Annotated in this window: 51 protein-coding genes and 3 pseudogenes (1 of these 54 only partly in view); 24 read left to right on the top strand and 30 right to left on the bottom strand. The window is 63.0% G+C overall.

Annotation, left to right across the window (positions count from 1 at the left end; all coding sequences use genetic code 11):
• Window positions 1–34 precede the first annotated feature (34 nt).
• The 12 genes from ACVCNR_RS18055 to ACVCNR_RS18000 all read right to left on the bottom strand — a co-directional run bounded on the left by ACVCNR_RS18055 (window position 35) and on the right by ACVCNR_RS18000 (window position 12,692).
• Window positions 35–904: an aldose 1-epimerase family protein gene (locus ACVCNR_RS18055; RefSeq protein ID WP_447075876.1), complete on the bottom strand. Its 870-nt coding sequence runs from the start codon at window positions 902–904 to the stop codon at window positions 35–37.
• Window positions 905–909: 5 nt separating this feature from the next.
• Window positions 910–1,554, bottom strand: coding sequence for a 2-dehydro-3-deoxy-6-phosphogalactonate aldolase (locus ACVCNR_RS18050; protein WP_354195503.1), 645 nt, complete (start codon window positions 1,552–1,554; stop codon window positions 910–912).
• 13 nt (window positions 1,555–1,567) lie between these two features.
• Window positions 1,568–2,980, bottom strand: a complete 1,413-nt coding sequence (locus ACVCNR_RS18045) for an FAD-binding oxidoreductase (protein WP_447075875.1) — start codon at window positions 2,978–2,980, stop codon at window positions 1,568–1,570.
• The gene (locus ACVCNR_RS18040) at window positions 2,980–3,741 is read right to left on the bottom strand and encodes an SDR family NAD(P)-dependent oxidoreductase (RefSeq protein ID WP_354195507.1); all 762 of its coding nucleotides are present in this window, start codon (window positions 3,739–3,741) and stop codon (window positions 2,980–2,982) included. Before ACVCNR_RS18040 ends, ACVCNR_RS18045 begins: the two co-directional genes overlap by 1 nt.
• Window positions 3,742–3,744: 3 nt before the next feature.
• Complete coding sequence (locus ACVCNR_RS18035) at window positions 3,745–5,499, bottom strand: SMP-30/gluconolactonase/LRE family protein (RefSeq protein WP_447075874.1); 1,755 nt, start codon at window positions 5,497–5,499, stop codon at window positions 3,745–3,747.
• Window positions 5,424–6,404 (bottom strand): NAD-dependent epimerase/dehydratase family protein, encoded by a 981-nt coding sequence (locus ACVCNR_RS18030; RefSeq protein ID WP_447075873.1) that lies wholly within the window; start codon window positions 6,402–6,404, stop codon window positions 5,424–5,426. Before ACVCNR_RS18030 ends, ACVCNR_RS18035 begins: the two co-directional genes overlap by 76 nt.
• On the bottom strand, window positions 6,401–7,483 hold the full coding sequence (locus ACVCNR_RS18025) for an ABC transporter ATP-binding protein (RefSeq protein WP_447075872.1): 1,083 nt from the start codon (window positions 7,481–7,483) through the stop codon (window positions 6,401–6,403). The genes ACVCNR_RS18030 and ACVCNR_RS18025 overlap by 4 nt, the downstream gene beginning before the upstream one ends.
• A gap of 3 nt (window positions 7,484–7,486) precedes the next feature.
• On the bottom strand, window positions 7,487–8,317 hold the full coding sequence (locus ACVCNR_RS18020) for a carbohydrate ABC transporter permease (RefSeq protein ID WP_447075871.1): 831 nt from the start codon (window positions 8,315–8,317) through the stop codon (window positions 7,487–7,489).
• A gap of 13 nt (window positions 8,318–8,330) precedes the next feature.
• Window positions 8,331–9,257, bottom strand: coding sequence for a carbohydrate ABC transporter permease (locus ACVCNR_RS18015; protein WP_354195517.1), 927 nt, complete (start codon window positions 9,255–9,257; stop codon window positions 8,331–8,333).
• A gap of 67 nt (window positions 9,258–9,324) precedes the next feature.
• The gene (locus ACVCNR_RS18010) at window positions 9,325–10,596 is read right to left on the bottom strand and encodes an ABC transporter substrate-binding protein (RefSeq protein WP_354195519.1); all 1,272 of its coding nucleotides are present in this window, start codon (window positions 10,594–10,596) and stop codon (window positions 9,325–9,327) included.
• Between the two features lie 24 nt (window positions 10,597–10,620).
• Entirely contained in the window at window positions 10,621–11,787 is a 1,167-nt protein-coding gene (locus ACVCNR_RS18005; protein WP_447075870.1) for a mandelate racemase/muconate lactonizing enzyme family protein, read from the bottom strand.
• The gene (locus ACVCNR_RS18000) at window positions 11,784–12,692 is read right to left on the bottom strand and encodes a dihydrodipicolinate synthase family protein (protein ID WP_447075869.1); all 909 of its coding nucleotides are present in this window, start codon (window positions 12,690–12,692) and stop codon (window positions 11,784–11,786) included. Before ACVCNR_RS18000 ends, ACVCNR_RS18005 begins: the two co-directional genes overlap by 4 nt.
• A 118-nt stretch (window positions 12,693–12,810) precedes the next feature.
• On the opposite strand from ACVCNR_RS18000, the gene ACVCNR_RS17995 reads away from it, so the two are divergent.
• Together ACVCNR_RS17995 and ACVCNR_RS17990 are read left to right on the top strand one after the other, a co-directional pair.
• Window positions 12,811–13,722 (top strand): 2-dehydro-3-deoxygalactonokinase, encoded by a 912-nt coding sequence (locus ACVCNR_RS17995; RefSeq protein ID WP_447076657.1) that lies wholly within the window; start codon window positions 12,811–12,813, stop codon window positions 13,720–13,722.
• Complete coding sequence (locus ACVCNR_RS17990) at window positions 13,688–14,413, top strand: SGNH/GDSL hydrolase family protein (RefSeq protein WP_447076701.1); 726 nt, start codon at window positions 13,688–13,690, stop codon at window positions 14,411–14,413. The genes ACVCNR_RS17995 and ACVCNR_RS17990 overlap by 35 nt, the downstream gene beginning before the upstream one ends.
• A gap of 650 nt (window positions 14,414–15,063) precedes the next feature.
• On the opposite strand, the pseudogene ACVCNR_RS17985 reads toward ACVCNR_RS17990, so the two are convergent.
• Window positions 15,064–17,749 (bottom strand): annotated as a pseudogene (locus tag ACVCNR_RS17985) (autotransporter family protein).
• 501 nt (window positions 17,750–18,250) lie between these two features.
• Between ACVCNR_RS17985 and ACVCNR_RS17980 the strand changes: the two are divergent.
• The gene (locus tag ACVCNR_RS17980; protein ID WP_354195531.1) at window positions 18,251–18,406 is read left to right on the top strand and encodes a glycine zipper domain-containing protein; all 156 of its coding nucleotides are present in this window, start codon (window positions 18,251–18,253) and stop codon (window positions 18,404–18,406) included.
• Window positions 18,407–18,709: 303 nt separating this feature from the next.
• On the opposite strand, the gene ACVCNR_RS17975 is transcribed toward ACVCNR_RS17980, so the two are convergent.
• The 8 genes from ACVCNR_RS17975 to fdnG form a co-directional block, all read right to left on the bottom strand.
• Complete coding sequence (locus ACVCNR_RS17975) at window positions 18,710–19,183, bottom strand: GNAT family N-acetyltransferase (protein ID WP_447075868.1); 474 nt, start codon at window positions 19,181–19,183, stop codon at window positions 18,710–18,712.
• Between the two features lie 91 nt (window positions 19,184–19,274).
• A complete protein-coding gene (selB, locus tag ACVCNR_RS17970; RefSeq protein ID WP_447075867.1) occupies window positions 19,275–21,269 on the bottom strand; it encodes a selenocysteine-specific translation elongation factor in 1,995 nt (664 codons plus the stop codon).
• A complete protein-coding gene (locus ACVCNR_RS17965) occupies window positions 21,266–22,024 on the bottom strand; it encodes a tetratricopeptide repeat protein (protein ID WP_447075866.1) in 759 nt (252 codons plus the stop codon). Before ACVCNR_RS17965 ends, selB begins: the two co-directional genes overlap by 4 nt.
• Window positions 22,011–23,435: an L-seryl-tRNA(Sec) selenium transferase gene (selA, locus tag ACVCNR_RS17960; RefSeq protein ID WP_447075865.1), complete on the bottom strand. Its 1,425-nt coding sequence runs from the start codon at window positions 23,433–23,435 to the stop codon at window positions 22,011–22,013. Before selA ends, ACVCNR_RS17965 begins: the two co-directional genes overlap by 14 nt.
• 7 nt (window positions 23,436–23,442) lie before the next feature.
• On the bottom strand, window positions 23,443–24,360 hold the full coding sequence (gene fdhE, locus ACVCNR_RS17955) for a formate dehydrogenase accessory protein FdhE (RefSeq protein WP_447075864.1): 918 nt from the start codon (window positions 24,358–24,360) through the stop codon (window positions 23,443–23,445).
• Window positions 24,361–24,464: 104 nt separating this feature from the next.
• Window positions 24,465–25,223, bottom strand: a complete 759-nt coding sequence (locus ACVCNR_RS17950; RefSeq protein ID WP_354195543.1) for a formate dehydrogenase subunit gamma — start codon at window positions 25,221–25,223, stop codon at window positions 24,465–24,467.
• Entirely contained in the window at window positions 25,220–26,197 is a 978-nt protein-coding gene (fdxH, locus tag ACVCNR_RS17945) for a formate dehydrogenase subunit beta (RefSeq protein ID WP_354195545.1), read from the bottom strand. Before fdxH ends, ACVCNR_RS17950 begins: the two co-directional genes overlap by 4 nt.
• A 13-nt stretch (window positions 26,198–26,210) precedes the next feature.
• Window positions 26,211–29,291, bottom strand: a complete 3,081-nt coding sequence (fdnG, locus tag ACVCNR_RS17940; protein WP_447075863.1) for a formate dehydrogenase-N subunit alpha — start codon at window positions 29,289–29,291, stop codon at window positions 26,211–26,213.
• Window positions 29,292–29,479: 188 nt separating this feature from the next.
• Between fdnG and selD the strand changes: the two genes are divergently transcribed.
• The 5 genes from selD (at window position 29,480) to repC (ending at window position 35,173) form a co-directional block, all read left to right on the top strand.
• On the top strand, window positions 29,480–30,535 hold the full coding sequence (selD, locus tag ACVCNR_RS17935) for a selenide, water dikinase SelD (protein ID WP_447075862.1): 1,056 nt from the start codon (window positions 29,480–29,482) through the stop codon (window positions 30,533–30,535).
• 52 nt (window positions 30,536–30,587) lie between these two features.
• Entirely contained in the window at window positions 30,588–31,094 is a 507-nt protein-coding gene (locus ACVCNR_RS17930) for a hypothetical protein (protein WP_447075861.1), read from the top strand.
• Window positions 31,095–31,549: 455 nt separating this feature from the next.
• Window positions 31,550–32,758, top strand: a complete 1,209-nt coding sequence (gene repA / locus ACVCNR_RS17925) for a plasmid partitioning protein RepA (protein ID WP_447075860.1) — start codon at window positions 31,550–31,552, stop codon at window positions 32,756–32,758.
• A gap of 71 nt (window positions 32,759–32,829) precedes the next feature.
• Window positions 32,830–33,804, top strand: coding sequence for a plasmid partitioning protein RepB (gene repB / locus ACVCNR_RS17920; protein ID WP_447075859.1), 975 nt, complete (start codon window positions 32,830–32,832; stop codon window positions 33,802–33,804).
• Window positions 33,805–33,967: 163 nt separating this feature from the next.
• Window positions 33,968–35,173, top strand: a complete 1,206-nt coding sequence (repC, locus tag ACVCNR_RS17915) for a plasmid replication protein RepC (RefSeq protein WP_447075857.1) — start codon at window positions 33,968–33,970, stop codon at window positions 35,171–35,173.
• Window positions 35,174–35,293: 120 nt separating this feature from the next.
• On the opposite strand, the gene ACVCNR_RS17910 is transcribed toward repC, so the two are convergent.
• Window positions 35,294–36,544, bottom strand: coding sequence for a site-specific integrase (locus ACVCNR_RS17910; protein ID WP_447076656.1), 1,251 nt, complete (start codon window positions 36,542–36,544; stop codon window positions 35,294–35,296).
• A gap of 608 nt (window positions 36,545–37,152) precedes the next feature.
• Between ACVCNR_RS17910 and ACVCNR_RS17905 the strand changes: the two are divergent.
• A pseudogene (locus ACVCNR_RS17905) lies at window positions 37,153–38,163 on the top strand (DUF1403 family protein).
• A 74-nt stretch (window positions 38,164–38,237) separates the two neighbouring features.
• Here ACVCNR_RS17905 and ACVCNR_RS17900 read toward each other — a convergent pair.
• A complete protein-coding gene (locus ACVCNR_RS17900) occupies window positions 38,238–38,474 on the bottom strand; it encodes a hypothetical protein (protein WP_447075856.1) in 237 nt (78 codons plus the stop codon).
• Between ACVCNR_RS17900 and scpB the strand changes: the two genes are divergently transcribed.
• Window positions 38,361–38,894 carry an SMC-Scp complex subunit ScpB gene (gene scpB / locus ACVCNR_RS17895; protein ID WP_447076655.1) on the top strand — a complete coding sequence of 178 codons (534 nt, stop codon included), beginning with the start codon at window positions 38,361–38,363 and terminating at the stop codon, window positions 38,892–38,894. The two genes, ACVCNR_RS17900 and scpB, sit on opposite strands and share 114 nt — an antisense overlap.
• Before the next feature lie 372 nt (window positions 38,895–39,266).
• A complete protein-coding gene (locus ACVCNR_RS17890; protein WP_447076654.1) occupies window positions 39,267–40,241 on the top strand; it encodes an SDR family NAD(P)-dependent oxidoreductase in 975 nt (324 codons plus the stop codon).
• 285 nt (window positions 40,242–40,526) lie between these two features.
• Here the strand turns inward: ACVCNR_RS17890 and ACVCNR_RS17885 are convergent, their stop codons facing one another.
• The 3 genes from ACVCNR_RS17885 to ACVCNR_RS17875 form a co-directional block, all read right to left on the bottom strand.
• Window positions 40,527–41,174 (bottom strand): HD domain-containing protein, encoded by a 648-nt coding sequence (locus tag ACVCNR_RS17885; RefSeq protein WP_447075855.1) that lies wholly within the window; start codon window positions 41,172–41,174, stop codon window positions 40,527–40,529.
• 34 nt (window positions 41,175–41,208) lie between these two features.
• Window positions 41,209–41,961: an SDR family NAD(P)-dependent oxidoreductase gene (locus tag ACVCNR_RS17880; protein ID WP_447075854.1), complete on the bottom strand. Its 753-nt coding sequence runs from the start codon at window positions 41,959–41,961 to the stop codon at window positions 41,209–41,211.
• Window positions 41,962–42,319: 358 nt separating this feature from the next.
• Window positions 42,320–43,150 (bottom strand): alpha/beta fold hydrolase, encoded by an 831-nt coding sequence (locus ACVCNR_RS17875; protein WP_447075853.1) that lies wholly within the window; start codon window positions 43,148–43,150, stop codon window positions 42,320–42,322.
• A gap of 467 nt (window positions 43,151–43,617) precedes the next feature.
• Between ACVCNR_RS17875 and ACVCNR_RS17870 the strand changes: the two genes are divergently transcribed.
• Complete coding sequence (locus ACVCNR_RS17870) at window positions 43,618–43,899, top strand: GNAT family N-acetyltransferase (protein WP_447075852.1); 282 nt, start codon at window positions 43,618–43,620, stop codon at window positions 43,897–43,899.
• 32 nt (window positions 43,900–43,931) lie between these two features.
• Entirely contained in the window at window positions 43,932–44,357 is a 426-nt protein-coding gene (locus ACVCNR_RS17865; RefSeq protein WP_447075851.1) for a DUF1810 domain-containing protein, read from the top strand.
• On the opposite strand, the gene ACVCNR_RS17860 is transcribed toward ACVCNR_RS17865, so the two are convergent.
• From ACVCNR_RS17860 to ACVCNR_RS17850, 3 genes are all read right to left on the bottom strand, one after another.
• Complete coding sequence (locus ACVCNR_RS17860) at window positions 44,352–45,875, bottom strand: cyclic nucleotide-binding domain-containing protein (protein ID WP_447075850.1); 1,524 nt, start codon at window positions 45,873–45,875, stop codon at window positions 44,352–44,354. The genes ACVCNR_RS17865 and ACVCNR_RS17860 overlap by 6 nt on opposite strands.
• 8 nt (window positions 45,876–45,883) lie before the next feature.
• A complete protein-coding gene (locus tag ACVCNR_RS17855) occupies window positions 45,884–47,137 on the bottom strand; it encodes a cytochrome b (RefSeq protein WP_447075849.1) in 1,254 nt (417 codons plus the stop codon).
• Between the two features lie 140 nt (window positions 47,138–47,277).
• The gene (locus ACVCNR_RS17850; RefSeq protein WP_447075848.1) at window positions 47,278–47,742 is read right to left on the bottom strand and encodes a carboxymuconolactone decarboxylase family protein; all 465 of its coding nucleotides are present in this window, start codon (window positions 47,740–47,742) and stop codon (window positions 47,278–47,280) included.
• Window positions 47,743–47,973: 231 nt separating this feature from the next.
• Between ACVCNR_RS17850 and ACVCNR_RS17845 the strand changes: the two genes are divergently transcribed.
• The 9 genes from ACVCNR_RS17845 to ACVCNR_RS17805 all read left to right on the top strand — a co-directional run bounded on the left by ACVCNR_RS17845 (window position 47,974) and on the right by ACVCNR_RS17805 (window position 53,683).
• Window positions 47,974–48,594, top strand: a complete 621-nt coding sequence (locus tag ACVCNR_RS17845; RefSeq protein WP_447075846.1) for a glutathione binding-like protein — start codon at window positions 47,974–47,976, stop codon at window positions 48,592–48,594.
• Between the two features lie 57 nt (window positions 48,595–48,651).
• A complete protein-coding gene (locus ACVCNR_RS17840; protein ID WP_447075844.1) occupies window positions 48,652–49,476 on the top strand; it encodes a sensor histidine kinase in 825 nt (274 codons plus the stop codon).
• A gap of 215 nt (window positions 49,477–49,691) precedes the next feature.
• Window positions 49,692–49,988: a hypothetical protein gene (locus ACVCNR_RS17835; protein WP_447075842.1), complete on the top strand. Its 297-nt coding sequence runs from the start codon at window positions 49,692–49,694 to the stop codon at window positions 49,986–49,988.
• A gap of 440 nt (window positions 49,989–50,428) precedes the next feature.
• On the top strand, window positions 50,429–50,689 hold the full coding sequence (locus ACVCNR_RS17830; protein WP_447075841.1) for a carboxymuconolactone decarboxylase family protein: 261 nt from the start codon (window positions 50,429–50,431) through the stop codon (window positions 50,687–50,689).
• A gap of 132 nt (window positions 50,690–50,821) precedes the next feature.
• Window positions 50,822–51,589 (top strand): alpha/beta fold hydrolase, encoded by a 768-nt coding sequence (locus ACVCNR_RS17825; protein ID WP_447076653.1) that lies wholly within the window; start codon window positions 50,822–50,824, stop codon window positions 51,587–51,589.
• Between the two features lie 62 nt (window positions 51,590–51,651).
• Window positions 51,652–51,906 carry a hypothetical protein gene (locus ACVCNR_RS17820; RefSeq protein WP_447075839.1) on the top strand — a complete coding sequence of 85 codons (255 nt, stop codon included), beginning with the start codon at window positions 51,652–51,654 and terminating at the stop codon, window positions 51,904–51,906.
• 60 nt (window positions 51,907–51,966) lie between these two features.
• Entirely contained in the window at window positions 51,967–52,722 is a 756-nt protein-coding gene (locus tag ACVCNR_RS17815) for an SDR family oxidoreductase (RefSeq protein ID WP_447075837.1), read from the top strand.
• 49 nt (window positions 52,723–52,771) lie between these two features.
• Window positions 52,772–53,173: a cupin domain-containing protein gene (locus tag ACVCNR_RS17810; RefSeq protein WP_447075835.1), complete on the top strand. Its 402-nt coding sequence runs from the start codon at window positions 52,772–52,774 to the stop codon at window positions 53,171–53,173.
• 72 nt (window positions 53,174–53,245) lie between these two features.
• The gene (locus ACVCNR_RS17805; RefSeq protein WP_447075833.1) at window positions 53,246–53,683 is read left to right on the top strand and encodes a CBS domain-containing protein; all 438 of its coding nucleotides are present in this window, start codon (window positions 53,246–53,248) and stop codon (window positions 53,681–53,683) included.
• A 17-nt stretch (window positions 53,684–53,700) separates the two neighbouring features.
• On the opposite strand, the gene ACVCNR_RS17800 is transcribed toward ACVCNR_RS17805, so the two are convergent.
• Complete coding sequence (locus ACVCNR_RS17800; RefSeq protein WP_447076700.1) at window positions 53,701–54,129, bottom strand: hypothetical protein; 429 nt, start codon at window positions 54,127–54,129, stop codon at window positions 53,701–53,703.
• Here ACVCNR_RS17800 and ACVCNR_RS17795 point away from each other — a divergent pair.
• Together ACVCNR_RS17795 and ACVCNR_RS17790 are read left to right on the top strand one after the other, a co-directional pair.
• Window positions 54,026–54,625 (top strand): annotated as a pseudogene (locus tag ACVCNR_RS17795) (PAS domain-containing protein); the annotation flags it as partial. The gene ACVCNR_RS17800 and the pseudogene ACVCNR_RS17795 overlap by 104 nt on opposite strands.
• Window positions 54,626–54,667: 42 nt before the next feature.
• A protein-coding gene (locus ACVCNR_RS17790) for a PAS domain-containing sensor histidine kinase (RefSeq protein ID WP_447076652.1) crosses the window boundary here: on the top strand, window positions 54,668–56,424 show its 5' portion. It continues 220 nt past the right edge of the window; 1,757 of the gene's 1,977 nt are visible here — the first part of the coding sequence; its start codon is at window positions 54,668–54,670; the stop codon falls past the right edge of the window.

The raw sequence follows: 56,424 nt of genomic DNA, 5'->3' as shown, positions 1-56,424 counted from the left end.
CGATAGGTCAAGTTTGGAAAAGTCTGATTTGTCCTTAAGCGCTGGCAACGAAACGCAAGTTCATTCCGAATATCGTCCGCGCATTCGGCGCAAGCATCACGCTGCCACTGCGATTCTCCAGTGCCGCACCTTGCGAAAGGAACGGCGCCATGCCGCACCATGGCTCAACGCAGAGGAACGGGGCTCCCGGCTTCTGCCAAAGTGCGAATGCCGGCAGGTTCGACGTCGACATTTCAACACGCGACATCCCACCCACAAATGTGATTTCCGTACCCGCGCCCTCGGGAAACACCATGGCCCCTGCCTCGAAATGAGCCGGGGTCACGGCGAGCATCCCCTCCTCGAAGGGAGATGCAAGCAGCTTCTCATCGATTAGGCCGGCAACGTCGTGACGCAGCATCTGTGGCGAACCACCATTGGCAAGCCTGACATGATGCGCCTCACCCCCGGCACCTGGCAGCGGCCATCTGAAGCCCGGATGAAAGCCGAACTGGAACGGCATATCGCTTGTTCCGCTGTTTTCGACGCTCACCCGGCAGGACAGACGGTCAGCATCGATACGATAGATAACGCCCAGCCTAAACCGGAAGGGAAAGGATGCCAGCGTCGTTTCATCCGGCAGAAGCTCAAGCCGGATCAGCGAGGTGCCGGCATCGACCACGCGAAACGTGCTGTTTCGGGCGAACCCATGCGCAGGCATGGGATAAGAGATGCCCCCGATCGTCACCTCGCCATGCGGATTCTGGCCGACCACCGGAAAGAGCAAAGGCGATCTGCCCGCCCACCATGCGGGGTCGCCGTTCCAGAGCCATTCCTGGCTATCAGCACGCGTTCTGACCGATTGCAATTCGGCTCCCTTTTCCGCGACTTCCACCCGCAGGAACCCGTTTTCGAGAACGTGCATCGCGGTCAGCCCTTCGCCAGTTTCTCGCAGGACGCGTCGTAGGCGGCGATGACGGCACGCGCCTTGAGGCGCACGGCCGCAGCATCGTCGCCGGGGCGGTAAAAGGTGCTTCCTATTCCGAAAGCACGCACGCCTGCCTTCATATAGTCCTCTAGGTTGGCCGCGCTGACTCCCCCCACAGCGGCGACCAGCGTGTCCTTCGGCAGAACGACCCGGATGCCCGCAATGCCCGAAGGGCCGAGGATGTCGGCCGGAAAGAACTTCAGGCCGGAAGCGCCCGCGTCGAGCGCATCCAGCGCCTCGGTCGGTGTCAGCACGCCCGGCATGGCAACCATTCCAAGTTCCACGGCGCGCGCGATCACCCGGGGGCGCATGTTCGGGCTGACGAACAGGCGGCCGCCAGCGGCATGAACCTCCTCCACGTCACGGACGGTGAGCATGGTGCCACCGCCGACGAGTATCTCGTCGCCGAAGGCCCGCGCAAGGTTGCGTATCGAGGCAAGCGGATCAGGCGAGTTCAGCGGCACCTCGATCGCCTCGAGGCCTTCCACGATCAGCGCCGCCGCGATCGCCTCCACCTCGTCAGGCCGCACACCACGAAGGATAGCCACCAGATCACGCTGCATGCGCGGCCATTCCACTGCCGTCATTCTTCGGTTCCTTTCAGGAAAGCAGACAGCCGGGATTCATGATCCCCGCCGGATCGATTGCGGCCTTGATGCGCCGCATGAGCAGGAGTTCCGCCGGATCGGCCCGCTTCGCCAGCTCTTCGGTAAGCTTGCGGCCAATGCCATGCTCGGCGCTGAAGCTACCGCCCAGCGCATCTGCGCAATCATTGACAATGCGCCGCACAGCAAGTGTCGTCGCCGCCGGATCGCGCATGGCCTGCCAGTCGGCAGTGTCGAAATGCGTGCCGAAATGGATGTTGCCATCCCCCATATGGCTGACCACCATCGTCGTAGCCCGCGCAAACACGTTGCGGACGGCATTCGAAGCATTTTCCAGAAAAGCCGGCACGCTGGCCACCGGGACAGAAATATCCGCCGAAAGCACCACGCCGCTGCTGCGGTTCGCCTCGGCCGTGCCGTGGCGCAACGCCCAGTATGCGGCCCGCTGGCTATCGCTCGTGGCCGGGATGGCGTCCAGAAGCTCGCCCCCGGAAAGGGCCTCGCCCACCGTGTCGAACAGCAAGGCCTCGAGCGAGCCGGCCTCCGTCATGTCGGCCAGTTCGACCAGGAGATGCCAGGGCGCCTCGACCGGCACGCGCAGCTTCGGCTGGCAGGCGACGACTGCGGCAAGCTGGGCGGCATTGAGCAGCTCGAATGTGGTAAGCCGCTCTCCACAGGTCGCCCAAAGCCGGTTCAGAACCGCCAGCGCCGAGGCCGGGCTGTCGAGCGCCAGCCATGCGGTTGCGTGAACCCTGGAAAGCGGATGCAGTTTCAGCACCGCGCCCGTGACGATGCCGAGCGTTCCTTCCGCCCCTATGAAGAGCTGGCGCAGGTCGTAGCCGGTATTGTCCTTGCGCAGGCCCTTCATGCCGTTCCAGACCGTACCGTCGGGCAGGACCACTTCGAGGCCGAGCACATTCTCGCGCGTGGAGCCATAGCGCAGCACATTGGTGCCGCCGGCATTGGTGCTGACGATGCCCCCGATCTGGCACGATCCCTCGGCACCGAGGCTGACCGGAAAGAGGCGCTGGTGAGCTTCGGCGGCCGCGTGCACATCGGCCAGAATGCAGCCCGCATCCACACTGATCGTGAAATTGGCCACGTCAATATCGCGGATGCGCCGCATTCTTGCCAGGGAAACGATGACGGGCAGACGATCTCCCGCCGTTGAGGCCGGAGAGGCCGCGCCGGTCAGGCCGGTGTTGCCACCTTGCGGTATTACGCCATGCCCCGCCGCCGCGCAGGCCGACACGATGGCCGAGACCTCGGCAGTGTCGCGTGGCAGGGCAATGCAGAGCGCCTGGCCCTGCTGCCGTCCCCACCAGTCCTGCACGTACCCGGCCATGTCGGTGCCGGTGAGCACGCCGTCGCGCGGCAGGATCGAGCCAAGCAGGGTCAACAGGTCCATCAATATCCACCCGTCAAGAAGATCGCTTCGCCGGTCATGAAGCTGCATGCATCGGAAGCAAGGAAGATTGCAGCGCCCACCATCTCTGCCGGCTGCCCGGCCCGACCCATCCAGTTGAGGCTGCGGGTATATTGCGCCCATCCTTCGGGGTCGTTATCGCGGCGATGCGCGTTCCGGTCCGTATCGATCAGGCCCGGCGCCAGCGTGTTGAGAAGGACATTGCTTCGCGCATAGTCACGCGCCTGGCTCTGGATCAGGTTGTGCTGCGCGGCCTTGGTGGCGGCATAGGCGGTCACGACGCCCTTCGGCCTGAGCTGGTTGACCGATCCGATAGAAACCACCCGCCCCCAGCCGCGGGCTGCCATCAGCGGCAGTACGGTTTGCAGCATGTCCACCGTGGAGCCGAGATTCACGGCGAGCTGGAAGGAGAGATCGGCAGCCGTCAGATCGGCAAGGCCGGCGTTAATCTGCGCGCTCGCATTGATCACCAGTATGTCCACCGGGGCCAGTGCTTCCGCCTGCAGGATGAGCTTGCGCCCTGCCTCGGGCGCAGCCAGATCACACACCAGCTCGTCTGCGACGCCGCCCGCGACCTCGATGCGCGCGTGTACGGCCTTTGTGCCCGCATCGGTCGTGCCGTGCAGTATCACCCGCGCCCCGGCGCCGGCCAGGCCCTCTGCGATTGCCGCACCGATGCCCCGGCTCGAACCCGTGACCAGCGCGGTGCGGCCATGGAGGCCGAACACAGTTTCAAGGTTCATGTCTCATCCCTGAAAAAGCTCTGTCGGCGCGCCGGCGACGCCCGGCCGGCATGCGAATAGCCCGCCTGAAAGCGGGGCATCCGCAAGCGTCGACGCCGGCAGGCGCGTGCGCGCGCTGGTGATGAACAGCGTCCCCAGATCGTCGCCACCGAAGGAAACGCTGGTCGGACGGGGAACCGGCAGTTCGATGACCTGGTCCAAATTGCCGTCGGGAAGATAGCGGCGCACGCACCAGCCATCCCAGATCGCGCACCAGACCCCGCCCTCGGCATCGACGGAAAGGCCATCGGGCCGTCCGTCGGCCACAGCGACACGGGCAAACTCACGCCGCGCGCCCAGTGCGCCCGTATCGGGGTCGAAGTCATAGGCGTGGATCAGTCCCGGAACCGTGTCTACGAAGTAGAGGGTGCGCCCGTCGGGACTCCAGCCGAGGCCGTTGGAGACGATGATGCCGCCTTCCTTGCGCTCGAAAGCGCCCTGCGCATCAATACGATAGAGGGCGCCCGTGGGCTTCGATGCGTCGATGCGCATGGAGCCGATCCATATAGCGCCGTCGGGCCCGCGCTTGGCATCGTTGAGCCGGTTGTCGGGAATGCCGGACTCGGGACTGGAGAAAGGAGCCAGCGCGCCACTGGAAAAATCGAGCCACTCGACCCCGTCCTGCGAGGCGACGAGCAGGCGCCCGCCCTCGACCGGGATGATCGCGCTGACGAGCTTGCCGGTCTCGCAGCTTTCGTTCCGGCCGGTGCGGGGATCGAAACGGTAGACGGCCGGATGGAGGATATCGACCCAGTAGAGCAGGCGCTCCTGCGGGTGCCAGACCGGGCTCTCCCCGAGCTGCGCGCCCCATGGCAGGACGCAGGTGAGTTCGGCCATCTGTCTGCCTGTCCTGGTGCGGGGCCGCGGCCGCGAGGTGATCGCCACGGCGCCCGCCGCGCCGGTGATGCGCCGCGCCGCGCCGATAAGCTCGCGGCCAGCAGGATGAATGTTGGAAGCGTCGAGCCGCGACGAGGGTCCAAGCACGACGAGCGCCCCGATGGGCGTGTTGTCGCGCCCCATCACGGGTGCCGCGACCGAATTCACGCCGGCCAGATGCTCCTCGTAGGACACCGAATAACCACGCGCACGCGTCAGGGTCAGATCCGCCTGAAGCGTTTCCGGTGTGGTCAGCGTCTGGCGCGTGAAGCCGTCGAGCGTCAGCCGCTCCATGAGCGCCCGGCCCATAGCCGGGTCCTGAAAGGCCAGCAATGCCTTGCCGCCGGCGGTGCAATGTATCGGGACGCGGCGACCTACCTCCACACGCACGGCAAGGCCGTCATCCGACCGTTCGGCCAGATATTGCACCATGGTGCCGTCGAGCCTGCACAGTGCGGCCGTCTCGCCAAGCTCGGCCGCCAGCCTCTGAAGTTCGGGCAGGGCGGCCGATACGAGGTCGAAACTGTCCCAGACCCTGTGCGACATCTCGAGAAAGCGCTGGCCCAGAACATAGGTGCCGGAAGCCTCGTCCTGTCGTACCAGCCCGTAGGCGATCAGGGTCCTCAAAATCCGCGCGAAGGTCGGCTTGGGCAGGCCCGAGGCCTTCACAAGTTCCGCGAAGCGCAATGGCTCGGGCGCATCGGCCACCATGTCCAGAAGGGTCAGCCCCTTGGAGAGTGCGGCCGTTCCCCCCGGGGTCTCGGGTTTCATCCCCGGCTCTCCCCTTGGAGACGCCGGCGTCTTGCGGCGGCGGCCTCGTCCAGCATTCGCTTCATCGTCCATTCCGGTCTGAACCCCAGGGTGCTTCTGATACGCTCGTTGGAGGTATGGTAATAGACGCCCGGACCGGGAAGATCGACCGTCACGACGGGCATGCCCGTCAGCTCGGCCATCTGCGGTACGACCTCGGCGAAATCGACCGGAGCGTCCGAGCCGACGTTGAAGATGCCGCCAGCCGCCGCCGGATGGTCGAGCGTCAGAAGCACGCCCGCCACCATGTCGCGCGTGTCGGTAATATGCATGCGAAAGGGCCTGCCGTCCTGATTGCGCGCCAGCACATGGGCCGGCTCACCAATGTCGGCGGCGCGCAGGATGTCGGCCACGACCGTGTTTCCGAAGCTTTCCTGCTGCTTTATGCGCGGGCGCAGAAAGAAGCGCGGACCAGAGAAGAAACTGTCCTCGTCGAGGAGTTCCGCCGCATCCTGCGTATGGGCAAACCGCAGGATCACCGTTTCCATCCGGCCCGCGCGCTGGTGAAACCGCACCAGTTCCTCGCCAAGCAGCTTGGTCAGCCCGTAGGGCGTCGTGGGAAGCAGTGGATGCTCCTCGGTGACCGGCAGGAACTGCGGGTTGTTCTCGGGATAAACCTCGCCCGAGGAGGCAAACACGAAGCGGCGCACGCCGGCTTCCGAAGCCGCGTCGAGCAGCAATCGGGTGCCGTCGACATTGGCGGCGAACATGCGTTCGCGATCACCAGGCGCCCATGACATGAAGGCGCCGAGATGCAGCACGTCGGTGATGCCCGCCATCGCTCCCGCGGCGGCTCCGGCATCGTCCAGAGAACCGATGATCTCGTCCTCCAGCCCTGAACCGCGCAAATCGAAACCGCGTATCGCCCGACCTTGTGCTTTCAGCGCAGCCGCAACCGCACGGCCAACCCGCCCGGCAGATCCAGTAACAAGAATCACAGTCTTTGCTCCGTCTCAGCATTGAACAGATACAGGCGCTCCGGGTCGAAGCCGAGGACCAGGTCCTCGTCCTTCGAGAGAGAACCCGAATGCGAAACCCTCGCGATCAGGCCCTTGGACCTGCCTTCGTCTCCTTCGTTCAGCCGCGCACCCTCGGCATCGAAATAGACGTATTTTTCCGAGCCGAGGCTTTCCACCAAAGTGGGCCGCACGGGGAAGGTGACGGGAGCCTCGCCGAGCAGCAGATGCTCGGGCCTCAGGCCCACCACGACCCGCCCTTCATGCGCCGTCGCTCCGAGCATGGTCACCTCGCGGCCGAACAGCGTAAGCCGGCCGCCCTTCAGCTCCGCGTTGAGAAAGTTCATCCCCGGCGAGCCGATGAAGCTCGCGACAAACAGGTTGGCGGGAGAGTTGAACAGCTCGTCCGGCGTCGCGATCTGCTGGATGATGCCATCCTGCATGATGACGACCCGGTCGGCCATGGTCATGGCCTCGACCTGGTCGTGGGTCACATAAACGGTGGTGACACCGATCCGCTTGTGCAGCGCGCCGATCTCCGCGCGCATGTGAACACGCAGCTTGGCATCCAGATTGGAAAGCGGCTCGTCCATGAGGAATGCCTGCGGCTGGCGCACGATGGCCCGGCCAAGCGCCACGCGCTGGCGCTGCCCGCCGGAAAGGTCTTTGGGCTTACGGTCGAGATAGGGAGTGACTTCGAGGATGCGGGCCGCGTCCTCGACGCGGCGGTCGATCTCCGCCCTGGCCGTTCCGCGCATCTTCAGGCCGAAGCCGATGTTCTGGCGTACCGTGAGGTGCGGATAAAGCGCATAGTTCTGGAAGACCATGGCAATGTCGCGGTCGCCCGGTGCGAGGTCGGTCACCTCGCGCCCACCGATGAATATCCGCCCCTCCGTCGCAGGTTCCAGGCCTGCGAGAATCTTGAGCATCGTCGACTTGCCGCAGCCCGATGGACCGACGAGGACGACGAACTCGCCGTTCTCGATCTCGAGCGAGAAGGGTTCCAGGACTTTCAGCGAACCGTAGGATTTGCTGACGTTGCAAATGGAAATATTGGCCATGCTTTATTTCTCCGCGCCAGCGGTCAGGCCGCCGACCAGGTAACGCTCGAGGAACAGGTAGATCGCGATGATCGGCAAGGCGACGAACACCGATGCCGCGGCTATCTCGTTCCAGTAGGTGACGTATTCGCCCTGCATCGTCGTGATGCCCAGATTGGCGGTCCAGTTGTCGGGCGAGTTGACCAGGAAGGTCCGCGCATAAGCGTAATCCGCCCAGCTCAGCACGAAGGCATACAGCGCCGTCGCCGCCAGGCCGGGCGTGGCGATCGGCAGCACCACGCGCAGCATCGCGCCGACCGGCGAGCATCCGTCCACCATGGCAGCCTGCTCCAATTCGCGGGGGATGGTGTCGAAATAGCCCTTCAGCATCCATGTCGCGAAGGGGATGATCATGGTCGAGTGCGCCAGGACCAGGGTCCACAAGCTGCCAACCAGCCCCATTCTGGAGAAGATTGAAAACAGCGGGATGACGAGCAGCGTCGCCGGCAGCATCTTGGCAGTCAGCACGAACAGGCCCATGGTCGCGCCACCCTTCATGGAGTAGCGGGACAAGGCATAGCCGGCGCTGACCGAGACCAGCATGGAAAGCGCCACCGAACCCAGTGCCGCAAGCGTGGAATTCGCCAGCCATTTCAGAATCGGCCTGGCTTCCCAGACGCGAACGAAAACATCCCATTGCAGGTTGTCGGGCCAGAAGGTCGGCGGCAGGCGGTAAAGCTCGTCGGTCGTGGTAACGGCAGTGACCACCAGCCAGTAGACCGGAAAGAGGATCATGGCGACGGTCAGGGTCACCACCCCGTAAAGGGCAAGGCTTTGTGCGAGGGTGCGTTTCATGGCGCAGCTCTCCTCAATAGATCGACCGGGAGCGCCTGCCGAGCATGAGCAGGCTGGCGAGCACGCAGATGACCAGCGTGAGCACGCCGACCGCCGCAGCGCGGCCGAAATTGTGGTACTGGAAGGCTTGGTCGTAGGTCATGATCGACAGTGTCTGGGTCGAGCGCAGCGGGCCGCCGCCAGTCAGCACCTTGATGATCGAGAAATCCCGGAACACCCACAGCAGCGTCAGGACGACGGTGACGCCGAGCACCGGCATGAGAAGCGGCATGGTGATCCACCGAAAGCGCTGCCAGACACCCGCTCCATCCACCTTCGCAGCCGCATAGTAGTCGGCCGGGATGGATTGCAGCCCGGCAAGGCACATGATCGACACGAAGGGAAAACCCTTCCAGATCATGGTGATCGCCACAGCCCAGAACGCGGCCCCTGCGTTCGAGACCCACGGTATCATCTGCCCGGCTAACCCAAGCTGCACGGCCAGCCATCCGAAAAGTCCAAAGGAGCTGTCGAACATCCAAGCGAAGATCACCACCGCGATGATCTCCGGCACGGCCCATGGCAGTGCCATGCCCAGCCGGGCGACCGTGCGGCCGCGAAACCTGTTGTTGACGAGCAGCGCCGTGCCGAGACCGACGAGGACGCTGCCGGCGGTCACCACCACAACCAGCTTCAACGTCACCCAGCAGGCGAGCCAGAACTCCCGGGAGTTGAACAGCCACCTGTAGTTCGCCAGCGAGAATGGTTTGCCGGCAGCGCCCAGACGCGGAATCTTGACCTGCTGGAACGACAGGTCGAGCGCCACGAACAACGGCCAGACGATGATGGCGGCCACCATCAGAACCGCGGGAGCGATAAGGATGTAGCCCAGAAGATGCTGGCGGCTGGGACGCGCAAGATCAAGGAACTTGCGATGCCCCACAACGGGAGTATCGGTCACAACTGGTCCTCCGGCCGGAAATGCTGGAACATGCCCGCCGCGATGCGGGCCATGTTCCGGATGGCTGTCAGCTTTTGAAGTCTTCGGCCTTCGCCTGCATGGTCTTGACCACTTCCGCCGGATCCAGATCCTCGATCAGCATCCTCTGGGTCTCTTCCATGATCATCTTGCTGAACTCGTTGTAGTTCAACTCCAGGCCGGTCGGTATGCGGTCGATCCCGGCCTCGGATGCTTCCTTCATCGTCTCGATCAGCATGGGGAAATGCGGGATCGTCTCCTCGACACCGGCCACATCCGCCTTGGGGCTGGGCGGGGTGTTGCCCCCCATGGTCGCGTAGAGACGCTGATATTCCGGGCTCATGGTGAGCTTGATGAACTCACGGACGAGCGCTTTCTCCTCGTCGGAAATATCGGCGGGTACCGCCAGCACGTTCGACGAACCCCCGACCGGTGGGTGCAACGCAGGAGCGACGTAGACGATGTCGTCCTTGGCCAGTCCCTGCTCGGTGGTGCCGAAGAGCCATGGCCCGTCGAGGCGCAGGGCGATCTTGCCGTCGGCGAAGAGCTTGCGGATATCGCCCGCGGTCATGTCGGCAGGTCCGACGCCGGCCTTGTTAATCTCCTTCCACCGCTTCAGACCCTCGATCATCTCGGGCGTGTCGATGGTGATGTTGCCTTCGCCGTCGGTCCAGTAGGCCCCAGCATCGATGACGTAGTTCAGCATCTCGGTGAGATACTGCCCTGCACCGCCCTTCGTCTCATGGCCGGTGCCGAACTGGTCGACAATGCCGTCGCCGTTCAGGTCCTTGGTCGTCGCCTTCGCAGCCTCCAGAAATTCCTCATAACTGGTCGGGACGGCAAGGCCTGCCTCATCGAGAAGCTTCTTGTTGTAGGCCATGACGTACCCGAAATAGTTCATCATGATGCAGACGGTTTCCCCGTTCCACTGGCACTTCTGCTGACCGGCCCAACCGGTCAGATCGATCCCCTCCTGCTCGATCCACGCGTCCAGCGGCTCCAGCCAGCCATTGTCCGCGAACATCTGGAACTCGAAGGAAGCGAGATGCACGATGTGCGGCGGCTGGCCAGCCGCGAAAAGGGTTGTCATCGTATCGGCATACGAGCCACGCTCGGCCTTGGTGAACTCCACCTTGACGCCGGGGTGCTGCTTCTCGAACTCAGCAATGACCGCGTGCCACCAATCGCCGGTGCCGCCGTCGTCCGTCTGCCAGGAAATGAACTTCAGCACGGTATCGGCCATGGCCGGGGCCAGGCCGGCCGACGCCACGAGAGCATAGGCGGCCGCGCCCGTTGCGAGCCTGCGCAGGAATTTACTCATCTTTTCCTCCTCCAAAACCAGTGATTATATCCGTTCAAGCAGAGAGAGAGCCGCCTCCGACAACCTCACGCCCAGTCCCGGCCCCGTGGGCAGGTGGTAGCGACCCTCGCGGCAATCCATGTCACCGCTAAGAAGCCGGCGGTTGGGCTCGAAGATCGAGTGCTGGAACTCGTGCCCCTTCAGCGTGGGCAGGGTCGACGCAGCCTGAAGGCTGGCGGCCAGGAATATTCCCGCACCTATCGTGGCGTGCGGGATCACATCGATCCCGTTTTGGGCTGCCAGCGCTCCGATGCGGATGAAGTTGGTGATGCCCTTGTGCCCCATCTCTGGCTGGACGATGGCGATACGGCAGCGCCCGATGCGGGCCAGCATGTCCCAGTGCGTGCGCCATTCCTCTCCGACCGCGATGGGAATGTCGGTGCCCTTCGAGACCGTCTCCAGACCGGCGATGTCCTCGGTCCAGACCGGCGCTTCCGCGAACCACGGATCGAAGGGCGCCATTTCGCCAATCAGTTGCAGAGCGCGTTCGGGCGTCTGGTTCCAGTGCATGTCGGCTGCGATCTTTGCCCTCTGCCCCAGTACCTCGCGCAGGTTCTCCATTTCGCGGGCCGGTCCGTCATCGGCCACCGGCGTGGCGAACTTGAAGGCGTCGAACCCGCGATCCTGCCACTGCCTCGCAAGCTCGCCGCGGGCCTTGAGGGTCTTTTCCGGCAGGCCGGACACATAGGCAGGAAAATCTTCCCGCCCACCGCCCAGCATTTCGCGCACGGACTTGCCTGCCTCCTGCCCCGCTATGTCCCAAAGAGCTATGTCGAGGGCGGCCAGCGCATCGACATAGAAGCCGCCCGTATAGCCGCGCACGCGCATCATGTCGTAGAGATCGTCATAGACGCAGGACGGGTCGGACGCTTCGCGGCCGATGACGAAACCGGCAAGCAGGTCGTTGATGATGGCCGCCACCGCGCCGGGAGCGACGATGCCGTAGGTCTCACCCCAGCCGACCACGCCGGCCTCGGTCACCATCCTTACCAGAACGCTCCGGTCGAAGGTCGGATAAACGGTGCGGTTGCCCTTGCGGACGATGTAGCCGTTGGGGTTCACCACCTCGCCTTCACGCAGGGCACCGAGATAGGGCACCTTGCGGGGCTGGGTGAGGGTGAAGACCTCGACCGACGCGACGGGACTGCTCATGCAGCCTCCGCGACCAGCAGGCCGAGTTCGGCCAGATTGTTGTCGATGTCGGCGATCGCAGGCGTATCCAGAGCAGGCGTGGGCGCGCGCACGCCGGTATGCTCGATCACGCCCCGCCGCTTCAGCACATGCTTGGTAAGGCGCATGCGATAGACCGCCTGCAGGACGAGCAACGGAAGCGTGCGCACATAGATCGCGCGCGCCTCCTCGCGGCGTCCGGCGCTCCAGGCGCGGTCCATGGCGACATGCTCCTCGATGATCTCAAGTGCGGGCATGGCCGCCGTGGCACCTCGCGCATACTCATCGAGAATGTAACGGGCGCCGCCGCCGCCGATGACGCCCTTCAGCGTCGAAGGCGCATTGGCGATGATGTGGCTGATGGCCGGGCCGGCCGGCAGCGTCTCTTCCTTCACATAGGCAACGCGCGGCAAAGCCTTCACGACCTCGATGATCGCTTCCGGCGACAGGTCGGAGCCGCGTGGAGCGGGCGCATTCTGGAGAATGATCTCCACCCCGGGCAAGGCGTCCAGCACATGGCCGAGAAACTCGATCAGCGCGGGCGCATCCACACCCACCGATTTGGGGGGCTGCACCATCAGATGGCGAATGCCAAGAGCGGCGGCGGCACGGCCATGCTCCACGACTTCGCGCCAGTCGGCCGCGCTGGCGCCCGCCACAACCGGCACCCTGCCGTCCGCCTCGGCCACCACGATCTTCAGGAGGGCGGCACGCTCCTCGCCCTTCAGCGTCTCCACCTCGCTGGCGAAGCCCGGGAACACCACGCCGTCAACGCCCTTCTCCACCGCAAATCGGACCAGGCGAGCCATGCCCGCTCCGTCAATGCCGCCATCTGCCGCGAAGGGCGTGGGCAAAACGGGCAGGATGCCCCTCAAACCAGAAGTCATTCCACTCTCCAAAAAGGTATCATATTGTGATACTTAAAAATCACTAATTGACACTACGAAGATTCAGCTCCTATGACAAGCCCCGGTTTTCCACATCGCCCTGAGAGGGATCATGAGCATGGCATCGGACGCATCCTCGATTGTCGTTGACTGGGGCACCACATCGCTCAGGGCGGCGCTGGTCACCGATGCCGGCGATGTGCTGGACCGGATCGAGACGCAGCAGGGCATCTCGACCCTGAAGCAGGGCGAGCACGAGGATGTTCTGGTGCGGGCGCTTCGGCCATGGTTCGCTACCCATGGCGCGCTTCCGGTGGTGGCGCTCGGCATGATCACCAGCCGCAACGGCTGGATCGAGGTCGACTATGTAGCCTGCCCCGCTGGCCCCGCGGAACTCGGGGCGGGAACGGTCAGCCGGGTTCTGCCGAACGGCTCGAAACTCGTCTTCCTGCCGGGGCTGACCGATCCGGCAGGCAGACCCTTTCCCGATGTGATGCGCGGCGAGGAAACCCAGGTCGTGGGATATGGGCTCGACCGCGACATGACGGTGGTTCTGCCCGGCACCCACAGCAAATGGGCGCGCGTCAGGAACGGCCGCATCGACCGGTTCCAGACCTTCGTCACCGGCGAGGTCTTCGCCCTCCTGATGAACCACTCCTTCATCGCCCGCGGCGCCACACAGCCGCCCGTGGAGGACGCGGCCGCATTCCGGCGCGGTCTGGGCGAGGCGGAAGGAACCAGCGCCATGCTCTCGCTGCTGTTCTCCGCGCGCACCGGCGTACTGGCGAAGCAGCTATCGGCGGATGAGGTCCGCTCCTACGTCTCCGGCCTCATCATCGGGCAAGAATTCCGGCAGGCGCGCGAGGAAGGCTGGTTCATGCCCGGCGACGACATCGCCATCGTCGGCAATGACGGGCTCAACGCGCTTTACGGCGTGGCCGCGTCCGTGTTTGAACTGAAGGCGCCGGAGGGACCGGGCAACGAAGCGATAAGGGGTGCGCTGGCCGTGCTGCAAGCTGCCGCCGCGTGATTGGGGGCACAGCTTTCGGCCAGCGTCGCGACGCCCGCTCGGCATATGCCGGGTCACCATCTATGATTTTCCCCCGCCTCTCGGCACGAACCGCCACGAGAACGACATCCACGCCGCCCTAACCCGGCTGGAGTGCAATGGCATTCCGCAAAGAGCGATCGCCTTCTACGGCTCGTCTTCGTTCTGCCTCTGGCGCGCGATGGCCGAGGACCTCGGTTCACTAGATGTGGTCAACCTGGGTTTCGGCGGAAGCACCCTCCTTTCCGCCATGTACCACATGGACCGGCTGCTGCTGCCGCTGAACCCAGTGAAGATCGTGCTCTATTTCGGCGAAAACGACATTGCCAATGACGGGCTGGCCGCCGCAAGCACCTTCACCCACTTCCTTGCCCTGCGTGAAGAGATCGCCAAGTGGCTGCCGGAAGTTCACGTTTTTGCAATGTCGGTCAAGCACAGCCCGGCGCGGTGGCCCTTTGCCGACGAAGTCGATAGGTACAACGGGCTGCGCGCCGGCTGGTGCAACGCGCGAACCGATACGACATGGATCGGGGCAGGAGCAGGCCTAATAGGAGAAAACGGGCGTCCCACGTCGCATTACTTCCTGCCGGACCTCATCCACATGGCCACGGTCGCTATGCTGTCTGGGCGGAAGCATTGCGAAAGTCCCCCGGACTGTTCTGACAGGCCGTAAAGGCCCAGTCGACATTCCGCTTTTTCGCACGCAAAAAAGAGGAGTGGACCCCTATATTCCCGCGCAAGAGCCAAGCTTGGTGAGCCGCTCATGGGCATGACCGTGCCGGCACAACAGCTGTTTTCGTAGGTTGGACAAGGTAGGCCGGCGCGCCGTCTCGATCCTGCCGGATTGCGCGCCGGCCCGTGCCGTCCCCCTCGAAGAACAGCCTGAGCATCCTAGCCCGCATTTGGCATCTGGCAATCATCTAAAAAGAAATGCGGCGAGGGAAGTGTAGTGCAGGCAATGAATGACGCCAGCCAGGATCGAGCCATCGGAGGTATCGAAGGCGAGCTCGACCCGATCGTTGCCGATCAGGAAAAGGCCGACCGGACTACAAGCAGCAGTATGAGCGGATGGAAAAGATCGAACGGAGGGTACGGATTGGACGATCGAGAGCATCGACAAGCGGCTCGATAAGGGCGAAGAGCCGGTTGCCGAGTTCTCACGCTGACGGGAACGCGGTGTCGGCGCTGGCATGTCAATCAGTTTTGTGGCTGCCTCGATCGGTAGGCTTACTGTGGCTCTTGGCAAAAAGCATTGGGCGGCGATTGTGGGAGCGTGACGATACCTGCGGCTCTCAAAATCTCATGTTTCCCTGAGCTTCGTCGTCACCACTTGATGTTGAACCCAATATTGCCTTCGAAGATTTCCTTCTTCCCACCATCAAGGTCGGTCGTGTAATCCGCAGTGGCGAAGACACTTAGCTTCTGATTGAGCCTGGCCACCAGACCGCCACCGAGTTCAAGCGAGGTTCCATCGATATCGGTTGCGATCGGATCGCCGGCGAACCGGATCGTTTGCTCGGCAGAGAAGTTGTGCCAGAGATTGGCCTTCAGATAGGGCTGAAGCACGCCCGTTCCGGTTTCGAAATTTCCCTGCAACCGCAGGCCAAGGCGGCCGGTGACGACGTCGTCCGTGTCGAACGACACCGATGAGAAGCGGTCCGCCTGCGTATCAAGCGACAGGTGGTTCCAGATGAGTTGCGCCTGGGGTTCCAGTGTCCAGTTTTGTGACAATGCGAAGGGATAGCCGCCTTCCAGGGAAGCGGTGATTGCCGTCCCGTCGATGTCGATCCCGACATTGCCCCTCGACGTGGCATCGCCGCTGAACCAGGTGCCCATGACAATGCCGTCGACATACCAGCCCTGCGGTCCGATATGGGTCCAGTAGCCGCCGAAACTCGTAGCGCCCATATCGATGTCGCCTACCGAAAGACCGTTCCAGCCAAGTGCTTGTCCCTTGACGTCGCCATCCGTGCCGGCATGTGCAATGAACAGGCCGAAAAGGTCCTGATGGCCGGTTTCCGTTTCCCGGCCGAACACATCCTGCCCGGCCTGGAACCCGATCAGGTTGCCGTCGAAGCTAGGGGTAACCGTGCCGCTCCATCCCATCTCGGCACTCTGACCGAAGACCCGGGCCCAACTCGTCGGCAGCCATCCGCCCCCTCGCAGAAGGCTCTGCTCGCCCCGGCGCTCATGGAAGGTGCCAAGCGTCGACAGCGCAAGGTGGTGCGCAACCGGCGGGACAACTGCATAGGTCGGGACCTCGATGCGGTAAAGCGGCACAACCTCGGCCTCGACAGGCGTCGCGCCGGGTGTCGGCGGCAAGACCGTCCTGCCCGGTACGGGCACGGGCGCGGCCTCCGTCGGGGGAGGCGGCGGTGGAGGCGGGGGATCGGCCGGTTCCGCCGGCGGGGGCGGGGGCGGTACTTCCGGTTCGGGATCGCTTACGTCCACGGGTGGCGTGGGGTCGACAGGTTCCGTCGTCGGATCGCCCTCCGACGGCAGCGGCGTGTCCGGCAGTTCGGATGGCGGTGGCGGCGGCGCGACTTCAGGCTCTTCCGGCACAGGTTCCGCGACGGGCGGCTCCACCGGATCGGGAGCCGGAGCCGGCTCCGGCGGCGGAACGACGGGAGGTGTGACCAGCGTGGAACGGAGATACCAATTGTCTTCGGTGTTGGCCGAGACCCCCCCCCTTGAAGAGGAAATATTCGTAGGCCCCGGCAGCGACGCGGCCATTAAGGGCAAAGGCGCCGGTATCGCTCGCGCCGCCGACCTCAACCACCATGATGCCGTCCTCAACCGTGCGGCCGCCAACACCTCCGGCATTGACGATGTTCAAGCCGGTGGAGCCGGACGCATCACCCGCCACCAGCAACTTGTCGGATTGCGAGGAATCGTCGCCAAGGGCCGTGTTCAGGAAAATCTGGCCGCCGTCACCGGTATAGTTGCCGCCAACCGTGAAGCTATCGGTTGCGCCGTCGCCGCCATTGGTCAGGTCGATGCGTCCGGAATTGACGACTTCGACAAATTGTGCCGCCGTGAAAGCGGCGATGCCCCCGTTCGCTTCTCCCCCGTAGATGGTGCTGGTGGAATCGATGGTGAAGGAACCGGTGTTCGTTGCCGAATCGCCGAGCGTCAGCGTTCCATCGAAGATGAGCTGCGTGTCGTTGGTCAGTTCGATCGTTTCCCAACTGTCGAAGCGCGCAACCTCCCCCGCCTTCACATTGTCGAAGGCCAGGGCATCGACGCCCAGCCCGCCCGTGATTTGCGGGGTCGCCCCGATATTGGCGTTGGTCAGATTGGTGAGTGAAGCCGTGTCGTCATCCTCGCCAAGATTGACGATGCCATAGATGATGCCGCCGCCATCCCAGATGAAGGTGTCCGTCCCGAAGCTCATCCGGATATCGCCACCGACCGAACCTCCCGTCACCGTCACACTGTCCGTTCCTCCGCTGACGCTGATATTACCGCCGATCGTTCCGCCGGAAAGGATGATGGTGTCATTGCCGAAACCGGCGACCAGGTTCCTGTCTATGATGCCGCCGGACATGTCGAATGTATTGTCGTCGAGCTTCATGTTGACGCGCCCGATGCGGCCGCCGGTCATCACCGCATGGTCGCCGTCGTCGAAACGATCGACAATGCGACCGCCCGACATGAAGAAGGTGTCGAGATTGTCGCCTTGGCTGAGCGACTGGATCTGGCCGCCGCTCATCTGGAAATCGTCTATGCCGCTGCCTTGCTGGACATTCCCGCCGACATTGCCATCCGAGATGATGAAGCTGTCCGCGCCATCGCCCTGATTGACGGTTCCGGTGACCGTCCCGGAATGCATCTCGATCCGGTCGATGCCGGCGCCGAAGGAGACGTCCCCGTCGATGACGCCGGTGCCGCCCGCTGGCAATGTGAGCGTATTGTCGCCATCCGTATCGTTCAGCCCTCCGGCCGAGGTTCCGCTGTCGCAGACATAGGATGTGTCGCCTGCCGGAGAGCCAAAGGAACAGTCGGCCATCGCCAAGTTGCAGGAAAAAAGGAGGACCCCGGAAACAAGGGCTGTTTCAGACAAAAGAAGCTTTGGGCGGGAAAGAGTTTCGGTGTGACGTTGCACTGCCTACTCCAGAAACGCTGCTTGCCTAACAAGCCGATGCGCCCCTTTCTCCCCGCCGCGATTAAAGCCATGATCAGGCAATCAGGACAACAGACCGGCACAAATTTGCCGCAAAAGAACCAGAAGTGTGACACCATTGGCACAGGGGTTAGGGCCGAACTGGAGCGGGCACGTGTCGTCTTCTCAAGGAAACTCGGCAAGGGCTTTGGACGATTGGCAAGATGATCATTGCGGCAGCTTGGGGCGCCGGCTCGGTCTGGTATGCGATGACTGGAAGGTCACCCCATAAATTTAAATGAAAAGTCGCTGCGCCGCGCATCCCGGCAAGAGAGACTAGCTATCTTCGGCGGAACCCCACCTCATTTGAGCAGTTACCAATCAAGAAGAGCCGCCGAGGGATATCGAATGCGCAACGAGAAAGTCGCCATGGGAATTGCAGTTGGAATTGCGATCGGCGCGGGGATGGGAGTGGCCATGGACAATGTCGGCATGGGCGTAGGTATCGGCCTGGCGCTTGGGATTGCTCTGGGATCTGCGTGGAAGGCGTGGGATCAGAAATAGGCAAAAAAACCCCGGCCGGGGCCGGGGAACTGGACAGGCGCATAGAAGTCTAGTAGCCGCCACCGCCGCCGCCTCCCATGCCACCGCCTGTGCCACTATCGCTGGTCGGTGCCGGTGTCTGGGGTGCGCTTCCACTCGTCGTGTTGCAGCCGGCTACCGCCGTCAAAATCAGGAAAAGAATAGGGATCGTGACGCGTCGCATGGCTTCCTCCCTGCTGGGCCGCCCCGCGAATTGCTGAACGGATAGCGTGGCCGCATTGTTCCGCCGCAACGGCCGTTAGACTGGGCGAATCTGATTCACCTTCATATCGGCCGCGTTGGGAGCGAAAGCTTGTAGCCGTAGTGACTGCCGACAAAGCCAAGCCGCTCATAGAACCTGTGGGCATCCGGCCGGGCCTTGTCGGTGGTGAGTTGCACGAGGTCGCAGCCACGCCCCACGCAATGTTTGATTGCCCATTCGAACATCTGCCGTCCGAGCCCCGATCCGCGATGACCGGCGGCGATCCGCACGCCCTCTATCTGTCCGCGCCACGAGCCAATTCGGGAAAGACCCGGGATGAAAGTGATCTGGAGCGTCCCGACGATCTTGCCACCCGATACCGCCACGGCCTGAAACTGGTTCGGGTCCTGATCGATCGCGCGAAAGGCATCGATATAGCGAGGGTTCAACGGGCTGCCGGCGTCCTCCCGGCTTCTGCCCAGTTCATCATCCGCCAGCAGGGTCACGATGTCAGGCAAGTCGGCCAATTCAGCCCGGCGGAAAGAAACAGGGGTCATGAGCAGGGTCCAGAAGATTCGAAACTATCTAGCACATGTCGTGCCACGCACGAAAAGCCGCCCGGACCAGATATGCAGGGGAACGTAAGCGCTAGCTATGCTGCCGTTCGAGTTTGAAGTCCGGACGCTCCGCCGGAGATGGCTCCCGTTTCTGGTCCTCGCTGGCGCGGGTGCCGAACAAGTCGAGCCTGTGCGGATTGAGCCGGCGCAGGTCGCCGCGCCGGATCGTGACTCCATGACGGTCCAGGAACTCCAGTATTTCAATGGAAACCTTGCGGCCGTTTTCCAGGCGATCGCGCAGGTCCGCGGCGGTGAACTCGCCCTTCGGCGTGTGCGAGGCGATGTCGCGCAGGGTTTCAACGATCTCGGCCAGCACGGATCGGGCGAAGAAGCTGTCATGGGCGACCTCGTGCACCAGCCCCATGCGGCTCGCCTTTTTCAGAAGTTCGCGCGTGTCCTGCTCGCCAAGGCCGGTCATGGCGGCGAAGTCGCGGGTGCGCGGCGGCCGAAACCGCTCCGTGCCGGTGAGATGCGGCCGGATCTCATTCCATATTTTCTCATCCGTTGCAGCGAACCGCACGACATGGCCCGGCAGCCGCACCCAGGCGCCGTCGAGCGAAATCTCGCCTTGCCGCTGCAAGCCTTGCAGGATGAGGCGAAAGACCGGGGCCGGTGGACGGATTTCGCCCATCATGCGCAGCCGCTCCAACCCGATGCCGGGATGGTCGGGATTTTCCGCATGATAGGAATGCAGGTCGGCAAGAATATGCTGTCGCAGCCGTAGCCAGCGCACCGGCGCCATGGCGATGGCTCCCGTTCCGGGCGGGATGCGGATGACGCTTTCCGAAAGTTTGTCCGTTTCGGCTTCCCCAAGCGCATGGTCGCGGGCAAACCGGTCGAGATCGACCAGAAAGGGCGGGGCCTCGAGAAGGGCTGACAGGGCAGCCGCCGGTTCGGGCGCGGCCAGTGCCGCCAGTTGCGCCCGGCGCTCGGGCGAGCGGCGGCGACGGGCCGGCGCCCTCAGATCGAGAAAGCGGCCCCCGCCGATGGTGCGCTGGGCCGAGGTATCGCGCACGACGAAGCGGTCGCCGCCCACGGCGGCGATGGGTCGTTCCAGCACAAGCTGCACCACGCCCCCCTGCCCCGGCTGGAGCGGTTCGTCGCTCAACAGAACGATCCGTGCCGGCACCTCGCTGGCGGCATGGTGCAGATGCACCGGAAACCACTGGCCGATGGGCTGCGTTTCGGTGGCAAGCACGCCCAGTTCGGCATCGATGCGCGCAGTCGGCGCATGAAGGGCCGGATCAAGGACCATGTCGCCGCGCGAGATCGCGTCGCGCTCGATGCCCTCGCCGACAAGATTGAGCGCGCAGCGATCGCCGGCCTGTCCGCGCTCCGCCTTCTCATTCTGGGCATGGATGGAGCGTACACGCGCCGGGAGCCCGCCGGGGCTGACGGTCACCATGTCGCCGATGCCGACCGCACCCGACAGAACCGTGCCGGTGACCACCGTGCCGGCGCCGGAAATGATGAAGGATCGGTCGACGGTCATCCGGAACCGGCCGGATGCGCTGCGCCGTCCGATCTCCCGCGAAACCTGCGCCAGCCTTTGCTCCAGCACATCGATGCCCTGCCCCGTCAGGCTTGAGACGGGCAGCACTTCGGCGCCTTCCAGCGCCGTGCCGGAAAGCAGGGCTTCGATCTCGATCTCGACCGCCAGCAGACGCTCGTCATCGGCAAGGTCGGCCTTGGTGATGGCGACCAGCCCGCGGCGAACGCCGAGCAATTGGAGGATTGCCAGATGCTCTCGCGTCTGTGGCATGACACCGTCGTCGGCAGCGACCACCAGCAGCGCGAAATCGATGCCTCCTGCCCCGGCGAGCATGGTGTGGATAAAGCGCTCGTGGCCCGGAACGTCGATGAAACCGATGCGCGCGCCATTGGGGAAGGTGCGATAGGCAAAGCCGAGATCGATGGAAATGCCGCGCGCCTTCTCCTCCTTCAACCGGTCGGTGTCGACGCCGGTCAATGCCCGCACCAGCGCACTCTTGCCGTGATCGATATGGCCGGCCGTGCCGACGATCATCGCTCCTGCTCCAGCGGTCCGGATGCACGGCGTTCGGCTTGCCGGCGCTGGTCGGGCGACAATTGCCGGGTGGCGGCGGGAATGAATTTCTGAGCCAGATGCGAGCCGCCCGCGCGGGCGCGCAACAGCCAGGCGAGCGCCGCCACGGCATCTGGCTGGCTGCCGGTCAGCAGGGCCGCGCCCAGCATCGCCTGCCCGTCCGCATCTCCGGCGGCGGCGGCCTTGCGCCACCACAAGAGAGCCCGGGCGCTGTCGCGCTCTACGCCGAGCGCCTCGTGATGGAGATTGCCGAGCCGCGTCATCGAGGCGGCCACGCCCTGCGCTGCAGCCTGTTCGGCAAGCAGGCGCGCCTGCGGATAATCGCCCTGCTCGGCCAGCATCCAGGACAGCATGTCCTGCGCCTGTGCATCGCCCTGCCCGGCCGCCAGCCGGTAGAGCCGCATCGCCTCCTCGTCGTCCTGCCCTACTCCTTCGCCCCGGAAATACAGCGTCGCGAGATTGCGTTGGCCGACCGCGTCGCCGGCTGCGGCCGACAGCTTCAGCCAACGTGCGGCGAGTTCGGCACTTTCCTCCACGCCATGGCCGCCCATGAAGCAGGCCGCGATATTGTTTTGCGCCCGCGCATTGCCCGCTCGCGCCATCGGCTCCCAGATCGCCAGCGCCGTGGCATAGTCGCCGCTGCGGGCAGCGGCGAGCGCCGTGGCCATGGCGTCATGGCCGGATGGCTGGCGGCGGAACCGGTCAAACCAGCCCATCGTCCTGCCCCCTGCCCAATTCATCGGCAAGGCTGCCGAGATTGGCGATGAAGCCTGCATCATCCTCAAGGCAGCGCAGGTCGAGAACAAGTGTGCCGTCGGCGATGCGGCCGATGACGGGAACCGGCAGGCGGCGCAGGGCCGCGGCCAATCGCTCCAGCGCCGCGCCGCTGCCATTCGTGGCGCTGATTGCAAGGCCGGCCGAGATCAGCGTGTCGAGCGGCAGGGCGCCGGAGCCGATCTGGCTGGCGCAGTCGGCCGCCGAAACGCGATAGGCCGGGGCAAGAGCCGCTACCATGGCCGGTTGCAGGCGCCGGGCAAGCGCGGCGATCTCGTCGCGGCTGCGGGTCAGCAGGCGCAAGGTCGGCAATCGTTCCGCCAGCCGGTCGGGGTCGCGGTAGAGCTTGAGCGTCGCTTCGAGCGCCGCCATGCGCAGCTTGTCGACGCGCAGCGCCCGCTTCATCGGATTGCGGTTGATGGCGGCGATCAGGTGTCTGCGGCCGACGATGAAGCCGGCCTGCGGACCGCCCAGCAATTTGTCGCCCGAGAAAGTGACCAGATCGGCGCCTTCCGCCACCGCCTCGCGCACGGTCGGCTCGCGCCTGATGTCCCAGCGCGCCAGATCGACCAGCGTGCCGGAGCCGAGGTCGTTGACCAGCGGCACGCCTGCCGCGCCGGCGAGCTTTGCCAGAACCGTTGCCGGGACCGCGCTGGTAAAGCCCTGGATGCGGTAGTTGGAAGTGTGAACCTTCAGCACGAGGGACACCCCCTCCCCTTCCAGCGCGGTGCGATAGTCCTTCTCGTGCGTGCGGTTGGTGGTGCCGACCTCGATCAGGCGCGCGCCTGCCTGCGCCATGATGTCGGGCATGCGGAAGGCGCCGCCGATCTCGACCAGTTCGCCGCGCGACACGATCGCGCCGCCGCCGTGACCGGCCAGCGTGTTGAGGGTGAGCAGAACCGCAGCCGCATTGTTGTTGACGACGGTGGCGCCCTCGGCGCCCGTCAGCTCGCAGATCAGGGCGCGCAGATGGTCGTCGCGCTCGCCGCGCTTGCCGGCCTCGAGATCGTATTCCAGCGCCACCGGCGCGCGCATGGCTGCGACCGCGGCTTCGATCGCTGTCTCGGCAAGCAGCGCGCGACCGAGATTGGTGTGCAGCACTGTACCGGTGAGGTTGAAGACCGGCCGCAGGGAACTGGCCGAAGCGGCCTCGAGTTCGGCAAACGCGAGCGTGGCTATTGCCTCGGCATCGCGCAACGGACTGCCCTGCCGAGCAGCCGTGCGTTCGTTGCCCAGCAACTGGCGGATGCCGGCTGTGGTCTGCTCATGGCCGAAGCGCTCCACCGCCGCCTGTCCCGCCGGAGAGCGCAGCACGGCATCGACGGAGGGAATGGCGCGGAAGCTCTCGTTCATGGGGTGCCTAATATCCAAGCAGGAACGGGTTGAACGCGCCGCGCCGATATTTGGTTTCACGCAGCAGGAGGTCGAGGCCGAGGCTGCCCACATCGTCGGCGAAGGGGTCGAGCGACACGTCCTTCTGCTGGTTGAAAATCTTCACGTAGCAGCCGCATTCGTCGCAGGTCTCGGCCTTGATGGTGCCGGGTCCGTCCTCGATCTCCTGATAGCAGATACCCTTGGTCGAGGAGCAGATGGCGCATTTGATGCGCACATGGTGCCACAGCGTGCCGCACAGCGCGCAGGAGCAGAAGCGGGCGCCGCCGGCCTGCGGCCAGCCGACGATGATCGAAGAGACCGGCGGCCCGCCGCAGGCGGGACACGCCCCGTCGCCGACCGATTGCAGCCGGCGTTCCGGCAGAAGGGCGGCGGCGCGGGAGAAATGGAGCTGGAGCGCGGCCGCCACATAGGCATGTCCGGCCATGGAGTCGACCGGCACGGAATCGGCCATCAGGTCAGAGACCATAGCGTCCAGCCCTGTCTCGTCCGAAGCGCGGACGTCCGCCAGCGCCTTTGCGGCCGCAACGGGCTTTTCCACCACCTCCAGCGCTCCGAAGAGCCTGTCGGCCAGCAAGCGGAAGCCGGCATCCGGCCGGAAGGCGTTGCGGTCGAGCGGCGGCATGGCGTGCTCGAGCGCGCGTTCCAGCTTTGCCTCGTCCAGCGGCAGCGCTGGCGGCAGTTGCCCGCCCAGCGCCTGCTGGGCTTCCGCGATGCCGGCCAGGAAGCCGAGATAGGGACCGATGCCGTCAGGGCCGGAAAGCTGATGGAAGCGGCGGGCGCGGCGTTCGAAGAGGCGGACTGGGTCCGGCACGCGGGCAAAGGGCGGCGTCTTGACCTCGCCGATCGCCGTCATGTCTCCTGAAACGGGAATTCTGCGAGGCATGCATTCCTCCACGAACCGCACCGGCCACGCGGCATTCTAATCATTGCAGGGCAAATGATCGCCCCATTTAAAGTGCCGCCGCCTTGCGGCGGCGGCGCGGCTGCTCATACCTGCCTTTTGCCGGCAGGTCTTTTTGCGGCAGGCGTCTCGTCGTCGCGTTTGCCGTAGGCGGCAAGCGCGCGCAGCCATTTGCGGTGATGGCGCCAGGCCCAGCCGCCACTGACATTGCCGCGTGTCATGGCCCGCAAGGTGTCCGCGACCCAGAACGCGGCATAGACATGGATGATCCACACGCAGATGATGGCAATGGCGGCCATGGAATGCACCAGCACCGCCACCCGCGCCTGCGGGATCGTCAGATATTGCGCGAAATAGCGCTGCCAGATCATCAGCCCGGTGGCGATGAGGATGACGATCAGCACCGACATCGCCCAGAACACGAATTTCTGGCCGGCATTGTATTTGCCGACCTCGGGCAGCTTCTCCTCGTCGCCTTTCAGGACGTCGCCAATATGCGCCGCCCACTGCGCGTCATCGCGCCGCGGCAGGTTCAGCCGGAAGAAGCGAATGAACAGGCCGGTGAAGGAGAAGAACAGGACGACGCCGATCCACGGATGGATGGCGCGGGTCCATTGTCCGCCACCGAACAGGGCGGTGAGCCAGAACAGCGACGGATGGAACAGCGCCAACCCCGACAGGGCCAGCAGGATCAGGCAGATCGCCGTGACCCAGTGGTTAAGGCGCGCCCATCTGGTATAGCGGTCGACCACGACCTCCCGCCCCACATAGAGGCGGTCGCCGCTGTCGATCTCATCCTTGCTTACCGCAGGGGCATTGTGGCCACGCAGGGTGCTGTCGGTCATGAGAGCGGCTCCTTGCCGGGGTCGAGCGGTTCCGCACCCGGTGCATTTTCCGCCAGCCGGCGAGCCTGCTCGTCATCCTCGACAGTGACCCGGTTGCGGCCCGAGACGGCCATGTGCAGCATGCCGGCAACGGCCGCGAGACCCATGACGGCGAAACCGGCATATCTGGTGACGCCCTTCCACGCCTCGACGACCGGCGAAATGCGCGGATTGTCCGGCAGGTTGGCATAGATCGACGGCTTGTCGGCATGATGGAGCACATACATGACATGGGTGCCGCCGACGCCTTCCGGATCGTAGAGGCCGGCTTTGTCGTAACCGCGCGATTTCAGGTCCTCGATGCGCTCGGCCGCATGCGCCTTCATCTCCTCCTTGGTGCCGAAGACGATGGCCTTGGTGGGGCAAGCCTTGGCACAGGCCGGCCCCTGCCCCACCGCGATGCGGTCGGAGCACAGCGTGCATTTGTAGGCGCGGTTGTCGACTTTGGAGATGCGCGGAATGTCGAAGGGGCAACCCTTCACGCAATAGCCGCAGCCGATGCAGTTCTCGTGGATGAAATCGACGACGCCGTTGGAATATTGCACGATGGCGCCGGGCGCCGGACAGGCTTTCAGGCAGCCGGGATCTGCGCAATGCATGCAGCCGTCCTTGCGGATCAGCCATTCGAGATTCTCGGTCTCCGGGTTCACCCATTCGGTGAAGCGCATCAGCGTGAAGGTGTCCGGCGTCAGGTCGTGCGGATTGTCGTAGACGCCGGTGTTGAACCCGACCTCCTCATGCAGGTCGTTCCATTCGAGGCAGGCCGACTGGCAGGCCTTGCAGCCAATGCATTTCGACACGTCGATGAGCTTGGCGACCGGCTCGAGTTGGCGCGTCGGCTCGGGCACGCTCGAAGCGGAGCGCCTTATGTAGTCCTGCGGCCCCATCTGCATCTCGACATCCGGCGCGACGGGCGGATTGACGTTGATTGTCATTGCATCATCCTCCCTATGCCGTGGCCGGTCCGTCGGACGGCTCGATGTTGACGAGGAACGCCTTGAACTCCGGCGTTTCGATATTCGCGTCGCCCACGAAGGGGGTCAGCGAATTCGGGCCGAAGCCGTTGCGTGCCTTGCCGGTGAAGCCCCAATGCAGCGGGATGCCGACGATGTGCACCGGCTTGCCGTCGCAGATCAGCGGCTGGATGCGCTTGGTCACCACCGCCTTGGCGTGAACGGAGCCGCGCTTGTTCCACACCCGGCACCAGCCGCCCTTGGTGATGCCCTTCTCCGCCGCAAGCTCCTCCGAGATCTCGACGAAGAATTCCGGCTGCAGGACGGCATTCACCCACACATGCTTGGTCCAGTAGTGGAAATGCTCGGTGAGCCGGTAGGAGGTCGCCGCATAGGGGAACTCTTCCGCATCGCCAAAGGTCTCGGTGTCGCTGGCGAAAACCCGGGCAACCGGATTGCCGCGCACGGCGGGCGCCACCACGTTGACCACCGGCGATTCGAAGGGCTCGTAATGCGCCGGGAACGGCCCGTCGCGCAGCAGGCCCCGAGCGAACAGCCGCGACTGGCCTTCCGGGTTCATGATGAACGGCCCGACATCGCGCGGGTTGGAGGCCGGTGGAATGTCCGGCACGTCGTATCCGGCCCACTTCTCCCCGTCCCACTCGATCAGCTTGCGGGTGGGGTCCCACGCCTTGCCGTCAAGGTCGGCCGAGGCGCGGTTGTAGAGGATGCGCCGGTTGGCCGGCCACGAGAAGGCCCAGTTGGAATAGGCGCCGGTCTCGTCGGGATCGGTGTTGTCCCGCCGCGCCATCATGTTGCCGGCCTCGGTGAAGCAGCCGGAATAGATCCAGCAGCCGCAGGCCGTGGAGCCATCGTCGCGCAGGGCGGCGAAGCCCGGCACCTGCTTGCCGGCTTCCAGCGTCACCTTGGTCGGGTCGTTCGGATCGACCAGATCGGTGATGGCATAGCCGTTCATCTCCTTGGCCAGTTCGGCCGGATGCGGATTGCCGGGGTCCTCATAAGGCCAGTGAAGGTTCAGGATCGGGTCCGGGAACGGACCCCCCTCCTCCTCATAGAGTTTCTTCACCCGCAGCCAGAGCTGCGCCATGATCCAGGTGTCGTGTTTGGCCTCGCCCGGCAGGTTCTGCGCCGGCCAGTGCCATTGCAACCAGCGGCCGGAATTGACCAGCGCGCCCTCGTCCTCGGCGAAGCAGCTCGACGGGAGCTGATAAACCTCGGTCTGGATCGAAGCAGGGTCGACGTCGTTGAAAGCGCCGTGGTTTTCCCAGAAGCGGGCCGTCTCAGTCTCCAGCGGGTCCATGATCACCAGATAGGTGAGCTTGGACAGGGCCCGCGTGATCTTGCCGCGATCCGGAAAGGCGAGCAGCGGGTTGAAGCCCTGGCAGAAATAGCCAAACATCTGCCCCTGATCCATCATCTCGAAGGCGCGCAGCACGTCATAGGCCGGCAGGTCGAGCTTCGGCAGATAGTCATAGGCGAAGTCGTTTTCCGGCGTGGCCGCCCTCCCCCACATCGATTTCATGAAGGAGACGAAGAACTTCGGATAATTCTGCCAGTAGCTGATCTGGTTCGGACGAAGCGGCTTGAAGCCCCTCGAACTGATATAGGTGGGGTAGTCGACCTCCCGTTCGGTGGGAATGTTGAGATAGCCGGGGATCAGGTTCGACATCAGGCCGATGTCGGTGAGCCCCTGGATGTTGGAATGCCCGCGCAGCGCATTCATGCCGCCGCCGCGCACGCCGATATTACCGAGGATGAGCTGCAGCATCGCCATGGAGCGGATGTTCTGCGAACCCTTGGAATGCTGCGTCCAGCCCAGCGCATACATCGACGTCATCGTTTTGGTGGGCGATGAGCATTCCGCGATCATCTCGGCGACCTTGAGGAATTTCTCCTTCGGCGTGCCGCAGATGCGCTCCACCATCTCGGGCGTGTAGGTCGAGACATGGGCCTTCAACAGGTTCCACACGCAGCGCGGGTTCTGCAATGTCTCGTCGGTGACGGCATAGCCGTCGTCGCCGATCACATAATCCCAGGTCTGGCGGTCGTATTCGCGCTTTTCTGGGTCGTAGCCGGTGAACAGCCCGTCCTGATAGGCGAAGCCGTCCTTCACGATATAGGAGGCGTTGGTGAAGGCGCGCACATAATCCCACTGCACCTTGTCGTTCTGGATGCAGTAGTTGATGACGCCGAGCAGGAAGGCGATGTCGGTGCCCTGTCGGATCGGTGCGTAGAAGTCCGACACCGAGGCCGAGCGCGTGTAGCGCGGATCGACCACGATCAGCTTGGCGCCGCGGTTGGCCTTCGCCTCCGTCACCCATTTGAAGCCGCAAGGATGCGCTTCGGCGGCATTGCCGCCCATGATCACCACCAAATCCGTGTTACGGATATCCGTCCACGAATTCGTCATTGCACCACGACCGAAAGTTGGGCCCAGACTGGACACCGTGGGGCCGTGTCAGACCCTCGCCTGATTGTCGAAGGCGACGATACCCGTCGAGCGCACCGCCTTGTAGGTCAGGAACGCCGTCTCGTTGGTCGTCGCCGAGGCCGCGAGGAAGCCCGTGGTCGTCCAGCGATTGACCGGCACGCCATCCTTGTTGCGCTCGATGAAGTTGGCGTCGCGGTCCTTCTTCATATGCCGCGCGATGCCGTCCAGCGCCTCTTCCCAAGAGATTTCCTCGAACCGGTCGGAGCCGGCCCTGCGCACCTTCGGCGTCATCAGCCGCGTGTCGGCCTTGATGAAATCGAGCAGCGCCGCGCCTTTGGGGCACAAGGTGCCGCGATTGGTCGGGTGATCGACATCGCCCTCCAGATGCATGGCCTTGGCGGTGCCCTGGGCCAGGTCGCCCTTGGAATAGATGATGATGCCGCAGGCGACGGAGCAGTAAGGACAGGTGTTGCGGGTTTCCGTCGTACCGGCGAGCTTGTAGGGCCTCAGCCCCTCGACGAATGCGGCCTCAGCTTCCCCGAAGCCGAACGCGCCAAGCGTCGTCAATGCAACGCCTGCCCCGGCCCCTTTCAGGAAATTGCGCCGTGAGATTTCCATGTTCATGGGAGACCTCCTGTATGGCGATACGATCGATCCTGACCAACCGTCTGAAAGGATGCTACCCTTGGTACGGCAGTCTGTCAAAGTACATAAAGTGGAGTTTTATAGTCATATATATTCGAGGACTGTCTTCATCTAAGATGGCCCCTAGATGATTATTGCAGTTCATTCATCCGGCAAGGGAGGCTTACATGGATTTGCCAGTCGAAAAACTGCGGCTAACCAGTCTGGCCCATGGCGGCGGCTGCGGTTGCAAGCTCGCTCCCTCGGTCCTGCAAGACCTGCTGAGCGAGATGCCGCAGGCCGGCCCCTACGCCCCGTTGCTGGTCGGCACCGACACGGCCGATGATGCGGCAGTGTGGGACCTCGACGGCAAGACCTCGGTGATCGCCACCACGGATTTCTTCATGCCCATGGTCGATGACCCGGCCACGTTCGGGCGGATCGCGGCCACCAACGCCATCTCCGATATCTATGCCATGGGCGGCACGCCGATCTTTGCGCTGGCCATCGTCGGCATGCCGATCGACAAGATGGACCCGGCCGACATCCGCCAGATTCTGGCCGGCGGCGCCGCGATCTGTGCCGAGGCAGGCATTCCGGTGGCCGGCGGCCATTCCATCGACTGCCCGGAACCGGTCTATGGACTTGCCGTGATCGGCACCTGCCCGACTGCGCAGGTGCGGCGCAACTCCGCCGCCCGTCCCGGCGACCGCGTGATCCTGACCAAGGGCATCGGCATCGGCATCTATTCCGCCGCCATCAAGAAGCAGGCGCTGCCACAGGATGCCTATGCGGAGATGGTCGCTTCCACGACCCTGCTCAACCGGATCGGTGCGGAACTAGGCAAGGACGATGCCGTGCACGCGATGACCGACGTGACCGGCTTCGGCATACTGGGTCATGGCCTCGAAATGGCACGCGGCTCCGGCCACACCGTCAGGCTCGACCACGGCGCCCTCCCCTTCCTGTCGCAGGCCGAGCGACTGGCCGGCCAAGGCTTCGTTACCGGCGCCTCGCACCGGAACTGGAAGAGCTATGGGCATGAGGTGATCCTGCCCGACATCTTTCCCGACTGGCGCCGGCACCTGCTGACCGATCCCCAGACCTCGGGCGGACTCCTCATCGTGGTCGACGCATCCTCAGCCCAGCGGCTCGCCGAGCAGATAAGGATGGCCGGCTATCCGCGCACGGCCGTTATCGGGACGGTGGAACAAGGCCCCGCCCGGATCGTCGTCGAGGTGTAGCAACGAAATCGCCGTTGATGTGTTGTCCTCCATTCCAGATGTGGAGGACCATATGAACCGCTTTCTTCAAGGCACTTCATTGGCCGGCGCCGTTTTGCTCACCGCCTCGCTGGCCATCGCCCAACCGGCGGCATCGGATACCGAAGCCGGCAAGGCGGGCACGCCGCGCGGCGACTGCGTCGATCTGTCGGACGGGCCACGCACAGGTTCGACCGAAGAGATGGATGCGGCATTGACCCAAGACGGCAAGACCGCCGCATCCGGCCAGGACGGCGCCACGCAATCTGACTCCGAGACCGAGCCCGCCGCGGGTGCGGATTCAGGAACCAAGCCGGGCGGCGCCGGCTCCAGCGGCTGGACGGGCGGAACCGGCGGCTCCGACATCGGCACCAGCCAGACCGAGGAACTGGACAGCTCGCCACAGCAGGATCACCCAGCCGTGGCGTCAGGGCTCGATCCGATCAGCGGCGAAACCGCCGCCACCGGCCCACAAGCGCCTGCAAAACCTGATGCCACGCCCACCGACGGCACCGACAAGCAGGCCGCCGCGGACTGCTGAGCAGCCGGCAGGCTGCGAACAAACGGTATTGTCTGACGCCGCACGAATGCGGCCAAAGAAATCAAGCTGCAACTGCGGGGCGCCTTCGCCAGAAGGCCCGCAGCCTTAGCTTACCGACGCAAATCGATTCGGTATGTGAATATTTGAAACGTCGAAATCGTCGGCGTTTATACTATTCTAGCGCCGAGAATCACCGAAGAGCGCCACCGTTCAATCCTGAAATGCTCAGTCGGCAGGAGAGGGAGCGGAAGATCTTGTCAGCCGACAAAATCCGTACTTTCTCCATATTTTTCAATTTGTTATGGCAAATTATTGCAGTTTTTATCCTTTTCGACGCCTTGCAGCGGTTAGTTTTTCGTTAACTTAAAACATCTTGCTGGAAGGTCCGAATCGGGCATAATCACGGTTGATTGGAAAAACATCTTCAAAAATCGTTATTAGGGGATGCAGCCCGAATGAACGTGAGTTCGCCTCGACCCATCAGAGAGCCGTTGCATTTCGAGAAGCATATTCTCGAGCAAGGCGACCAGATCTCGCAGAAGCTGCATCTTCTTAGTTTGCAGCGCTTTCCGCCGTTTGCCAAGAAGGACCTGCGCTCTTTCAGCCTGGCCGAGGTCGCGACCTATCTCGGCGTCTCGCAAAGCCACCTGAAGAAGCTGCACCTTGAAGGCAAAGGCCCGGTGCCGGAGACCTCTTCATCAGGGCGGCGCTCCTATACGGCGCAACAGATGCTGGAACTGCGCCAGTATCTCGACCAATACGGGCGGTCGGAAGCGCGCATGTATGTGCCGCATCGCCGGCTCGGCGAAAAGCTGCAGGTCCTGGCCGTAGTCAATTTCAAGGGCGGCTCCGGCAAGACGACCACGGCTGCCCACCTGGCGCAATATCTGGCGCTGACCGGGCACCGGGTGCTTGCGGTCGACCTCGACCCGCAGGCCTCGATGTCTTCCCTTCACGGGTTCCAGCCTGAGCTGGACCGGATCAAGTCTCTCTACGATGCCATCCGCTATGACGACGAGAAGGTGCCGCTGTCGGATATCATCCATACGACCAATTTTCCCGGTCTCGACATCGTACCGGCCAATCTGGAGCTGCAGGAATTCGAGTATGACACGCCGCTGGCCATGGCGGACCGCAGTTCCAATGCCGGCAAGGCCTTTTTCACACGTATCGCCACAGCGCTCGACGAGGTGGAAAGCCGCTACGATATCGTCATCATCGATTGCCCCCCGCAGCTCGGCTACCTGACCATCGCAGCGCTGACGGCGGCAACCTCCGTGCTCATCACCATTCACCCGCAGATGCTGGATGTGATGTCCATGGGCCAGTTCCTGCTCATGCTCGGCAACATACTGGAGCCGATCCGCAGCGCCGGCGCTGCCGTCAATCTCGAATGGTATCGTTACCTGATCACCCGATACGAGCCGACGGATCAGCCCCAGGCCCAGATGGTCGCGTTTCTCCAGACGCTGTTCGGCGAATTCATCCTCAAGAACCAGATGCTCAAGTCCACCGCCGTGTCGGATGCCGGCATCACCAAGCAGACGCTCTACGAGGTGGAAAAGAACACCATGACGCGCTCGACCTATGAACGGGCGATGGAGGCGCTGGACGCTGTCAACGGGGAGATCGCCGGCCTTATCCACGGAGCTTGGGGACGATGATCTTGTCAGCTGACAAAATCGGAAGTTTGGCATGTTCTTTCAACAAATTAGCCGAGAGCAGGAGTGATTAGATGGCACGCAAGAACCTGTTGTCCGGTCTTGTCGAGGCCGGGGATATGGAGCAGGCCGTTCCCAGCAATGCAGCCTACCCCGTGCGGGGTGCCTCCAAATCCATGATTCGTTCGGTCGGTGAACTGGCCAGGCAGGCGGATGCCTATCTGGAAGGCGAGCAGGTCGTGGATCTCGATCCGGGTCTTATCGACGGTTCTTTCGTGGCCGACCGTCTCGCCGATGATGATCAGGAGCACTACCGGGAGCTGCTGGAGGCCGTCCGGGAAAACGGCCAGAATTCGCCCATACTGGTGCGCCCGCATCCCGAGCGGGACGGCCGCTACATGATCGTATTCGGCCATCGCCGGGTACGGGTTGCCCGCGAGCTCGGTCGGAAGGTGAGGGCGGTCGTCAAGGCTATCGATGACAAAGCGCATGTCATCGCCCAGGGACAGGAAAATTCCGCCCGCGCAAATCTGAGCTTCATCGAAAAGGCCGCCTTTGCCGGGCGCCTCGAGAACCTCGGCTATGGCCGCGATGTCATCTGCTCGGCCCTGGCGTCGAACGAAGCGGCGGTGTCGAAGATGATCTCGGTGGTCAACCGGATTCCCGAGGCGATCGTGCAGGCAATCGGTCCGGCGCCTTCCATCGGCCGTGAAAGATGGGTGGAATTGTCGCTGGTGGTGCCACGGCGTCCGGAACTGGTCACCGAAACCGTTGCAGAGGCGGATTTCAGCGAACTCGACAGCAATTCGCGCTTCGAGAAGCTGCTGGCAGCACTGACCGTCAAGGGCAAGACGGTGCGCAAGACCATCGCGGAACCGGCGCTGTCATGGGCCGCAAGGGACAAGTCGGTCACCGCCAGCCTCAAACAATCGGGCAGGACGGCCACGCTCGCTCTTGGAGCGGCCGATGGACCACGTTTTGCCCATTGGATTTCGAGCAATCTGAACGATCTCTACGAGGCGTTCAGGGCATCGGAGAAAACCGAATAGGAGACTGAAACAGCAAAAGAAAAAGGCCCCCGAACGTCACCGTTGCGGAAGCCCTTCTCGTATCTGGACAATCCGAGAGTCGCATTTCCGCGAATCACTGTCAAGAGTTTACGGCGCCGATTCGGCGAGCAGATTTCTTTTGCCTGATTGAAGGTGGAAGGAAATGCAGACGCATATTGCAGCGACGCCTTTCGGGCGGCGGCCGATGTCGCTTGTCCTGCTGGCAACGCAAAGAGAAACAACCGGGCTTCCGGAAGGCAAGACCGTCGACAAGTGGCAGGTCTACAGGGACCTTTGTGAAGGCAAATCCGTCGTCGGTGTCAGGGATCGCGCACTGGCCATCCTGGCGGCCTTGCTGTCGTTCTACCCCAGCGACCAACTGTCGGCGGAAAACGGCCTGGTCGTGTTTCCCTCGAACCGGCAGCTTGCATTCCGGGCCCATGGCATGTCGGAAGTCACCTTAAGGCGCCATCTGGCCGCGCTTGTCGAAGGCGGCATCATCATTCGCCGCGACAGCCCCAACGGCAAGCGCTATGCGCGCAAGGGTAGGCACGGACATCTGGAGGAGGCGTTCGGCTTTTCGCTCGCCCCACTGCTGGCCCGCGCCGACGAGTTTGCCAAGGCGGCCGAAACCGTACGGGCTGAAAGCCGTGCAATGAAGCGGATGCGAGAGCAAGCCACCCTGCATCGTCGGGATATCGACAAACTCATCCAGGCCGCGCTCGAAGAAAACATCCCCGGGGATTGGAATGGCTTGTGGACGCGCTTCCGTATCGTTGTGGAAACCATTCCGCGACGGGCATCGGCAGCTGAATTGGAGCAGATCGTAGCGGCGTTGATGACGATCAGGGAGGATATCGACAAGTTGTTGGAAACGCACATGAATGTTCAATCAATGAACGGCAATGACTCTCGAATTGATCGGCATCACTCTAGTACACATACCAACTTCTATCTTGAATCTGATCCTGCACAGGAAAACCACTGGCCGACAGTTGAACCAAAACCTGTCCCGCCAAACCAGCCGACAGCCTATCCTCTGGCCTTCGTGTTGAGAGCCTGCCCCGATATCATCGACTACGCCGTTCACGGCATCGGCGATTGGCGCGAATTCACGGTCACAGCGGCTCAAATACGCGGATATCTTGGCATTTCGCCCTCGGCCTATGCCGAAGCCCTCGAAACGCTGGGCCAAGAGAATACCGCTATTGTTATCGCCTGCATTCTCCAGCGTGTTCAGCACATCAACTCCGCTGGCGGCTATCTGCGCGCCCTGACTGAAAAAGCACGGGATGGCACGTTCTCCGTCGGCCCCATGCTGATGGCGGCGCTGAAAACCAACCCCACACCGTTGAAAATGGCCGGATAAGCCAAAAAAGGCCTGTCTGGCCAGCAGAAAGCGACTTGACCGTAATCTGAGATGCGAACGTAACGGCCCTGAAAAAAGCTTCTGCAGGCGGCCGAAACGGGGGAGGGGATATGCCTGATCCTAAAGTCCCGCAGCCTTTGTGAGATTGATGCGGAAGCGATCACGACGGCGCTGGTATTTGCGGGTCATCTCGGCAGAAGCATGGCCGAGCTGCTTTTGCACGTGGCGTTCCTCGACCTCGGCCGAAGACGCGAGGCCTGCACGCAAGGAATGGCCGGAAAACAGGGCGGCGCGATCGGCTTCGGGCAGGTCAGCGCGCACCCCGGCGGCGAGTGCGGTCCGCTTGACCAGACGCGCGATTTCACGGTCTGCAAGGCGTTCGGGCCCGACCTTCTTCCCTTGGCCCGTGACACGTCGAAACAGTGGTCCATGGGCAATGCGGGCGAATTTCAGCCAGGTTTCGAGCGCCACGACAGGGCAGGTCGCATCGGAAGAGCCGCGCCCGATCTCAACCTCCCGCCAACCGGTCTTGCCACGCAACATGACGAGCAGACCGCCTGGAAGAACTTCGACCCAGCCGCGACCGTCCTCGGTCTGGTCACGGCCACAGTCGAGGCCTGTGATCTCGGAACGGCGCAGCCCCCCGGCAAAGCCGATAAGGAGCATGGCGCGGTCGCGCAGGCCGCGTAAACTCCCTCTTTCGAGGGTTTCCAGCATGGCGATGAGTTCGTCAGGGCCCAGCGCTTCCTTTTGGCGCGGCGGGGCCGCATGGCGATTGCGGATACCAGCCATGACAGTGGCGATGGCACGATCCTTGCGGTCGAGAGCGAGCCCGCGCTGGGCGTAGTTCCAGACAAGCGCCGAAAGTCGCCGTTCGATGGTGGAAACGGCATGGGGTTTCGCGCCGGTTTTCTTGCCGCGGGAGCCGCGATAGGCGGAGCGATCGGAGCTCGCCTCGGCCGTTCCGCCGGCAAGCGCGGTGATATAGAGGCCAACAACCTGCGGATCAGGGGGCAGGGGAGTAAGACCCTGGCGGCCGCACCAGGCGGTAAAATGGGCCCAGTCGGCGCTGTAGGCGCGGCGCGTATTGGGCGCACTGGCCGCCTCGACATAGGTGCGCGCCCGCCTTGCCAGGCCCTGCAGATGATCCGGCAGAGCCGTTGCCGTATCCGGAGCGACCAGCGGGGCAGGGCCCTTGGCGTCGTCCGCGCGATCCTGCGTGTGAGGCCTGTCCTCGTCGCCCCCACTCGCTTGATCTTTGCGTGTCGCATCGTCGCTCCGGCTGGTCGGAACCATCTCCATGACCACCTCGACGATGTCGGGCAGATCTGCGGATGGATCGTCGTTCCGCGTTTCAGGATCTGTATTCATGGTGTTTCGTCGCCCGGTTCCGATCCGCTTGAAACTCAATCGCTTTTCCTGGATAGCACACAGGCGTGATTTGCACGATATGGCGAAGTGCTTCGTGAAACAGGGTGCATGCGGCGGTGGCCCAACTGCCGCTGCGGCCGCGTCATTTCGGGCGCTGCCGGACGTGTTTTCCGTCATCAACACGGATTGCGCCAAGCGGCTGAAACGCCGCTGGACAAGCCTTTCGGCAGCTGTTGGCCGGACGCTTGGGTGAGATTGACGCGGACTGAATCCCCTGAGAAGCTGTTATTTGTTGGCCATCTCGGCGCTGATTTGCCTTGCAGCATGAACCGTAACGGCTGGAAGGGGAGGGGCCTCGGGGGGGGCCGGACGCAGGGCCGATCGCCGACGCGGGCCAGACCGGCGGGCATTCGGGTGGTCCGTGAGGGCGCGCAGACCGGTGCCGGGCAGGGATTTCGGCCTTTTGCGCCGCGACAGCGCCAATTTCGGCCCCGGGCGGTGCCGACGACCGATAAGGCAACATTATCGGACATGAGAGGTACAGGACAGGGCGTGCGGTTTGTGGTAGAATAGGCCGTAGAAGCGCACCTAGATTTATCCTGCTGGCGATGTTTCCACACCCGAAAGCCGCCCTGCGCCGCCCGACGTTCGTGCTCGCAGCCACCGCGGCCGCGCCGGTCGCACTGCCGGGCTGGCCGCGCCACGCCGTTGCGGACGCACAAGACCTTGCCGCAGAAGGGCTTGAGGACATCGCGATCGCTGCGGGCGCTGCCATTGGCGGGCTTGATGTGGTGGTCCGCCGGCAGGAGCGATGGGCCGGCGCCTGGCGAAGGAGGCTGGCGCTGACCGCGGCTGCGGTGACGGTGCGGCAGGCGGGTCGCGTCGAGGATGAAGCGGCGCTGCGCGATGCGGTGCTGCTGACCCGGCCCGGCGATTTTTTGTCCGTCGGCCCCGCTGGATCGATGCTGCTTGCCTGGCGCCGGCTGTCAGGCCGACCGGCGCAGGAGCTGCTGACAGAGAAGAGCCAAGCCGCGGTACTGGGGGAATTCGGATACGCCGACAAGGACGAGATGGCGAGCGATCTGGCAGAAGACCTTCGCCGGGTAGCCGCGACCGAAGGCCCGGTCGGAACGTTGACCGGCGCCTATGCGGCTGTCGAGCGTTTCGGCCTGCCACGGGTCGTTGGATCGTGGGTCGCTGACGCGCTGCTGGCGCAGCGGCTCGGCTGGCAGCATGCCGTGTCCCTGCTCGGCACTGAGACAGTCTTCGCAAAGAATTCCGGCCGCGCACGCCTTTCGGGAGGCGCCCCGGTGATGTCAGCATCGGACCGGGCGACCATGTTGCTTGGCGCGCAGGCGCGGGCTGCACTGCGTGCCATCGATCTGTCCGCCTAGATCGCGCGCCGCGCGGACCGGCTGCTCGCCGTCGCGCCGAAATTGCGGGCCAAGGCGGCGGATTCCGTTGTTGAAAGGCTACTGTCCGACGATGCGATCACAGCCTCCGAGAATATCGCGGGCATGAGCGACCGCGGCCTGCGTCGGCTGTTCGATCGGCTTGTCGAGCTCGGCGCGGTCCGCGAGCTGTCTGGCCGGCCAGCGTTCCGCATCTACGGGCTCTAGATACTATGGCGGAGGGCGCAACCAGACGGCGACTGGGAGGGCAGGGAGGCAAACCTCAAGCAGCTGACCAGCGATCAGGCGAACGCCTGTTTGATAGGGAGCTGGACCACCTGCCGCCGGAAGCGCGCTGGCGTGAATGGATGCACTGAGTCGAGGCAACGATCTTTGCCACCAGCGAGCCGGTTGGGCGTGCGACGCTGGCTCGCATCGTCGGCAAGACCTGCAGCATCGATCTTCTCATCGACGACATCCGCGAGGAACTGCGCGGCCGCCCCTACGACCTGGTCGCTGTCGCCGGCGGCTGGAAGCACCTGACCCGGCCCGCCTACGCCGACGCCATTCGGGCCGCGGTCGGCAGCAATGAGACGAAGACAAACCTGACACAGTCCGAAACGCTCGTGCTGATGTGTATCGCGTACTTCCAGCCGATCACGCGCGGAGAGCTGTCGTCGTTCTTCGGCAAGGAAGTTTCCCGTGACCTGATCGGCCATCTGCGTGGTGCAAAGCTGATCGCGTCGGGGCCGCGCAGCCCGACGCCAGGCGCGCCGTACACCTATGTGACGACGAAAGAGTTCCTGCTGGAGTTCGGGCTCGACGCGCTGCACGACCTGCCGGATTTCGAGGCGCTCGAGGATGCCGGGCTACTCTCGAAGGAGAAGCTGCTGACTGGAGATATTCCGGCAGGACTGGTCGGCGGGGAGAATGTGGAGGGCGCTGCCGCGGAGGACTAAATGTCTTGATCGGTCGCTGTCGTGCACCCCGCAGAAGTCAGCACGTCATGGTTACGACAGCCAACCTTTAACGATCCCCAGGGCGCCGCGTATCCGGCAGAAGATACCTCATGGCTTCGCGATCGGACCGAATTGATTCATCGCACACTTTCGGAATTCCAGGCAGATGGGATGTGCCGATTTCAGCAGGCTCACGGCGCTGGTTGATGCTTAGGCGCATCGCGCACACATCGCGTTGATAGTCCTGCAGATTGAAGCGCCCGGGACGATCGAGACGGCTTGCGGCGGGCGTGAACTATACCTCGGGATAGCTCAATATGGATCGGCGTGTCCGCTAGATGCACCTCCTGCGCATTGATCAAGGAGAACGACATGAATCCCGCCCAAACGCCCCTTGGAACAGCATTTGGCCCCTTCACGACCGCCGAGGAGATCGCGGGTAACATCGACCTCTCCGGAAGGGTCGCCATCGTGACCGGCGGTGTGTCGAACCTTGGCCGGGAAACGGTCCGGGTCCTCGCGTCGCGAGGCGCAAGGGTGATCGTGCCTGCGCGCGACATCAATGCGGCGCGCAAGGCATTGTCCGGCATTCCGCGTATGGATGTCATGCACATGGACCTGCTCGATCCGGATTCGGTACGGCGCTTTGCCGGAGAGTTTCTCGCCGCACATAATGCGCTCGATCTTCTCATCCTCTCCGCTGGCGTTATGGCGACGCCGCTGTTTCGGGATGCCGATGGGCATGAAGGCCAGTTCGCCACCAATCATCTCGGCCATTTCCGGTTGACCGCCGCACTCTGGCCGGCGCTGCGCGCTGCTGTCGGTGCTCGCGTGGTGGTGCTGTCTTCGCGCGGGCACCAGATCGGCGGCTTCGATCTCGCCGATCTCGATTTCAACCGGCGTCCCTATGACAAATGGCTCGCCTATGGCCAGGCGAAGACGGCGAACGCGCTGTTCGCGGTGGCGCTGGATGCGCGCGGCCGTGAGCATGGCGTGCGCGCATTCTCGGTTCATCCCGGCTCGATTCTCGGCCCGCTGGCACGGCACCTGAGCCGCGAAGAGATCGACGCCTTCGGAGCCGTGAACCCGGACGGCACGCCGGTGATCGATCCCACGCGCGACATGAAGACCCCGGAGCAGGGCGCCGCCACGACAGTATGGTGCGCCACCGCGCCCGAACTGGAGGGGTTAGGGGGCGTGTACTGCGAGGATTGTGACATCGCGCCGGTCGGGGCGGAAGGCCGCTTTGGCGTCCGGCCCTTTGCCATCGATCCGGCCACGGCGGAAGCCTTGTGGTCTCAAAGCATCCGAATGAGCGGGTCCGACCTGGAACAGGGGGCAGGGTAGGCAAGACCCTGAGACGGCCCGGGCCGTTCCCGGGCGTGATTCTTCTTGTGCGGTTGCATCTTTCTCCTGCGAGCCGTGTCAACCGGGTGCGACAGGGATGAGGAACGCGGAGGCTTTTCCGGTTTCTCCCGCGGCCTACGAATTGGCAGACCGCAAGCGCGGGACCCTTCTCGAAGAGCGTATGAATTCCATAGGATCTTCGAGAGGGGCCTTACGATAGTCTGAGGGAATGAACTGGCAAATCGCAAGCTGGCTTGGGAGTGCCAGTCTGAAAGCGGCGGCAACTCATTCGTCGAACGGCGCGTCGGATACCCAGTCGACCGAAGATGGCGCCCGGTATCCCGGGACATAGCGCTCGCCGAAATCCCGCACGAAATTGTCGTAGGTGGTTTCCGGGCTTGTCGAAGCGATGCGGCAGAAGCAGCGGGCGATGTGCCGCTTGATGTCCAGCCTCGGGAACGGCTGCAGGATGGCGGCCATATCCGCTGGCGGGATCAGGTCGTACTCCATGCCGACCATGTCCAGACATATTCCTGTCGTACACAGCGCGACTTCGGATTCCTTGTAGAGGCCGATGGACGGCGTCGAATTGAGGGCCACACTGTCCCAGATTAGCTGCGCGCGCCGCTCGTCCACTCCGCCCTGCCGCGCGAAGTTCCGGGCGATGTCCGCGCCTTCCACCTCGAAGCGGCGTGGGCCCTTGAAGCGCTCGTTCAGCGTGATGTCGTGCAATATCGTCCCGAGCGCGACGACTTCGGCGTCGTGATCGATCTTCTTCAATTGGCCGATCCGTGTGGCAAAGAGCCATGACCGCATGACATGGTTGAACAGGTATGGCTTGCTCTCCCTCTGCGCATAGTCGATCGCCTGCGCGACGAGCGGTGTGTCGGGAACCGATATTCCCGCCAGCGTCCGGGTTGCTGCTCTTTTCATCGTAGTTCTCCTTGGGCATTGCGGGGACGGGCGGTCAGGCGAGGCCGAGGCCGCCGTCGACCGCGATGACTTGGCCGGTGATCCACTCATGGGCGGGATCGGCCAGATTGAGAATCCAGGTGGCGATGTCGTCGGGCTTGCCGCGTCGTCCAAGCGGTATGCGCTTGCGCTCCATCTCCGCGACGGTTGCGGCCTGCTCGGGGGAGAGCCCCATCATGCCGGTCAGCGCGCCGGATTCGGTCGGGCCCGCCGCCACCGCGTTCACGCGTATTCCTTGTGTCGCGAGTTCGAGCGCCCAGCATCGGGTCAGATGTTCCAGCGCGGCCTTGCTGGCGGCATAGTGGGACAGCCCCGCGCCCGCCTTGTGTCCGAATATGCTCGACACGTTGACGATCGCGCCGCGCGTCGCCTTGAGATGGGGCAGCGCCGCTTGCACGAGCAGGCTCGGTCCGACGACGTTTACGGCGAATATCTGCGCGATCCGCTCGGCGCTGATTTCGTCCAGCATCATCAACGCGCCGGCTCCCGCATTGTTGACGAGCAGGTCGAGGCGGCCCCATCGCTCGACCGCTTCGCCGATGGTCCTCTGGGCGGCCTGCGGCTCGGCAACGTCGGCGACGATCACGGCCAGTCCCAGATGCCTGCGGGAGGCGTCATCGAGCGTTTCGGGCCGACGGCCCGTGATCAGTACCTTCGCCCCCTTCTTCGCGAGACGGACAGCTGTTGCGAGGCCGATCCCTGAGCTGCCGCCAGTAACGATTGCGGTTTTCCCATCGAAGTTGCTCATAAGCTCGGCTCCTGTTGTCTACTCTCTTGAAAAAGTTCTTCGCGCCGTCTCGCCCCCTGTGCGGCCGGCCGTTTCAGGATCGGTTCGCCATATCCTTTGAGCGGCGCGCCAACGGCGAATGGAACCGCTCGGTCCAGAGGAGCATCGCGAACACATAGAAGTCCGTGATGTCCGGCACCGCGCTGAACATAAAATCGCCTGTGAGACGGCCGTCTTATCGAATCGAACAGACGGATGATGGCGTTGCTCGATCTGAGCATTTCGACTATCCCGATTGCTGCTTAGTCGGAAGAGTGATCGCCGGCCGGTGGGGAGAACGGCCGACGATCCGGGCTCGCTTTCCGCGAAGGGTGCGAACCTAGACAGAGATGAACGCGAGCAAGTCGCGGTTCACCACTTCAGCATGCGTGGTGCACATGCCATGCGGAAGGTCATCGTAGACCTTGAGCGTTCCGTTTTTCAGCAGCTTGGCCGAAAGCGGGCCGGAGTCGGCAAAAGGCACGATCTGGTCATCCTTGCTATGCATGACCAGGGTAGGCGTTTCGATGAGTATGAGATCCTCGGTGAAGTCGGTTTCCGAGAACGCCTTGATGCCTTCATAGTGGGCCTTGGCACTGCCCATCATGCCTTGCCGCCACCAGTTCTGGATGATGCCGGGCACGGCTTTCGCTCCTGGCCGGTTGAAACCGTAGAAAGGACCCGATGGAAAGTCGAGGTAGAACTGCGCGCGGTCCGTCGCCAGAGAATGACGCAGCCCGTCCAGCACTTCGATCGGCAGCCCGCCGGGATTGGCAGCCGTTTTCACCATGATCGGCGGCACCGCGCCGATTATGACGAGTTTGGCGGCCCGTTGCTGGCCGTGGCGGGCGACGTAGCGGACGGCCTCGCCGCCACCGGTGGAATGCCCGATGTGGATGGTGTTCCTGAGGCCGAGATGCTCGACCACAGCCGTGACGTCGGCGGCGTAGTGGTCCATATCGTGGCCGTCGCTTACCTGGGCCGAGCGGCCATGACCGCGACGGTCGTGAGCGACGACGCGGTAGCCCTTGCCAAGGAAAAACAGCATCTGCGCGTCCCAGTCGTCGGCGCATAGCGGCCATCCGTGGTGAAAGACGATCGGCTGGGCGTCCTTCGGTCCCCAGTCCTTGTAGAAGATCCCGGTGCCGTCCTTGGTGGTGATTGTACTCATGGGTGTCGATCCCTAGTTTGACGCGTGAGGGGAGATGGTTTGTTCGCCTTGCGGCTGGGCGAGTGTGGGCAGTGCGCTCGCCATGGTGCTCGCGACCGCGCCGACCAGAACATCGCGGCGCGATGCGCGGACAGACGAAAAGACATTGTTTTGCATTGACCTAGTCCTTGTTGGTGCAGGGCGAACGGCTGGATTTGCATCGACGCTAATTGGTCTGTTTGACGTCGACTGTGAGAGGATGCGCTTGGGTCCCCCATCGGACCATTCGACGGAGGTGTCTGTCGGATATTGCGAAAGTCTATATGCCGGCGCTGAACGAGGCAGGAGCGCACGCCGCTTGTGTGGCTCGTTCTGGTCTTCCGTCCAGTCGCGTGGGCATCCGCGCGGTTCTAGCGTTCTCCAAAGTGCAATCCCGCTGCATCGGCTGATGCGCCAGCGACCTGGACGTAAGGAGATCGAGATCGGAAATGGACGCAAAGGTTAAGGAGAACAGGCTGTTCCATCGCTTCGAGTTGCCGATCTCACCAGGGCGGATGGCCACCGCCTACTATCGCCTGGAAGGCAACAACATCGTGTTGTTCCACACGGAAGTCCCTTCGGAATTCACAGGCCGAGGCATCGGTTCGCACCCGGCGCAAGGCATCTTCGACCTGCTTCGCGCCTCCGGCCGCAAAGCAATCCTGAGATGCCCGTTCATGAGCGGGTTCTTTGCCGACCACCTGGACTATCTGGACGTGATCGCTGGGTAAGAGCAATGACACATTTGCACCTGCGGTCGAACATGGCCGACGAATATGATCTGCGGCGGTTCATCCGGGCCCAACGCCCAGTGTATCAGAAGGCGCTCGGCTGTCTTCGCAAGGGAACCATGGAGCCGACCTACATGAAATTCATCTTTCCCCGGCTGGCCAAGGGCGATGGTCCTCCAAGTCGCTATTCGATCACCTCCCTTGACGAGGCGAGGGCCTATCTTTCGTCTCCGCTTCTGGGAGGGCGTTATCGTGAATGCGTCGGGGCGCTTCTGCCGCTGTTTGCCGCCAATGTACATGCCGTTTTCGGCGAGGCCGATGCCAGAGACCTGCATGCCTCGCTCACGCTCTTTTCCGCAGCGAGCCCTCGAGAATTTCTCCTAGAGACCATGTTCGAAGTCTGGTTCGACGGCACCGTCGACGAAGGCACCATGGTCGAGTTGAACCGCATATCATAGACGATGGCGGGCATTTGGCCGATTGAGACGAAAAACCTTTTGAATCGACTTCAGCAGTGCGATTTTCGAATGCGCACTTTGTCCAGGCTCTCTGGACTCGCCAATTGCCGGCATACCCGCCGACAGGATCGCGGCGATGTTCTCGGCCACTTCAGGTCGTTCAATCAGCAAGGCAGCAAAGGTTTCCTGGTCCACATCGTAGGCCACGACATCGGTCATTGCCCGCAATGTCGACATCTCGCCGAATCCAGCGAGCAGGCCCGTCTCGCCGAAGAAGTCGCCGGGAGATAGATGATACATTTCCTGTATATGTCCATCAGCTTCGTGGCGCTCCCTGACGATCACGCCCTTGCGGACAATCATGAGTGACGGCAGCGTCTCGCCCTCGCGGACGATGATCTCGTCCTTACGATAGGTCCGGACCGATATCTTTGCGGCGACCGTTTCCCGTTCGCTATCCGTCAAGGCCGAAAATACCGGTATTGCCTTGATCAGTTCCATCCTCGTATGGCCCTGACCATCCTCGGCTCGCCACGGCGGGCGGGTCATCGCGATCGAACGAGGCAATGCCATAGACAAGCCTGCCGCTCTGCAATGACGGAAGACGAGATCGAAGATTTCGTTTCGTGACGTTACTCGTTGCTCGACGTCTGCGACGGCGAAAACCAGATCGACTTCGATGGGTACAGCATCTTGGCTTTTGACGGCTACGTAAGGTGGTGGGTCCTTCAGGATCGTGTTGCTGCTCATCAGGGCGATGCGCATGACTTCCACGACGACCGCCGGCGTTGTGGTGGGAACGATCCTGACTTTTATCGTGATCCTGTGGCGTTCGTTCGGCTTGCTTACATTTGTCAAGCCGAGTTGGGAAAGGAACCGGTTTGGTAGCATGACCACGTTGCGAGCCGAGGTCAGAATGTGGGTCGCACGCCAGTTCGTCTCTATTACCCGGCCTTCGGTACCGTCATTGAGGACGATCCAGTTCCCCGGCGCGTAGGGACGGCCGAGATTGAGGGCAATGCCCGAAAACACGTCGCTCAGCGTATTCTGGAGCGCCAGGCCGAGAACAATGGCGAACACTCCGGACGTGGCGATCAGTGTTCCGATCGGAACCGCGAAGACGAAAGCAAGGACTGACAGAAATATGCCGACATAGACGACGCCGACGACAATATCCTGCAGGAGGCGCGCCTCTCGGGGCTTTCCCTCTATGACGAGGTAAATGCGGACGAAGCCGATCAGTGCCCAAGCAAGATGAACCCACCACAACAGCTTTGCCAAACCGACCAGCACCGTGCCGGCCTGAGATTCATCGCCTGTTATGTTCTCGTAGGGAACGATGCGCCCTCTGAGCAGCAGCGCCGACATCGTCAGGAAGAAGACGATCTGAACGACCAGCCTGATATTGACGAACCGCGCTGGGATGAGACGCCAGACGGCTATGCCGGCGAGGCCGACCAGGATGACCTGGAGAAGCGGCGAAGCCAACCAACTGATGATCGAAGCCAGATCGGGCATCGAAGGTACTATTGGCGCTTTTCGGCAAGCACCGCCTCGGTGATCGAATTGGGCAGGCGCCGCGGCGTCTCGATGAGGCCGAGCACCGGCATGACGATCAGGAAAAAGGCGAAGTAGAACAGCGTGGCAAACTGCGCCATAAGCACGTAGGAGCCTTCCGCCGGACGGGAACCGAGCCAGCCAAGCAGGATGGCGTCGGCGGCAAACAGCCAGAAGAACACCTTGTACCAGGGCCGGTAGACAGCCGAGCGCACCTTGGACGTGTCGAGCCACGGCACCACGAACAGCACCGCGATGGCGCCGAACATGGCCAGCACGCCGCCGAGCTTGGAATTGATCGGCCCGATGTTGAAGGTGATGGCGCGCAGGATGGCGTAGAACGGCAGGAAGTACCATTCCGGCACGATATGCGCCGGCGTTTTTAGCGGGTTCGCGATGGTGTAGTTGTCCGGATGGCCGAGATAGTTCGGCAGATAGAAGACGAAATAGGCGAACACGACGAGGAAGGCGGAGGCGCCGAACAGGTCCTTGACGGTGGCATGCGGCGTGAACGGCACCACGTCGGTCTTCGACTTCACTTCGATGCCGGTCGGATTGTTCTGGCCCACCACATGCAGTGCCCATATGTGCAGCACGACTACACCCGTCAGCATGAAAGGCAGCAGGTAGTGCAGCGCGAAGAAGCGGTTCAGCGTCGGATTGGCGACGGCGAAGCCGCCGAGCAGTAACTGCTGGATCCAGTCGCCGACCAACGGAATGGCGGTGAAGAAGCCGGTGATGACGGTGGCGCCCCAGAATGACATCTGGCCCCACGGCAGCACGTAGCCCATGAAGCCGATCGCCATCAACAGCAGGAAATTGATGCAGCCAAGAATCCACAGGAGCTCGCGCGGCGCCTTGTAGGAGCCGTAGTAGAGCCCGCGCCCCATATGGATGTAGACGGCGATGAAGAAGAACGAGGCGCCGTTAGCGTGCAGGTAGCGCAAAAGCCAGCCGTGGTTTACGTCGCGCATTATCGCCTCGACGGACGAGAAGGCGAGCGTCGTATCCGGCGCGTAGTGCATGGCCATGGCGACGCCGGTGACGATCTGCATCGCCAGCATCATGGTGAGGATGCCGCCGAACGTATAGGCGTAGTTCAGGTTGCGCGGCACCGGATAGGCGATGAAGGAGCCGTGCACGAATCTCGGCAGCGGCAGGCGTCGATCGAGCCACCGCTCCCATGTTGCCTTCGGCGTATAGGGTGAATGGACACCGCTCATCGGATCGCACCTCGCTTGAGACGCCCTCCGTTGATGCACGGGACCTTGCGGGCCGCACCCGTCGGGGGGACACGGGGCGGCCCGCAAGCAGAGCGGAGAAACGGGGGAGGACGGACCCGTTTCTGGCCTAATGCGGCGGATCAGGCGGCCGCTCTGTCTGACTGCTCGACCGGGTGAATGGCGCGGGCCGCGATCTGCAGCCGGTTCCACAGATTGATCGCGCCGATCATGACCGTCAGGTTCACGATCTCGTCCTCGCTGAACTGGCTTCTGGCCAGCTCATAGTCGGCGTCAGGCGCGCCGGTGTCCTTGATGTTCGTCAGAGATTCCGTCCAGGCAAGCGCCGCGCGCTCGCGGTCCGTATAGAGCGGCGATTCCCGCCAGGCGTCGAGCATGATGATGCGCATGTCCGTTTCGCCGTTCTTGCGGGCGTCAATGGTGTGCATGTGGATGCACATGGCGCAGCCGTTGATCTGCGACGCGCGCAGCCTCACCAACTCGCCAAGGCCATGTTCGATCCCGCCGGCGCCGAGCGCCTTCTCGACGTCGAGTAGGCTTTTGGCGAGGTCGGGGGCAACCTTGAAGGGAGCGAAACGAGGCGTCATTTGCGGAGTCCTTGTTGGAGTGAAGACGGGCCGATTATCCCGTTAGCCGCAATCGCCTGCTATCGTGCCCAAGGCTGCCTCTACCCATACCTTGGTTCAGGAATATCTCGACCGACAGCGTAGGGCGGTTCTCCCCCAAGCCACATGGTTCATTCTGCATCCCATGCAAAATCGGAAGCGACGCGCACATCGCGCCTGATCCACCGTACGTCGGAAGCGAGGAGACGTTCTATGAAACTCTACTACAGCCCTCTGGCATGCAGTCTGGCAGATCACATCGCGCTTCTGGAAGCCGGTGTTCCATTCGAACGCGAGGCGGTCGACCTCAAGACCAAACGCACGGCGTCCGGGGCCGATTTCGTCGCCATCACGCGCAAAGGATACGTGCCGGTCCTGGTGCTGGATGGCGGCGAAATCCTGACGGAGAACATAGCCGTCCTCGACTGGATCGCCTCGCAGTATCCCGCTCTGCGCGTAGATGGTCCACTTGGCCGTACGCGGACGCTCGAGGCTCTGACCTATATCTCCACCGAGATCCACCGAGCCTTCAAACCTATGTGGCATCAAAGCACGGAAGACGAAAGAGCTAAGGCAAGCCATTCGATCACCAAATTGCTGGACCTGTTTGCCGCCCACCTGGCGGGCGACTACCTGTTCGGCGATACGCCCGGCGTCGCGGACTTCTACCTTTTTGTCATGTTCCTATGGGCCCGGCGCTTCCGAGTGTCCGTCCCCAAGCCGCTTGAAACGCTCCGAATTAGACTCGCAACCCGACCGGCCGTGAGAGGGGCGATGGAGCACGAAGGGCTTTTCCAGTCCCTGAGAGATGCCAGCCAGCCGGATGCCGGGTGAGTTCCATGAGCGCGGCCGTCGCCACGACCTGTACTGCGGTATGGCAGACCCGAACCCTTGATCCAATCGACCGCCTTTTCGCCAGCCCTTAGCGTTTTCATCGTCAAACGCGCACCACGCAAAAGAAAGAAGGGCTACGCCATGTCGCAACCGGAATCGAACAAGCATTTACTCCCAGTCTACGCCGACCACGCGTCTGCCTTGAAACGTCGAGGTTTTCTTGAGAGCGCCGGCGTGGCTCACGAACTGGGCAATCTGATCCAGATTGCCTCGTCTGCGGTGAACATCATTGCGCGCAGTTCGCGGTTCGACGTGACGCCAGCGCTGGAGCCGGTGATTTCGGGCGCAAGAGCCTCCCTTGATCGTGCCGGCACTCTTGTCAGGCAGTCGCTTCATCAGGCAGGTCGCGCCTCCACCGAAGCCGGTCACGTCGACGTTTCGCACTCCCTGACGGAGATTCTTGACCTGCTCCAACCGACATGGGAGCCAACGCATCGGATCGCGTTGGACGTTGACGCCGTTCTGCCCGCGGTGAAATGCGAGCCTCTCGGGTTACAGAGCGCGATCCTGAATCTGGCGCTCAACGCCCGCGATTCGATGCCGAACGGCGGCACCATCAAGATCACGGCGGCCATGCTCTTTCCGGATACCGACAGGACGATGGTCGAGCTAAGTGTCGTGGACTGCGGAATCGGCATGACCGACGAAACCATGAAACGTGCCTTCGATCCGTTCTTCACAACCAAGAGCGGCGGCCTCGGCGGTATCGGCCTGCCCATGGTGAAGCGCTTCGTAGAGGGCGCGGGCGGCCAGATCAGGCTGTCCAGCGTGCCGGGCGTCGGCACTACCGTAACGCTCCTCCTGCCAGGGGTTCGGCGCTAGCGGTCTCGTCGGTCCGCTTCGGCAGGACGCCACTTCTCCATCGCTGGGTATTTACGACCATCATTTATTAGAACGGAGACCATGAGCTGTATCCACTATCACCCTTGGTACAGTTTTACAAATGTCCTCGAAATCATAAGTATATATACAGCAACATCAGTAGGTAAAACATAAGATGTTGCAATAATATTTATTAATTCAAGCAGGAGAAGAAAATGCGTAAACTGCCCCTCATGGCTCTGGTGTTTGCTGCCATGGCGATACCGTCGACTGGGTTCGCTGCCAGTTTCACCACTTACGGCAAGATCGAGACGCTGAACGCAAAGGCGAATACGGTACGCTTGGTCAACGGCGACTCCTACAAGCTGCCGGCTGACATCGATCTGTCGAGCTTCAATATTCGCCAGTCCGTCAAGGTCACCTGGGATACACAAAATCCTAACTCAATCGACATCGGAGGCGACAACTTTATTTTCGAGTTGAAGGCCAAAGCCATCAGCGCCGTGGATTGATTGTCGTCCGATCGCAGATGTCGATACGAAGGCAGAGCCGGTCGAAAGGCTCTGCCTTCGCAGCAGTGTTCACGGCGGATTGATTGTCGATGCGTCTTGGGAGCAGGCCGGCGCCTGCCGAACGCCCTCTTCCGGCTGGTTTCCGCCTCACGCGCTTGAGACAGAACTACCAACCCCGGGGAGTGTCGCCATGAGAACTGCAGCGTCGTCGGAAGCTCTGCCCTGGCCTGACGGCCCAGACCTCCGACGTGCCGGGCCCTCGGCACAAATTCCCGATATCGATGCGGTGATCAAAGCTCTGCCGATCGCGCTTCGCTCACTCGTCGTCGACGATTCTGCTGACTCTGCGGCGGCGCGAGCCGCGCAATTGACCCGTTGCACCTTTGGCTTTGCCGCACATATCGAGCGGACCAAGCTGCGGGGAGAGGGAAGAGCATCCCATGCGGCTCCGCCATCCCCCGGGCTGGCGCGATTCGAGCCTGTTCGGCCCGAGTGAGCGCGCCGTGCTCGAATGGATGGAGATCATGGCGCTGTCACCAGCGTCGGTCGGCCCGGAACTGACCGGCCGTTTTGTTGACGTCGATCTCTCATCGAAAGACATTCCCGATCTGAGCCTCGTGGTCGCGTTTGTCGATCTGTGCCACCTGCTGCGGTCGACGGTGACGGCCGTTGGCTCGGCGCGAACTCGGCGTGCCGGGTAGTATCGACACTGGACCTTGGTACGGCATCACCGATCCGTAGGTTCGATAGCGGCAAGCGTCATGCCGACGCATTCTCCGTCGTGACAGCCGTCACATTCGCTCACGGAGATAGCAATGAGGAAGATCACGAAAATCCTGGCGCTGGCCACGGCCTTGACGATATCGGCCGGCATGGCGACGCAACCTTCGGTCGCGCAGTCCAGGCCGACCATCGTTTTGGTCCATGGGGCCTTCGCCGAATCCTCGAGCTGGGAGGGCGTCATCACCGAACTGGAGCGGGACGGTTACACGGCCGTCGCCGCCGCCAACCCACTGCGCAGCGTTGCCTCTGACGCCGCCGCCGTCGCGGCGGTCATCCGCTCGATCCCCGGCCCGGTGGTCCTGGTCGGCCATTCCTACGGCGGCCCGGTCGTCACCGAGGCAGCCAACGGCAGCCCCAACGTCAAGGCGCTTGTGTACGTCGCCGCCTTTGCCCCCGACAATGGTGAGTCCAGCCTGTCGCTTTCGGCGAAGTTTCCCGGAAGCACACTGGGGAATGCAATCGTCCCGGTCGAGCGCCACGACGGCGTGCGCGACCTCTTCATCGAGCGTAGCAAGTTCCATACACAGTTTGCTGCGGACGTGCCGAAGGAACAGGCTGATCTGATGGCAGCAACCCAGCGGCCGGTCACGGAGGCCGCGCTGGCGGAGCCGTCCGGGGAGCCTTCGTGGCGCAAGCTGCCGTCGTATTGGATCTACGGGTCCCAGGACCGCAACATTCCGCCAGCAGTGATGGGCTTCATGGCTGAGCGTGCCCGTTCGATGAAGACGGTCGTTATCGACGGCGCCTCGCACGCCCTGATGGTTTCCCACCCTCACGATGTCGCCGACCTCATCGAGGCGGCCGCGACGAGACAATAAAGCGCCGCCGCTCTTCGGCCTTAGTTCGTCCGATTGCTTCCAGAAGTGCAGGGATACTCAGCATGAAAATTCTGGTCATTGGCGCTACCGCCAACATCCGCTCGCAAACCGTCGAGAGCCTGCGCGAAAAGGGGCATGAAGCGATGCCAGCATCGCCGCCAAGGCGCCATGTAGGCTCGCACACCGAAGCTCCCCGGGATCCCGGGTATGCGGGCCGGCATCTGAGGCACTTCCTGGAAAGGACCTTCGCGCTGACGCGCGACCTATGGGGCAACTTGCGGCGCCTTGAAGCCGGAAATCGTCGGATACGTCGCTAGCCGGACACCGACGCCGGCATCCATCAATCACATAATTCCCAAGCAGAACAGGAGATAGTCATGAAGATTGTCGTCATAGGCGGAACCGGTCTCATCGGTTCCAAGACAGTCGAGAGGCTGCGCGCCAAGGGTCACGAGGTCATTGCGGCCTCGCCGAATTCCGGCGTCAACACCGTCACCGGTGAGGGTCTGGCCGAAGCGCTCGCCGGAGCGCAGGTCGTCGTCGACCTGGCCAACTCGCCGTCGTTCGAGGACAAGGCGGTGATGGACTTCTTCCAGACGACCGGCCGCAACCTGCTGGGCGCGGAAAGGACGGCCGGCGTGAAGCATCACATCGCACTTTCCGTGGTCGGCACGGACCGGCTGCAGGGCAGCGGCTATTTCCGCGGCAAGAAGGCCCAGGAGGACCTGATCCGCGAATCCGGCATTGCCTACACCATCGTCCATTCAACGCAGTTCTACGAGTTCATGGGCTCGATCGCCCAGTCCGGGACGGTCGGCGGCAAGGCTCTCGTTTCAACCGCCTTCGTACAGCCGATCGCCTCGGACGACGTCGCCGACGTGATGGCGCAGGTCGCGCTGTCGGCCCCCCTGAACGGCATGATGGAAATCGCCGGGCCGGATCGCGTTCCGCTCAACGAACTCGTGGCCCGCTACCTGAAAAAGTTCGACGACCCTCGCGAAGTGGTGGCCGATCCCCACGCTCTCTACTTCGGCGTCGAACTCGATGACGGCTCGCTCGTGCCGGGCACCGATCCGCATATCGGTCGGGTCCGCTTCGACGACTGGCTTCGAACTTCCGCCCGCAAGCCGTGACGGCGAGGCGCCGTCAGATACTTGGACTCCCAAACGAAGGAATAAAACCATGATCAGGAAATTGCTTGCCCTGCCGCTGCTGGCGGCCATGGCGGCCACGCCGGCATCGGCTCATGACGATAAGGTTGCCGTCGTCTACGACCAGCCGCTGCCCAACGTTCCCGGCAAGAGCATGAAGGGCGTGATCGTCGAGTATGAACCCGGCGGCTCATCGCCGGCCCATACCCATCCTGACTCCGCCTTCATCTACGCCACAGTTCTGGAGGGAGCGATCCGCAGCCAGGTCAATGACGGTCCCGTCATCACCTATCATGCAGGCGAAAACTTTTCGGAGTTCCCCGGCGATCGCCATGGGGTGAGTGAGAATGCCAGCAAGACCGAACGCGCGCGCCTTCTCGCCGTCTTCGTGGTCGATACGGATGAAGCGGAATTGACGACCTACGCGCAGTGATCCGCAGTCGGTCGTTGCGAAGCGGGCGGCGTCGCATGCGGCGCCGCTCGTCCCCCTATCGAGGAGGTTTCCATGCTTGTTGGACAACTCAGCCCAATGACGTCGGTTCGCCTGACGATCGTCGGTGTCGACGCACCACTGCATGAGGCGGCGGTTTCCTTCCTGAAACCCGGCATCGGACTGGTCGTCGCCTGCCGTGGAAACGGTTTGGCCGCCGGCGTCCTGAGCAAGTCGGATCTCGTGCGCCATATGGCTGCCGCGGGGGGCGGCCTGGCCAATGTATCGGTATTAATGAGCAGCCCCTTCTTCTCCTGCACGCCCGACGATGATCTCCACGCCATTTGGGAAACCATGTCAGCGCGGAGCCTCCAGAACGTGCCTGTGCTCGATACTGGCGCAAAGCCTATCGGCGTGCTCGACATACGCGATGCGATGAAGGCGCTGTTCGAGCAGGAGGAAATCCAGGGGAAACTTCTGGCCAACTACATCGCCGGGATCGGCTACCAATAAGCTTGCCTGTCCTACACCTACGGACAGATGTAGGCGGCAGCGAAAGACAAGAAATTGGACGGGCGGGCCGTGTTAACCGGACGCGACAGGGATGATGAACGCGGAGGTTTTTCCGGTTTCTCTCCGCGGCCGACGAAGTGGCAGGCGAGCATCCGACCTGTCCGGCTCGCTCCGTAGCCTGCCGTGCCGGCCGGGCGGATACATGGATTTCCATAGGATGTTCTGAAGCGGTATCCGCTGTAGCCTGCGCCGATGAATTGGCAAAACCCGAAACCGGCGAGAAATGCTACGCTGGATCCTGACGCGGCCGCCGTCCGGCACAGCCGCAAGGAGGACCAGCCGATGACGACATCTTCCGGTTCAGTCGCCGAAATCCTGCGAGCCGCGAAAATCGTCGAAGCTGTCGTCGGCAACGCCTGGGCGACTGACGCCGACGGCAGGTTCATCTATGTGACGCCGGATGCCCTTGCCTATCTCGGCCTGACCATGGACGATCTCAATTCCGCCCCCGAAGAGGGCGGTTTCGGCTGGAAACGGGTCATACACCCGCAAGACTACGACGATGCGGCCACCGCGTGGCGTCAAAGCCTCGGCAGCGGCGAACCTTATAACGTCCAGCACCGCATGTTGCAGGCCAACGGCGTCTATGGCTGGGGCCGCAGCACCGGGCAACCCATGCGCGACGATTCTGGCCGTATAGCCGGATGGTACGGCACGGTCATCGACAGCGGCGTTCCGGAAAATGCTGACGACCGGTCCCCGCAGCCAGCCGGGGCCTCTGCGCAGGACGCCGATTCCGACAAACTGCCGCTGGACCTCATCCATCCTCATGACAGGCCTGCGGCGGAACAGGCCATGGCCCGCGCGTTCTGGCATGGCATTCCCCAGCTTGTCGGCTATCGACGGCGCCAGGCTGACGGCAGCTATCGCTGGGCGGAACTGCGCGCCGAGCCGGGATATGGGGTGAGCGTCGATGTAGACCCCATGGTGTCCAAGCCAGGCGAAAGATGGACCACCTCCGATGCACTCGGTGAAACGGTTGAGGCCGTGCGCGGGGCCAGGGCTGTCGAGGGCCTGTTCGGTGCCGCCTTTGCATTCGATCCGTCCGGGACGTTTACCTATGCCACGCCGATCGCCCAGACTTCCATTGCGCTCACCCTTGAGGACCTCAACGAGCCGTTGAGCGTGGACAGCTTCCTCGATGGCGGCGATCTCGGCTGGAAAAGGAGCGTGCATCCCGACGACTATGAAGATGCCGCCGCCGCCCTGCGCCACTGCCTGCGCACGGGCGAGTACTTTCATCATGAATGGCGCGTGCTGCGTACCACGGGTCAATGGGTCTGGCATCGGTTCGCCGTCCGGCCGACCTACGATACCCAGGGGCGGATCACCGGATGGTACGGCGTCGGCATAGACATCGACGTCTACAAGAAGACAGAGGCGGCGTTGCGCGAAAGGCAGCGGGAACTGTCGCAGCTCATCGACATGGTGCCCAGCCATCTATGGCGGTTGGGCCCCGACGGCGAGCCGACCTTCTTCAACAGGCGCATGGCCGATTTCCTCGGCATGGACGTGGCGGACATGGACCAGCCCGGCATGAGCCGGCTGGACAGGCTCATCGCAACGGTTCATCCGGACGATGCGACCGAATTCAGGAACGCTCTCAACCGCTCTCTCGCCAGCGGCGAGCGGTTTGCCATGCGCTATCGCCTGCGGCGCGCAGACGGTGTCTATCACTGGATGTCGAGCCGCGCCGAGCCAATGCGCAATGAAGACGGGCGTATCGTTCAGTGGTACGGCCTTTGCCATGATATAGACGATCAGGTGCATGCCGAGGATGCGTTGCGGGAAAGCGAACGCTCGCTCCGCCAACTCATAGAAACGCTGCCCGCCCTGATCTACTGCGCCGCTCCCGATGGCAAGCCTATCTATCGCAGTCAGCAGCTTCGCGAATTCCTCGGCTTCAATCTCGAGGATAAGGATGAAGGTGCAAGGTCACGGCTGGCCGGCACGCTGGATGCCATCATCCATCCCGATGACCTGTCAATTGTCAAGGAACGGTACGGCCACTCACTCGGTACTGGCGAACCCTACGCCCTGCAGCATCGCCTGCGACGTTCCGACGGCGTATATCGTTGGGTCGAGACGCGGACCGCGGCGATGCGTAACGCCGAAGGCGCAATTGTGCAGTGGAATGGCGTCTGCTTTGACATCGAGGATCAGGTGAGGGCGCAGGAAGAACTACGCCTTGCCCAGGAAAGACTTGCCCGCGCGAGCCAGGCGGCGAGCCTCGCGGAACTATCTGCCTCAATTGCCCATGAGGTGAACCAGCCATTGGCTGCCGTTGTCGCCAACTCGCACGCCTGCCAGCGTTGGCTGAACGCAGAGCCGCCAAACATCGAACGGGCGCAGAAGACAGTCGAGCGCATCACGCGCGACGCGAATGCAGCGGCCGATGTGGTCAATCGTATTCGCGCCCTGTTCAGGCAATCGGCCGAAACGCGCACGGGCGCCTCGATAGCCGCCGTCATTGCAGAAGCGCGCGAGGTCTTGGCGGAAGAAGCGTCGCGGCGGGGCGTCCGCATGGACGTTGCCGTTGAGAGCGGTCTGCCGGCAGTTCAACTCGACCGCGTCCAGATCCAGCAGGTTCTGGTGAATCTGATCCGCAACGGCTTGGATGCCATGAATTCCTCGTCCGGCCTCAAGGTCATCAGCATCCAGGCACGCCGATCGGAGGAGAC

The organism is Aquamicrobium terrae (assembly GCF_052978165.1).
This window is presented reverse-complemented; position numbering and strand designations above follow the sequence as displayed.

Excerpts from the sequence above, each read along its gene's own strand:
- ACVCNR_RS17930 (WP_447075861.1), top strand. The coding sequence starts at position 30,588 with ATGAACCGCTTTCTTCAAGGCACTTCATTGGCCGGCGCCGTTTTGCTC.
- ACVCNR_RS17890 (WP_447076654.1), top strand. The coding sequence starts at position 39,267 with ATGAATCCCGCCCAAACGCCCCTTGGAACAGCATTTGGCCCCTTCACG.
- ACVCNR_RS18055 (WP_447075876.1), bottom strand. The coding sequence starts at position 904 with ATGCACGTTCTCGAAAACGGGTTCCTGCGGGTGGAAGTCGCGGAAAAG.
- ACVCNR_RS17910 (WP_447076656.1), bottom strand. The coding sequence starts at position 36,544 with ATGAATACAGATCCTGAAACGCGGAACGACGATCCATCCGCAGATCTG.
- ACVCNR_RS17845 (WP_447075846.1), top strand. The coding sequence starts at position 47,974 with ATGAAACTCTACTACAGCCCTCTGGCATGCAGTCTGGCAGATCACATC.
- ACVCNR_RS17835 (WP_447075842.1), top strand. The coding sequence starts at position 49,692 with ATGCGTAAACTGCCCCTCATGGCTCTGGTGTTTGCTGCCATGGCGATA.
- ACVCNR_RS17820 (WP_447075839.1), top strand. The coding sequence starts at position 51,652 with ATGAAAATTCTGGTCATTGGCGCTACCGCCAACATCCGCTCGCAAACC.
- ACVCNR_RS17980 (WP_354195531.1), top strand. The coding sequence starts at position 18,251 with ATGCGCAACGAGAAAGTCGCCATGGGAATTGCAGTTGGAATTGCGATC.
- ACVCNR_RS17885 (WP_447075855.1), bottom strand. The coding sequence starts at position 41,174 with ATGAAAAGAGCAGCAACCCGGACGCTGGCGGGAATATCGGTTCCCGAC.
- repC (WP_447075857.1), top strand. The coding sequence starts at position 33,968 with ATGCAGACGCATATTGCAGCGACGCCTTTCGGGCGGCGGCCGATGTCG.
- ACVCNR_RS17865 (WP_447075851.1), top strand. The coding sequence starts at position 43,932 with ATGGCCGACGAATATGATCTGCGGCGGTTCATCCGGGCCCAACGCCCA.
- ACVCNR_RS17995 (WP_447076657.1), top strand. The coding sequence starts at position 12,811 with ATGGCATCGGACGCATCCTCGATTGTCGTTGACTGGGGCACCACATCG.
- selB (WP_447075867.1), bottom strand. The coding sequence starts at position 21,269 with ATGATCGTCGGCACGGCCGGCCATATCGATCACGGCAAGAGTGCGCTG.
- ACVCNR_RS17815 (WP_447075837.1), top strand. The coding sequence starts at position 51,967 with ATGAAGATTGTCGTCATAGGCGGAACCGGTCTCATCGGTTCCAAGACA.
- ACVCNR_RS17950 (WP_354195543.1), bottom strand. The coding sequence starts at position 25,223 with ATGACCGACAGCACCCTGCGTGGCCACAATGCCCCTGCGGTAAGCAAG.
- ACVCNR_RS17870 (WP_447075852.1), top strand. The coding sequence starts at position 43,618 with ATGGACGCAAAGGTTAAGGAGAACAGGCTGTTCCATCGCTTCGAGTTG.
- ACVCNR_RS17965 (WP_447075866.1), bottom strand. The coding sequence starts at position 22,024 with ATGGGCTGGTTTGACCGGTTCCGCCGCCAGCCATCCGGCCATGACGCC.
- ACVCNR_RS18050 (WP_354195503.1), bottom strand. The coding sequence starts at position 1,554 with ATGACGGCAGTGGAATGGCCGCGCATGCAGCGTGATCTGGTGGCTATC.
- ACVCNR_RS18005 (WP_447075870.1), bottom strand. The coding sequence starts at position 11,787 with ATGAGCAGTCCCGTCGCGTCGGTCGAGGTCTTCACCCTCACCCAGCCC.
- ACVCNR_RS18025 (WP_447075872.1), bottom strand. The coding sequence starts at position 7,483 with ATGGCCAATATTTCCATTTGCAACGTCAGCAAATCCTACGGTTCGCTG.
- selD (WP_447075862.1), top strand. The coding sequence starts at position 29,480 with ATGGATTTGCCAGTCGAAAAACTGCGGCTAACCAGTCTGGCCCATGGC.
- ACVCNR_RS17875 (WP_447075853.1), bottom strand. The coding sequence starts at position 43,150 with ATGAGTACAATCACCACCAAGGACGGCACCGGGATCTTCTACAAGGAC.
- ACVCNR_RS18045 (WP_447075875.1), bottom strand. The coding sequence starts at position 2,980 with ATGGACCTGTTGACCCTGCTTGGCTCGATCCTGCCGCGCGACGGCGTG.
- selA (WP_447075865.1), bottom strand. The coding sequence starts at position 23,435 with ATGAACGAGAGCTTCCGCGCCATTCCCTCCGTCGATGCCGTGCTGCGC.
- ACVCNR_RS18000 (WP_447075869.1), bottom strand. The coding sequence starts at position 12,692 with ATGACTTCTGGTTTGAGGGGCATCCTGCCCGTTTTGCCCACGCCCTTC.
- fdhE (WP_447075864.1), bottom strand. The coding sequence starts at position 24,360 with ATGCCTCGCAGAATTCCCGTTTCAGGAGACATGACGGCGATCGGCGAG.
- ACVCNR_RS17805 (WP_447075833.1), top strand. The coding sequence starts at position 53,246 with ATGCTTGTTGGACAACTCAGCCCAATGACGTCGGTTCGCCTGACGATC.
- ACVCNR_RS18040 (WP_354195507.1), bottom strand. The coding sequence starts at position 3,741 with ATGAACCTTGAAACTGTGTTCGGCCTCCATGGCCGCACCGCGCTGGTC.
- repB (WP_447075859.1), top strand. The coding sequence starts at position 32,830 with ATGGCACGCAAGAACCTGTTGTCCGGTCTTGTCGAGGCCGGGGATATG.
- ACVCNR_RS17830 (WP_447075841.1), top strand. The coding sequence starts at position 50,429 with ATGCGGCTCCGCCATCCCCCGGGCTGGCGCGATTCGAGCCTGTTCGGC.
- ACVCNR_RS17810 (WP_447075835.1), top strand. The coding sequence starts at position 52,772 with ATGATCAGGAAATTGCTTGCCCTGCCGCTGCTGGCGGCCATGGCGGCC.
- ACVCNR_RS18035 (WP_447075874.1), bottom strand. The coding sequence starts at position 5,499 with ATGGACGATGAAGCGAATGCTGGACGAGGCCGCCGCCGCAAGACGCCG.
- ACVCNR_RS17800 (WP_447076700.1), bottom strand. The coding sequence starts at position 54,129 with ATGAACCTGCCGTCGGCGTCAGTCGCCCAGGCGTTGCCGACGACAGCT.
- ACVCNR_RS18010 (WP_354195519.1), bottom strand. The coding sequence starts at position 10,596 with ATGAGTAAATTCCTGCGCAGGCTCGCAACGGGCGCGGCCGCCTATGCT.
- ACVCNR_RS17880 (WP_447075854.1), bottom strand. The coding sequence starts at position 41,961 with ATGAGCAACTTCGATGGGAAAACCGCAATCGTTACTGGCGGCAGCTCA.
- repA (WP_447075860.1), top strand. The coding sequence starts at position 31,550 with ATGAACGTGAGTTCGCCTCGACCCATCAGAGAGCCGTTGCATTTCGAG.
- ACVCNR_RS17855 (WP_447075849.1), bottom strand. The coding sequence starts at position 47,137 with ATGAGCGGTGTCCATTCACCCTATACGCCGAAGGCAACATGGGAGCGG.
- fdxH (WP_354195545.1), bottom strand. The coding sequence starts at position 26,197 with ATGACAATCAACGTCAATCCGCCCGTCGCGCCGGATGTCGAGATGCAG.
- ACVCNR_RS17860 (WP_447075850.1), bottom strand. The coding sequence starts at position 45,875 with ATGCCCGATCTGGCTTCGATCATCAGTTGGTTGGCTTCGCCGCTTCTC.
- ACVCNR_RS17850 (WP_447075848.1), bottom strand. The coding sequence starts at position 47,742 with ATGACGCCTCGTTTCGCTCCCTTCAAGGTTGCCCCCGACCTCGCCAAA.
- ACVCNR_RS18020 (WP_447075871.1), bottom strand. The coding sequence starts at position 8,317 with ATGAAACGCACCCTCGCACAAAGCCTTGCCCTTTACGGGGTGGTGACC.
- ACVCNR_RS17975 (WP_447075868.1), bottom strand. The coding sequence starts at position 19,183 with ATGACCCCTGTTTCTTTCCGCCGGGCTGAATTGGCCGACTTGCCTGAC.